Consider the following 57,024-nt stretch of genomic DNA (forward strand, 5'->3'; position numbering starts at 1 on the left):
TGCCTGCAACCGCCGCTGCACGGCCTGCGCGGTCGCCACGTCCCTTATCCAGCCGGAGGTCACCCCGAAGCCCGCCCGGAATCTCCGGGCGGGGGCACCGACGTACTGCACTGACCGGCGGTTACAGGCCCAGCTCGACCTCGAACTCGCCTGCCTCCAGGATGGCCTTGACCGCCGTCAGGTAACGGGCCGCGTCGGCGCCGTCGACCAGGCGGTGGTCGTAGGAGAGGGTCAGGTAGGTCATGTCGCGGACGCCGATGACCGTGCCCTCCTCGGTCTCGATGACGGCCGGACGCTTGACCGTGGCACCGATGCCGAGGATCGCGACCTGGCCCGGCGGCACGATGATCGTGTCGAACAGCGCGCCACGCGAACCGGTGTTGGAGATGGTGAAGGTCGCGCCGGACAGCTCGTCCGGAGTGATCTTGTTGGCACGGACCTTGCCCGCCAGCTCCGCCGTGGCCTTGGCGATGCCCGCGATGTTGAGGTCGCCGGCGCGCTTGATGACCGGGGTCATCAGGCCCTTCTCGGAGTCCACCGCGATACCGATGTTCTCGGTGTCGAAGTAGGTGATCGTGCCCTCGGCCTCGTTGATCTTGGCGTTGACGACCGGGTGGGCCTTCAGCGCCTGGGCGGCGGCCTTGACGAAGAACGGCATCGGGGAGAGCTTGACGCCCTCACGGGCCGCGAACGCGTCCTTGGCCCGGGCGCGCAGCTTCATCAGACGGGTGACGTCGACCTCGACGACCGACGACAGCTGGGCCTGCTCGTGCAGCGCCTTGACCATGTTGTCGCCGATGACCTTGCGGATGCGGGGCATCTTGACGGTCTGGCCGCGCAGCGGGGAGACCTCCAGCGCCGGGGCCTTCCGCGCGGCGGCCGGAGCAGCGGCGGCGGCAGGAGCCGGAGCCGCGGCGGCGGCCTTGGCGGCCTCGGCGGCGGCCAGGACGTCCTGCTTGCGGATGCGGCCGCCGACGCCGGTGCCCTTGACGGTGGACAGGTCGACGCCGTTCTCGGCGGCGAGCTTGCGCACCAGCGGGGTCACGTACGCGCCCTCGTCGGTCGGCTGGGCGGCGGCCGGAGCGGCCGGCGCCGGGGTGACCGGGGCGGGGGCGGCGGGCGCCGGGGCGGCGGGCGCCGGGGCGGGAGCCGGAGCCGCGGGCTGGGCCGGGGCCGGAGCGGCAGCGGCGGGCGCGGCCGGGGCGGCGGGGGCCGGGGCCGGAGCGGCCGGAGCCGCGGGGGCGGCCGGGGCCTCGGCGGCGGGGGCCGGAGCCGGGGCGGCCGGAGCCGGAGCCGCGGCGGGGGCGGCACCGGGGGCGCCGATGACGGCGAGCTTGGCGCCGACCTCGGCGGTCTCGTCCTCGCCGACCACGATCTCCAGGAGCACGCCGGAGGCGGGCGCCGGGATCTCGGTGTCGACCTTGTCCGTGGAGACCTCGAGCAGCGGCTCGTCGGCCTCGACGGAGTCACCGACGGCCTTCAGCCAGCGGGTGACGGTGCCCTCGGTGACGGACTCACCGAGCGCGGGCAGGACCACGTCCGTGCCCTCGGCGCCACCGGCATGACCTGCGGCAGTCACAGCCGGAGCGGCGGCGGGGGCCGGGGCGGCCGGGGCCTCGGCGACCGGGGCCGGGGCGGGCTCGGCGGCCGGAGCCGGGGCCTCGGCGGCGGCCGGGGCCGGAGCCGCGGCGGGGGCGCCGGTGCCGTCGTCGATGACGGCCAGCTCGGCGCCGACCTCGACCGTCTCGTCCTCGGCGACCTTGATGGAGGACAGCACACCGGCGGCGGGGGAGGGGATCTCGGTGTCGACCTTGTCGGTTGAGACCTCGAGCAGCGGCTCGTCGGCCTCGACGCGCTCGCCCTCGGCCTTCAGCCAGCGGGTGACAGTGCCCTCGGTGACGCTCTCACCGAGCGCCGGAAGGGTTACGGAAACCGCCATGGTTTCGGTTGCTCCTTACGAAGTGCGGAAGTCTGTGTCGTCGCGCCCGAAGACTGAAGGCGTCAGTCGTGGGAGTGCAGGGGCTTGCCGGCCAGGGCCAGGTGGGCCTCGCCGAGCGCCTCGTTCTGCGTCGGGTGGGCGTGGATGAGCTGGGCCACCTCGGCCGGCAGGGCCTCCCAGTTGTAGATCAGCTGGGCCTCGCCGACCTGCTCGCCCATGCGGTCGCCGACCATGTGGACGCCGACCACGGCACCGTCCTTGACCTGGACGAGCTTGATCTCGCCCGCGGTCTTCAGGATCTTGCTCTTGCCGTTGCCCGCCAGGTTGTACTTGAGAGCGACGACCTTGTCCGCGCCGTAGATCTCCTTCGCCTTGGCCTCGGTGAGGCCGACGGAGGCGACCTCCGGGTGGCAGTACGTCACCCGCGGCACACCGTCGTAGTCGATCGGGACGGTCCGCAGACCGGCCAGACGCTCCGCCACCAGGATGCCCTCGGCGAAGCCGACGTGCGCGAGCTGGAGGGTGGGGACGAGGTCACCGACGGCGGAGATGGTCGGGACGTTGGTGCGCATGTACTCGTCGACGAGGACGTAGCCGCGGTCCATGGCGACCCCGGCCTCCTCGTAGCCCAGGCCCTGGGAGACCGGGCCGCGGCCGACGGCGACGAGCAGCACCTCGGCCTCGAACACCTTGCCGTCCGCGAGGGTGACCTTGACGCCGTCCTGGGTGTACTCGGCCTTCTCGAAGAAGGTGCCCAGGTTGAACTTGATGCCGCGCTTGCGGAAGGCGCGCTCCAGCAGCTTCGAGGAGTTCTCGTCCTCGACCGGGACCAGGTGCTTCAGGCCCTCGATGACCGTGACGTCGGCGCCGAAGGACTTCCAGGCGGAGGCGAACTCGACACCGATGACACCGCCGCCCAGGATGATCGCGGACTTCGGCACGCGGTCCAGGACCAGGGCGTGGTCGGAGGAGATGATGCGGTCGCCGTCGATCTGGAGGCCCGGCAGGGACTTCGGCACGGAACCGGTCGCCAGGAGGACGTGGCGGCCCTGGATCCGCTGACCGTTCACGTCCACGGAGGTCGGGGAGGACAGCCGGCCCTCACCCTCGATGTAGGTGACCTTGCGGGACGCGACGAGACCCTGGAGGCCCTTGTACAGGCCGGAGATCACCTCGTCCTTGTACTTGTGGACCGCCGGGACGTCGATGCCCTCGAAGGTGGTCTTGACACCGAACTGCTCGCTCTCGCGGGCCTGGTCGGCGATCTCGCCCGCGTGCAGCAGGGCCTTGGTGGGGATGCAACCCCGGTGCAGGCAGGTACCGCCGACCTTGTCCTTCTCGATCAGGGCGACGTCCAGGCCCAGCTGTGCCCCGCGCAGGGCCGCGGCGTAACCACCGCTACCACCGCCGAGGATCACTAGGTCGAAAACGGTGCTGGCGTCGTTCGCCACGTCACGTCCTCCATGCATGTGCGCCGTGCGCCGGTCGTCGGTGACCGGTCGGCGGCTGGTGTCCGGCCGCTCGTTCTTCGGCCCTTGGGTGGGGCCCTGTCCTGCCGACGCCCATCTTCGCACTTGTCGGGAGCGGAAGAGACGCGGGGCCGGGGTGTGAGACGTACCACCCGGTTGCCGCAACCGGACGAAACGGCCCCGAGTGCGGGAGGCACCCGGGGCCGTCGTGGCGGAGGAACGAAGGTCAGCCGAGGTCACCCGCGGCGGTGAGCTCCGCGAGCCGGACCAGCGTGCGCACCGCCGAGCCCGTGCCGCCCTTGGGCGTGTAACCGAAGGGACCCTGCTCGTTGAAGGCGGGGCCGGCGATGTCCAGGTGCGCCCAGGTGATGCCCTCGCCGATGAACTCGCGCAGGAACAGCCCGGCGAACAGGCCGCCGCCCATGCGCTCGCCCATGTTGGCGATGTCGGCGACGGGGGAGTCCCCGGCCTTGCGCAGGTGCTCGGGCAGCGGCATCGGCCAGGCCTCCTCGCCGACCTCCTCGGCTGCCTCGTGGACCGCGGTGCGGAACGCGTCGTCGTTCGCCATGATCCCGAAGGTGCGGGTGCCGAGCGCCAGCACCATCGCGCCGGTCAGCGTCGCCACGTCCACGATCGCGTCGGGCTTCTCCTGCGAGGCCGCCCACAGCGCGTCCGCGAGCACCAGCCGGCCCTCGGCGTCGGTGTTGAGCACCTCCACCGTCTTGCCGCTGAACATGCGCAGCACGTCACCGGGGCGGGTGGCGGAACCGGAGGGCATGTTCTCGGCGAGCGCCAGCCAGCCGGTGACGTTGACCTCCAGGCCGAGGCGGGCGGCGGCGACGACGGCGGCGAACACGGCGGCGGCGCCGCTCATGTCGCACTTCATCGTCTCGTTGTGGCCGGCCGGCTTGAGCGAGATGCCGCCCGAGTCGTAGGTGATGCCCTTGCCGACCAGCGCCAGGTGCTTCTTCGCCTTCGAGGTGGTGTACGACAGCTTCACCAGCCGCGGCGCCGACGCCGAGCCGCAGCCGACGCCCAGGATGCCGCCGTAGCCGCCCTTGGCGAGCGCCTTCTCGTCGAGCACCTGCACCTTCAGGCCGTGCGCCTTGGCGGCGTCCTGGGCGATGGCGGCGAACGTGGCCGGGTTCAGGTCGTTCGGCGGGGTGTTGATCAGGTCGCGGGCGCGGTTGAGCTCCTCGGAGACGGCCGTGGCGCGCTCGATCGCCGCCTTGTAGGCCTTGTCGCGGGGCTTGCCGCCGAGCAGCACGATGTCGGCGAGCGGCGCCTTGCCGTTACGGGACTTCGCGTCCTTGCCGTTCTCCTTGTACGCGTCGAACGAGTACGCGCCGAGCAGCGCGCCCTCGGCGACCGCACCGGCGTCGGCGGCGTCCGTCAGCGGCAGCAGGAAGGCGGCCTTCTTCGACCCGGCCAGCGCGCGGGCGGCCACACCGGCGGCCCGGCGCAGCGCCTCGCCGTCGAAGCCGGCGTCCTTCTCGGGCTCCGCGCCGAGGCCCACCGCCAGCACGAGCGGGGCCTTGAAACCGGAGGGTGCGGGCACCTTGGTCACCTCGCCCTCGGCACCGGAGGCGCCGAGGGTCTCCAGGACGTCGGCGAGCTTGCCGTCGAAAGCCTTGTCGACGGCCTCGGCACCCGGTGCGACGACCGGGCCCTTGGTGCCCTTGGCGACGCCGACGACGATCGCGTCGGCCCGCAGGCCGGGCGCCCCGGCGGTGCTGAGAGTGAGAGCAGTCACGGTGGTGAAATCTCGCTTCCCTGTAAAAGGTGATGTGGCCGAATGCGGGTGGGGTCGACCGTCCCGACGACCGACCCTAGATCCCTCCTGCGGTGCGGTCTTCACCCGGGCAGGCAAACACCCGGCACGAGCCTACGCGCGTCGCTTCGCCGACCGTGTCGCGCGGGGTCGACCCGGCGGCGGCGTCGCCGTCACCCTCCGAGCCCCGCGCCGTACGCCCCGGGTCGCGGCCCGGAGCAACTCCCGTTCTCGCGGCGGGATTCGGCGGTGATCGTCGGGTGTACGTTCCGGCGCATCACGCCGCGGCACCACTGCCGATGTCGCCGAACCCATGGTGGCACCGCGCAGCGGTGCGGACCGGGATCTCCTGCCCTCGAACAGGAGGAGACCTCAAAGCCGTCTCGTCGCCCGGGGCCGAGATCGCTGCTCAGGAAGTACGAACCGGGGGCGTGGCGCCGGGCGTGCTGAACCCGGCCTCCGGCCCGGCGGGCGTGCGGCTCCCGAGCCCGAGTCCGGTGACCGCCGTACCCGCCACCCGGTCGGCCAGCGACCGCCGGCCGGGGAAGAGCACCGGCAGGGCGTTGACCAGGAAGACCAGCACGGCCACCGCCCACACCAGCACCGACAGCAGGAAGTGCCCCTCGATCAGCAGCACACAGGCCACGGCGTAGACGGCGACGTCGGCCGCGGTGGTGACGGCGGCGCGCACGGCGGCGCGACGGGCCCTGCGCGGGGTGACCCTCAGCCCCAGCAGGCCCTTGCCGACGGTGCGCCCGGCCAGGGCCAGGCACCCCCACTGGTAGAGGAAGGTGGCGAGCACCAGCAGCCCGAACGCCTCCTCCACGTACAGCACCACCTTGTCCCACAGCGACAGTCCGAGGTGCTCCGAGGCGCCGATGACATCACCGCGCGAGGTCAGCAGGTCCAGGCCGCCGCGGGTGGCGAGTTCGGGCACATCCGTGACCAGCGCGGACATCCGGTGGAAGGTGAGGACGGCGAGCACGGAGGGCGCCGCGACCACCAGCGCGAAGTCGATGAACCAGGCCACGGCACGGCGCAGCTTCGGCACGGACATCCCCCCGATCACATCACTGTCCGTCTGTCCGGCGGCTCAGGCTAGCGAGCGCGGGGGGTCGGCCGAAGGGATCGGCGGAGATCGTTTCAGCCCAGTGACAGAAGGACCAGGGCACTGGTGGCCGCCGCCTCCGCGAGGGCGCCGAAGACGTCGCCGGTCACGCCGCCGAAGCGGCGCGTGCAGTGGCGCAGGAGAAGCTCGGCGACGAGCAGGGCGGTGATCACCGCGCCCGCGGCGAGCAGGGCGGTGCGCGTCCCGAGGGCGGCTCCCGCCGCACCGGCCGCACCCGTGACGACGAGCGCGGCTCCCAGCGCGCCCGCCACCGGGACCACGCCCGCGACGGCCGCCCCCAGTCCTTCTGGCCGGGCGGCCGGCACTCCGCGGCGCGCGGCCAGGGTCAGCGCCAGCCGGGCGGCGGTCGTCGCGACGACGGCGGCCAGCGCGCCGTGCGCCCACGAGTCGCCGTAGGCCCGCGCCAGGGCGGCCATCTGCGTGAGCAGCACGAGGACGAGGGTGATCACCCCGAAGGGGCCGATGTCCGACTGCTTCATGATCCGCAGCGCGTCCTCGGCGGGCTTGCCGCTGCCGAGCCCGTCCGCGGTGTCGGCGAGACCGTCCAGGTGCAGCCCGCGGGTCAGTACGGCGGGCACGGCTGCGGTGGCGACGGCGGCGAGGAGCGGACCGGCACCGAGGAACAGCGGCACCAGACCCGTCGCGGCGGCGGCCACGCCGACGACGAGCCCGGCGACCGGCGCGCAGAGCATCCCGCCGCGCGCCGCTCCACGGTCCCAGCGGCTCACCCGGACCGGGAGGACGGTCAACGTCCCGAAGGCGAACCGGAGACCGTGCAGCGGGGAGACGAAAGCTGACGAGGGAGACGAGGGGGACGAGGGGGACGAGGGGGACGAGGGGGACGAGGGGGACGAGGGGGAGGAAGGCGCGGACACGCGGGCAGGTTACGGGACCGGCGCGCCCCCGGCCGCGGGCGGGCGGGTCCCCGGCGGGCGCGGCACACTACACACATGGGGCACTGGCTGTACCGCAACATCGTCGAGCCCGGGAAACTGCCCCTGCTCCTCGCCCTCGGCGCCTTCGTCGTGACCTTCCTGGTCACCCGGGTCATCACCCGCCTGATCCGGGCCGGGAAGGGGCCCTTCGGCAACGTCAGGGCCGGCGGGCTGCACATCCACCACGTCGTCCCCGGTGTCGTCCTCAGCGTCCTCGGCGGTTTCGGCGCGGTCGCCAGCGGCCGGCACGGCTTCGGAGCGGCGGCCTTCGCGGTGGTCTTCGGGATGGGCGCGGGCCTGGTCCTGGACGAGTTCGCGCTCCTCCTGCACCTGGACGACGTCTACTGGAGCGAGGCGGGCCGCAAGAGTGTCGAGGTGGTCGTCCTCACCGCGGCACTGGTCGGGCTGGTGCTCGCGGGCTTCTCCCCGTTCGGTGTCAACGACGTGACCGCGGACGAGCTGCAGGACCGCGGGACGGTCATCGCCGGCGTGGTCGTGAACTTCGCGTTCTCCCTGGTGGCCCTCGGCAAGGGCAAGTTCCGGCTGGCCGTTTTCGGGGTGATCGTCCCCTTCCTCGCCCTGGTCGGCGCCGTCCGGCTGGCCCGCCCCGGCTCGTACTGGGCCAGGCACTTCTACCGCCGCCGCCCGCACGCCCGCGCCCGGGCCGCTCTGCGCGCCCGGCGCCACGACCACCGCTGGGCCCGTCCCCGCCGCGCGGTTCAGGACTGGATCGGCGGCAGACCGGACGCGCGGCCGGCCCGGCTGCCGGGGCCGGGTCCGGGCGGTGAGTGAGGGGCCCGGCCCCCACGCCCGGGCGGTGAGTGAGGGACCCGGCCCCCACGCCCGGGCCACCGGTGCCGTACGGCGGACAGCGCGCACACCAGCGCCACGGCCGTGAGCGCCGCCAGATGCTCCCGGCCCGCCAGGTTCTCCTTCAGCGCCACCTCGACCGCCATCGCCGCGGTCACCGCGCCCGCCGTGACGTACGCGCCGTAACGCCAGCCGAGGTACACCGCGAGCCCCACCACCGCCGCGGACGGCCCGGTGTCCACCACGTGCGCGTCGGCGCGGGGCAGACCCAGCGGACGGCCGGGGCCGAGCGCGATGCCCAGCCGCGCGTACAGGGTGCCGGCGAGCGTGGCGGCGTAGGCGACGGCGAGGGTGCGCCGCCGGCCAAGGCAGATCTCGGCGACGCCGAACACGCCCAGGATCTGCGCCAGCGCCCCGTACACCGGCAGGTCCGGGGCCGGTACGAACAGCGACAGGGGGGTGCGCAGCAGGCACAGCCAGAGCGGGTCCTCGGCCCGTACGGACCCGACGCGGTGGACGAGGCCCTGGCCCCAGGGCCGGTTCTGCGCGTACTGGAGCAGCGCCGTCAGGCACACCGCGGCGAGCGTCATCGGGACCGCCCGCAGGCGGCGCCGCAGCAGCGGCTCGCGCACGGTGTCGTACACGAGCCCCCATTCGGCGCGGGCCCAGCGGGCGAGTGTCCTCATCAGGTCGTCCTCGGCGTCCTCAGCGCGGCGTCTCCAGGTGCCCGCGGCGCAGCCACTCGGGAAGGCCCGGCGTGCCGGGCCCTGCCGTCAGGAAGCCCTCCGCGCGGGCCGCCGCGAGGCCGATGCGCGGCAGGTCCGCGCTCTTCTCGAAGAGCAGGAACCGCGGTTCCCAGATGGGCCGGTACTTGGCGTTGGCGCGGTACAGCGACTCGATCTGCCACCAGCGGGAGAAGAAGCTGAGCAGCGACCGCCACAGCCGCAGCACGGGTCCGGCGCCGAGGCGTGCGCCGCGCTCGAAGACCGAGCGGAAGACGGCGAAGTTGAGGGAGACCTGGCTGACCCCGATCTCCCGGGCGCGGCGCAGCAGCTCGAGCACCATGAACTCCACCAGCCCGTTCTCGGCGTGCCGGGCGCGGCGCATGAGGTCGAGGGAGAGCCCGTGCGGCCCCCACGGCACGAAGGAGAGCAGCGCCTTCAGGTCGCCGTGGGCGTCGTGGCACTCCAGCATCACGCACTGCCCGTCCTCGGGGTCACCGAGCCGGCCCAGCGCCATGCTGAACCCGCGCTCGGTGGCCCCGTCCCGCCACTCGTCGGCCCGTTCGATCAGATACGCCATCTCGTCCGCGGGGATGTCCTCGTGCCGCCGGACGCGCACCGTGTACCCGGCCCGCCGCACCCGGTTGCGGGCCTGCCGCACGGTGCGCATGGCCCGTCCCTCCAGGGTGAACTCGGCGACCTCCACCACGGCCTCGTCACCGAGTTCCAGGGCGTCCAGTCCGTGCCGGGCGTAGACCGTGCCCGCCTCCTCGCTCGCGCCCATCACCGCCGGGATCCAGCCGTGCGCCCGCGCCTGCTCCAGCCAGGGCCCGATGGCGCCGGGCCAGGCCTCGGGGTCGCCGATGGGGTCACCGGAGGCGAGACTGACGCCGCCCACCACGCGGTAGGCGACGGCGGCCTTGCCGGTGGGCGACCAGATGACGCTCTTCTCGCGGCGCAGCGCGAAGTAGCCGAGCGAGTCCCGCTCGCCGTGCCGCTGGAGCAGCTCCCGCAGCCGCTTCTCGTCGTCCGTGGTGAGCGGGTCGACGGCGCGCCGGGAGCGGAAGGCGGCGTAGAGGACGGCGAGGACGAGGGCGGTGGACAGCGCGTTGACGGCGACGTTCGCCCAGTTGGGGGTGGCGACGCCGGGGAAGCGGGCCTCCGGCGCGGCGACCGAGACCAGCCGCAGCGTGCCGTAGTGCCAGCGCTGGAGGAACGTCGAACGGGCCGCGTCCGCGGCGTGGTTGGTGACCGTCACCAGCAGTGCGGCCAGCAGCGAGGCCGAGAGCGCCCCGCCCACGGCGACGGCGGCGGCCAGGCGGGGGTTGGCGCGGTCGCCCTTGGCGTAGAACTCGCGCCGCCCGAGCAGCAGCGCGGCGACGAAGGCGGCGGTCAGCCCGAGGGAGACCCAGTTCTGCACGGAGCCGCGGACCTCCGGGAACGTCGCCTGCGCGAACGCGAACAGCGCCAGGAACGACCCGCTCAGCCCGAGGTTCAGGATCCAGGCGGCCCGCTTGCGGCGGCGCATGGTGACGGCCAGGAACGCGGTGAAGACGCCGGAGGCGAAGCCGGCGGTGAGCAGATACGGCGTGAAGAGGTCCTGCTGGTTGTGGCGCCGCACGTCCTGGCCCAGGGAGACCCACACCGCGCTGAGGAAGTTGAGGAACGCGGCGGCCCGCAGGTACCAGACGGCGAACGCGGCGGCCCGCCGTGCGCTCGCGCCACCGGGACGGACGGGTACGACTCGGGCATCTCCCATGAAGATTGATCATATGGGGGCTCTTGCGGCGAACGTCCGTTTTGTCGACGATCCGTCACCGCAAGAGCGGCCAGGAGAGGTGTGTCAGCCGACCCGGGGTGTCAGCCGGGGTGTCGCCGCGGGGGCCCCGCGTCCCGTGTCACTCCGAGCCGTGCCCGGCCGCGCCCTCGTCCTCGTCCTCGTCCGGCTTCTCCTCTTCCTTCTCGGCTTCCTCGGCCTTCCCGGCTTCCTCGGGGGTGACCTCGGGAAGCTCCGCCGCCAGTGCCGCCGCGGCCTGCACCAGCGGGAGCGCCAGCAGCGCGCCCGCGCCCTCGCCGACGGTCACCTTGTGGTCGAGCAGCGGCTCCAGCGCCATCCGGTCCAGGGCCTTGGCCTGGCCCGGCTCCCCGCTGCTGTGCCCCGCCAGCCACCAGTCCGGCGCGCGGAACGCCACCCGCTGCCCCACCAGAGCGCACGCGGCCGAGACCACGCCGTCCAGGATCACCGGCAGCTTGCGCACCGCGCACTGCAACAGGAAACCCGTCATCGCGGCCAGATCGGCCCCGCCCACCGTCGCCAGCAGCTGCAACTGGTCCCCGAGCACGGGCCGGGCCCGCCGCAGCGCGTCCCGGATCGCGGCGCACTTGCGCATCCACGCCAGGTCGTCGATCGACTCACCGCCGCGCCCGGTCACCACGGACGCGTCCGTTCCGCACAGCGCGGCGATCAGCACGGCCGCCGCGGTGGTGCCGCCCACGCTGACGTCACCGAGCACCACCAGGTCCGTGCCGGAGTCGGCCTCCTCGTCGGCCACCGCGATGCCGGCCCGGAACGCGGCCTCCGCCTCCTCGAGGGTCAGCGCGTCCTCGATGTCGATGCGTCCGCTGCCGCGCCGCACCCGGTGCCGTACGACGTCCTCGGGCAGCGCGTCGGGCGCGCAGTCCAGGGCCATGTCCACCACCCGCACCGGCACCCCGAGCCGCCGGGCCAGCACGGACACCGGCCGGCCGCCCTCCAGGACCGCCCGCACCAGCCGCTCGGCACCGCCCGCGGGCCGCGCCGAGACGCCGAGTTCCGCGACACCGTGGTCACCGGCGAAGAGAACCACCCGCGGCCGTTCGACCGGCCGCACCGGCACGGCGCCCTGCGCCGCGGCCAGCCACTCACCCAGGTCGTCGAGGCGGCCCAGCGAACCGGGCGGCACGATCTGACGCTCCCGGCGCGCCTCGGCGTCACGGCGCATGCCGCCGTCCGGACGCTCGATCAGATCGGTGAAGTCGTCGAGATTCAGCGAGCTCATTCGCCGAACAGTACCGGCCCCGGTCGAACACGATCGAGCCACGTCGCCACCACACCCGTACGGCGTCTTCCCGGCCAAGATCCCGATCTCATACGTTCCCTTTGCAGCGAATTGTCACGGTGGGCCACCGGCATCGGTCGTGGGCCGGCGGTCCACCGCCGTACGTCCTCTCGCCCCACCGGGAGCCGCCCATGCCGCCCCTGCCGTACGCCTCGCGGGCCTACGACCCGCGCCGGATCGCGTACGCCGCCGAACTCGCCCAGGGCACCGACCGGTTCCACGAGCCGCGCCGCGAGAACTGCCCGTGGTGCGGCTCGGCCCGGCTGCGCACCCGGCTGCGCGCGCCGGACCTGATCCAGCACAAGCCCGGCAGGTTCGCGCTCGACCAGTGCGGGGACTGCGGGCACGCCTTCCAGAACCCCCGGCTCACCCCGGAGGGGCTGGCCTTCTACCGCCGGGACCACGACGAGACCGGCCCCGGCGGACTCCCGCACCGGGTGCTCGCCGCCCGCCGGGACCGGCGCCGCCACCGCACCGACGCGCACCTGATGCGGAACGTGGGGGAACCGGAGAGCTGGCTCGACGTCGGCACGGGCCACGCCCACTTCCCGGCGGCGGCCCGCGAGGTGTTCCCGTACACCTCCTTCGACGGGCTCGACCCGACGCCGCGCGTGGAGGCGGCCCGCGCCGCCGGGCGGATCGAGGAGGCCCACATCGGCCATCTGGCCGACCCGCGCATCGCGGACCGCCTGCGCGGCCGCTACGACGTGGTCAGCGTCTTCCACCACCTGGCACACGCCCCCGACCCCCGCGCGGAACTGCGCGGCGCCCTCGGCGCGCTACGGCCCGGAGGCCACCTCCTCGTCGAACTCCCCGACCCGCGCAGCCTGTTCGCCCTGCTGCTGGGCAAGTGGTGGCTGCCCCACGGCCAGCCGCGCCACCTGCACCTGCTGCCCCTGCACAACCTCCGCGCGGAACTGGAGTCCGCCGGCTGCACGATCCTCGTCACCGACCGCCGCACCCCCCACACCCCCGACGACCTGTCGGCGGCCCTCGCCCTGGCCCTCGCCCACGCCCTGCCCGCTCCCGACGCCCCCTGGCGCGACACCCCGCCGGGCCCGCTCAGCCGCGCCCTGCGCGCGATCCTCGCCCCCGCCACCACCCCCTTGGTCGCCGCGGCGGCGGCCGCGGACCTCCTCCTGTCCCCCCTCCTGCGCCGCACCCCCGGCCTCTCCAACGGCTACCGCGTCGTGGCCCGGAGAGACACATAGTGGCCCGGAGAGACACATAGCCGCACCGGGGCGGCGCCCCGGCCGCCGCTCAGCCGCGCAGGACCATCGCCTGCCCCGCCACCACCAGCAGCACCTGCTCGCACTCCGCGGCGAAGGCCGTGTTCAGGCGGCCGAGTTCGTCACGGTAGCGACGGCCCGACGCGGTGGCCGGGACGATGCCGGAGCCCACCTCGTTGGAGACCGCGACCACCGTCCGGCGGCTCGCCCGGACCGCGGCCGTCAGTTCGGCCACGCGCTCCCGCAGGGCCCGTTCGCCGCCGCCCGCCCACTCCGCGTCGTCCCAGGCGCCGACGGCGTCCATCGCGTCCGTCAGCCACAGCGACAGACAGTCGATCAGCAGCGGCGGACCGTCCTCCTCCAGCAGCGGCACCAGGTCGCAGGTCTCGGCCGTGCGCCAGGAGCCCGGCCGCCGCTCCCGGTGCGCGGCGACCCGGGTCGCCCACTCGGTGTCGCCGCTCCGGGTGCCGCCCGTGGCCACGTACAGGACGCCGGGGAAGGTCTCCAGCCGCCGCTCGGCCTCCACCGACTTGCCCGACCGCGCCCCGCCCAGCACCAGCGTGCGCCGCGGCACGTCCGGTACGTCCTCGTACGCCCCGACCGCCAGCGTGGTGCCGTCCGGCACCGCCCGCGCGCCGGCCGCCGCGAGCCGCCGCCGCAGCTCCGGCCCCGCCGGCACGTCATGGTCCAGGTGGACGGCGAGGACGTCCGTGGCCGGGCCCGCCGCGCCCACCGCCCGCAGCTTGGCCAGGGCGTCCGGCCGCCCCACGACGTCCGCGACGACCATGTCGTACGGCTGCGCCGTGTCCGTGTCCTCCTCCAGGCCGGCCGGCGCGCCGCCCGGCGGCAGGTACAGCAGCCGCTGCCCGTCCGGCCCGGTCACCGCGTACCCCGTGCCCGGCGCGTCCAGCGCCACCGCCCGCACCCGATGCCCCGTCAGCAGCGCCAGCTCCCGCCCGTCCGGCACCCGGCCCGGCTGCGGCAGCCCGGCCGGCACCTCGACGGCCGGTCCCTCGTGCGGATGCGACAGCAGCACCTGCCGTACGCCGTTCAGCGACGTGCCCGCCCGCGCGGCCGCGAACGCCGCGCCCGGTGTCAGATCGAGCAGCACCGCCCCGTCGACGAGCAGCGCCGTCGCCGCGCGCGCGTGCGCGCCGAGGGCCGTCGCGCAGGCCGCGCAGGGGCAGTGGGGGCGGGGGAGTCCCGCGGGGGCACCGGTGCCGAGCAGAGTCACGTCCACGGACCCGATTTTCCCGGGTCACCGCAGGTCTTGCGCATCCGACTAGGCTGCGGGCAGGAGCCGGACCAAGATCCGGCTTCCGCTGTGGAGTGTGCTCACACCAGGGAGGCGTACATGGCGGCATGGACGTGGCGGTTCGAGACGGCCGACGGGACGGAGGTCCAGCCCGCGGTGCAGCCCGAGGAGTTCACCACGCAGGGCGACGCCGAGTCCTGGATCGGGGAGAACTGGAAGGCCCTGCTCGACGGCGGCGCGGACCAGGTGCGGCTGTTCGAGGACTCCGCGGAGATCTACGGCCCGATGAGCCTGCACGCCGAAGGGGCCCAGGAGTAGCTGCCCGTGCGGGGGAGGGGCGGTCACCGGCGGCCGCCCCTCGTCCTCCGTACGGCTCACTGCTCGCCCAGCGTGACCTCCACCGTCTTCTCGGCGCCGTCGCGCGCGTACGTCACCTTCGTCTTCTGACCCGGCTTGTCGGACGCCAGCGTCTCGGCCAGGGAGGTCATCGTCGTGATGTCGTTGTCCCCGACCCGGGTGATGACGTCCCCGGGCCGGATGCCCGCCCTGTCCGCCGCGCCGCCCGCCCTCACCTCGACCACGGCGACCCCGGCGGGCTGGTAGGAGGCGTCGACGACGGTGCGTCCGGTGATGCCCAGCGCCGCCCGGCCGGAGTCGACGACCTTCCCGTACTTCACGATCTGGCCGGCGATCGTCTTCACCATCGACGCCGGGATCGCGAAGCCGATGCCGGGCGCCGCGCTGCCGCCGAGCTGGGGATCGGCCGCGGCGAGCGTCGGGATGCCGATGACCTCACCGTTCAGGTTGACCAGTGCGCCGCCGCTGTTGCCCGGGTTGATCGCGGCCGACGTCTGCACCATGTTGGCGATCGTGGCCCCGGTGCCGCCGCCGCCCTGCCCCTCGCTCACGGTCCGCCCGGTCGCCGACACGATCCCCTGGGTCACGCTCGACGCCAGCCCGAGCGGCGAGCCCATGGCCAGGACGATCTGCCCGACCTCCACCTTCTCCGAGTCGCCGAAGGTGGCCGCCTTCAGTCCGGGCGGCACCTTGTCCAGCTTGACCACGGCGAGGTCCTGGTCCGGGTAGGAGGAGACGAGCGTCGCGGTGAACGGCTGCCCGCCGCCCGCCGTGGTGACGCGGAACCGCTTCGTGTTCCCCACGACGTGCGCGTTGGTGACGATGTGCCCCTTGTCGTCGTACACCACGCCCGACCCCAGCTCCCCGCCGGTCTGGATCTGCACCACCGACGGCAGTACGTCCCTGATCACCCGCTGGTACTCGGCCTGGAGGTCGCCGGCGGTCGCCGGCGCGGCCACCTGCCGTTCCCCGGAGGCGTCCTTCGTGCCCGAGGCCGTGCCCGAGGCCGCGGGCTCCTGAGGAGTCGACGAGCCGCTGCAGCCGGACAGCAGCGCGGCACCGAGAATCACGGCAGCGGCGAACGGAACGCCCGTCCGCAGAGCACGGGCGCGGAGGGAACGGGCGCGGCGGGCACGGGAAACGTCCATGCACCGAGTCTCACGGCGGGGTGAACACCCGGCTTGCCGGGCTCACCCGAACGAGCGGACCCGAAGCGAGACCGCGGCCTCAGCCGCGCACCCCGCACAGATGGAGCAGCGCCGCCACCGCGCGGTACGGGTCGGTGCGTCCGGCCCGCTCCTCCGCCGCCAGCAGCGTCTCCACATCGGCCGGGGGCCGGGCACCGTCCGCCGCCGTGTCGGTGAAGACCCGCACCCCGTACCAGGCGTGCAGCGGCGCCCCGATCCCGGCGAGTGTCGCCGTCAGATCGGCGAGCCGGTCCGCCCGTACGTCCAGCCCCAGCCGGTTCCGGTACGCCGTCGTGTCGAACGCGGCCAGCGCCCCCGGCCAGTCGCCGGACAGTCCCGGCCGCAGCGCCAGCGCGTCACCGTTGCGCACCAGCAGTGACAGCAGTCCGCCCGGCGCGAGCATCCGGGCCAGCCCCGCCAGCAGCGGATCGGGCTCCTCGACGTACATCAGCACGCCGTGGCAGAGCACCACGTCGAAGCTGCCCGGCAGGAAGTGGACCCCGGTGTCCTGGCCGTCGGCCTCGACGATCCGCATCCGCGCCCGGATGCCCTCCGGCTCGGCGGCCAGCGCCTCGCGCGCCACGGCGATCATCTTCTGGTCGCGTTCCAGACCGGTCACCTGGTGCCCGGCCCGTGCCAGCCGCAGGGCCTGGGTGCCCTGGCCCATCCCCACGTCGAGCACCCGCAGCCGCTGCCCGACCGGGAACCGCCCGGCTATCTGCTCGTCGAGCTGCCGGGCCACCAGCTCCTGCCGTACGACGTCACGCAGCCCGCCCAGCTTGTCCAGCCAGGCCTCGGCCGCACCCCCGGTGAAAGGCTCCGCGCTCAGGGCCGCTCTCCGCGCTTGACCTGCGGCTTCGGCAGCCGGAGCCGGCGCATCTGGAGGGAGCGCATCAGGGCGTAGGCGACCGCGCCCCGCTTGTTCTCGGCCGGGAAGCGCTCGGCGAGCCGCTTCTTCAGCCGGAAACCGGTGACGACCGAGTCCAGCACGATCAGCACGATCACCACGAGCCACAGCAGCAGCGCCAGGTTCTGGAGGTAGCCCACCCGCACCATGCTCAGCACCAGGATGACCACGGCCATCGGCAGGAAGAACTCCGCGATGTTGAACCGGGAGTCGATGAAGTCGCGGGCGAACCGGCGCACCGGGCCCTTGTCACGGGCCGGGAGGTAGCGCTCGTCGCCGCTGGCCAGCGCCTGGCGCTGCCGCTCCATCTGGGTACGGCGCTCCTCGCGCTGCCGCTTGGCGGCCTCCTTGCGTGTGGTCGGCGTGTTGGCGACGCTGCGGCGCTGGGCCTGGGCCTCACTGCGCTTGGGCGTGGGGCGGCCCTTGGGAGCCTGCGGGTCACGGGTCTGCTTGGAGAAGTTCACCGGCGCCTTGTCGGCGGCCGGGGCCTTCTCTTCCTTGGCACGGCTACGGAACACAAAACCCAAGGGTAAGGGCTTGACCCGCATGGACCCCAGCCCCGCGGGGAACGATCCGGCAACACCGGTCGTCTCCAAGGGGACAGAGGGGGCGTTGCGCACGGGCCGGCCGGCGGTGCCCGGGGGTCACCTACTCCCTACGCCGGAGCGGAATCGGGCGCAGTCGTCCTTGGGGATGACCGCATCCGTTCCCGAACAGTGCGGTAATGGATGCAGGGCCCGTACTGTGGGTTCTGTCGCAGAGCTGTGAGCTGGAGTCCGTCAGAAGGGGGCGCGCGAAGCCCATGAGCGGTGTCATGAAGCGTATGGGGATGATCTTCCGCGCGAAGGCGAACAAGGCCCTTGACCGGGCCGAGGACCCGCGCGAGACCCTCGATTACTCGTACCAGAAGCAGCTGGAGCTGCTCCAGAAGGTGCGGCGCGGCGTCGCCGACGTGGCGACCAGCCGCAAGCGCCTGGAGCTCCAGCTGAACCAGCTGCAGCAGCAGTCCACCAAGCTGGAGGACCAGGGCCGCAAGGCGCTCGCGCTGGGCCGCGAGGACCTGGCCCGCGAGGCGCTCTCCCGCAAGGCCGCCCTCCAGCAGCAGGTGACGGACCTCGAGACGCAGCACGCGACCCTCCAGGGCGAGGAGGAGAAGCTCACCCTGGCCGCCCAGCGCCTCCAGGCCAAGGTCGACGCCTTCCGCACCCGCAAGGAGACGATCAAGGCGACCTACACCGCCGCCCAGGCGCAGACCCGGATCGGCGAGGCGTTCTCCGGCATCTCCGAGGAGATGGGCGACGTCGGCCTGGCCATCCAGCGCGCCGAGGACAAGACCGCCCAGCTCCAGGCCCGCGCCGGCGCCATCGACGAGCTGCTCGCCTCCGGCGCCCTGGACGACCCCACCGGCATGGCCAAGGACGACATCGCCGCCGAGCTGGACCGGATCTCGGGTGGTACGGATGTGGAGCTGGAGCTCCAGCGCATGAAGGCCGAACTGGCCGGAGGCTCGTCCGAGGACCGGCAGGCCATCGAGGGCGGCCAGGGCCAGGCGCAGCCCCAGCAGCAGCCGCAGGACACGCCCCGCTTCGACAAGCAGTAGACCCACTCACCGACAGCCGACAGCCGGGGCGCACGCCGCCGAGGAGGGCGACATGATCGTACGGATCATGGGGGAGGGACAGGTGAGGCTGGCCGACGGCCACCTCGCCGAGCTCGACAAACTGGACGAGGAACTCCTGGCCGAGATGGAGAACGGCGACGGCCCCGGCTTCCGCCGCACTCTGCACAGCCTGCTCTCCAGGGTCCGTGAACTGGGCGAACCCCTGCCGGACGACTCCCTGGAGCCGTCCGAGCTGATCCTTCCGTCCCCGGACGCCAGCCTCCAGGAGGTACGGGACCTGCTCAGCGACGACGGCCTGATCCCTGGGTGACCGTCCCCTCCGGGGACCGTGCGCGGGCCGTTCTCCACGGGCACCCCGTACCCTTCGCAGGCGTGACCACCTCGCTCGACCGCGCCCGCTGCCGGATCAAGGCGCACCCCCTCGCCCTGGACGCGGCCCTCGCGGCCGCGGTCCTCGTGTGCATGGTGGTCGGGTCCTTCGCGGACCCCCGCGGGCAGAACGGCGTCAGCTGGGCCGTCCGCCGGCCCGAGCTGCTCAGCCTCGTCCTGATGACCCTCGGCGCCGCCGCGCTCGTGCTGCGCCGCCGCGCCCCGCGCACGGTCCTCGCCGTCACCGGCACCGTCTCCCTGATCGAGTGCGTCACCGGCGACCCGCGCACCCCCGTCGCCATGTCCGCGGTCATCGCCCTCTACACCGTCGCCGCCACCACCGACCGCCCCACCACCTGGCGCCTGGGCCTGACCACGATGACCGGGCTGACCGGCGCCGCCATGCTCGGCGGGACGCTGCCCTGGTACGCCCAGGAGAACCTCGCCATCTTCGCCTGGACCGGCATGGCCGCGGCCGGCGGCGACGCCGTGCGCAGCCGCCGCGCCTTCGTGCGCGCCATGCGGGAGCGCGCCGAACGCGCCGAGCGCACCCGCGAGGAGGAGGCCCGCCGCCGCGTCGCCGAGGAGCGGCTGCGCATCGCCCGCGACCTGCACGACGTGGTCGCCCACCACATCGCCCTGGTCAACGTGCAGGCCGGAGTCGCCGCGCACGTCATGGACAAGCGCCCCGACCAGGCCAAGGAGGCGCTCGCCCATGTCCGGGAGGCCGGCCGGTCCGCGCTGAACGAGCTGCGCGCCACCGTCGGACTGCTCCGGCAGTCCGACGACCCGGAGGCCCCCACCGAGCCCGCCCCCGGCCTGCACCGCCTGGACGAACTCGTCGGCACCTTCCGCAGCGCCGGCCTGCACGTCGAGGTCGCCCGCGCCGACCAGGGCACCACGCTGCCCGCCGCCGTCGACCTGGCCGCGTTCCGCATCGTCCAGGAAGCCCTGACCAACGTGCAGAAACACGCCGGCGACCGGGTCCGGGCCGAGGTCAGCGTCGTACGGGTCGGGCCGAACGTCGAGATCACCGTCCTGGACGACGGCGCCGGCGCCGTCGCCGCAGAGGGCCCCGCCACCGGAGGCGGCCACGGACTGCTGGGCATGCGGGAGCGGGTCACCGCCCTCGGCGGCACCCTCACCACCGGCCCCCGCTACGGCGGCGGTTTCCGCGTCCATGCGATCCTGCCCCTCCAGACCCGCACCGGCACCAGCACCAACACCGGAAACAGCAACAGCAGCAACAGCACCCGCGCCCCGGGGGACGCCGCATGACGATCCGTGTCCTGCTCGCCGACGACCAGGCCCTGCTGCGCAGCGCCTTCCGCGTCCTCGTCGACTCCGAGCCCGACATGGAGGTGGTCGGCGAGGCGTCCGAGGGCGCCGAGGCCGTGCGCCTGGCGAAGGAACAGCGGGCCGACGTCGTCCTGATGGACATCCGCATGCCCGGCACCGACGGGCTCGCCGCCACCCGCCTGATCAGCGCCGACCCCGCCCTCGCCGAGGTCCGCGTGGTCATCCTGACCACCTTCGAGGTCGACGACTACGTGGTGCAGGCGCTGCGCGCGGGCGCCTCCGGCTTCCTCGGCAAGGGCAGCGAGCCCGAGGAACTGCTCAGCGCCATCCGGATCGCCGCCCAGGGCGAGGCACTGCTGTCCCCGGCCGCCACCAAGGGCCTGATCGGGCGGTTCCTCGCGCAGGGCGACGCCGCGGACGACGGCCGCGACCCGGCCCGCTCTCAGCGGCTGGACGCGCTGACCGTGCGCGAGCGCGAGGTGCTCGTCCAGGTCGCCGGCGGACACTCCAACGACGAGATCGCCGAACGTCTCCAGGTCAGCCCGCTGACCGTGAAGACCCACGTCAACCGGGCCATGGCCAAACTCGGCGCGCGCGACCGGGCGCAGCTGGTCGTCATCGCCTACGAGTCCGGGCTGGTGCGCCCCAGGGCCGACTGAGCCCCGCCGGACCCGGTACGTCCAAGGGTGGAGTGCACTCCACCCGGGAGTACTGCGCCCGGAGTAGGCGCGCCGTAAGGAAATGGACCAGGGGGCTACGGAACGGCCGGTGCCGATACCGGAGGGTGTAGGGGTGGGCGCGTCTGCGCGCCCGTGCCGCGTTCGGCGGCTCACCGCCGCTCACCGACGTTCACGGACGTCCACCGGAAGAGAGACCCTGACCCATGTCCTGGCTGTCCAGATTCAGCCTCGCGCAACGGGCCCTGATCGGACTGATGTCGATCGTCGCGCTCGTCTTCGGCGCGATCGCCGTCCCCCAGCTCAAACAGCAGCTGCTGCCCAGCATCGAGCTCCCCATCGTGTCCGTGCTGGCGCCCTACCAGGGCGCGTCCCCGGACGTGGTGGAGAAGCAGGTCGTCGAGCCGCTGGAGGACAACCTCAAGGCCGTCGACGGCATCACGGGCGTCACCTCCACGGCGAGCGAGGGCAACGCCGTGATCACGGCGTCCTTCGACTACGGCAACGACACGCAGCAGCTCGTCGCCGACGTCCAGCAGGCCGTCAACCGGGCCCGCGCGGGGCTCCCGGACGACGTCGACCCGCAGGTGATCGCCGGTTCGACGGACGACATCCCGACCGTGGTCCTGGCCGTCACCTCCGGCAAGGACCAGCAGGCGCTCGCCGACCAGCTCGACAGGACGGTCGTGCCCGCCCTGAAGAACATCGACGGCGTCAGCCAGGTGACCGTCGACGGCGTACGGGACCTCCAGGTCACCGTCACCCCCGACGACGCGAAGCTCGCGCGGGCCGGCCTCACCTCCGCCGACCTGACGCAGGCCCTCCAGGCGGGCGGCGCCACCGTCCCGGCCGGCTCCTTCGACGAGGGCGGCGCCAACCGCACCGTCCAGGTCGGCGGCGGCTTCACCTCCCTCCGGCAGATCCAGGACCTGATGGTCACCGGTCAGGGCGGCGCCGCGAAGAAGCCGGTCCGCCTCGGCGACGTCGCCGGCGTGCGGCAGGAGCCGGCCAAGGCCGACTCCATCACCCGCACCGACGGCCGGCCGAGCCTCGCCGTCGCCGTCACCATGGACCACGACGGCAGCGCGGTCGCGATCTCGAACGCGGTCAAGGACAAGCTGCCCGACCTGCGCAAGGACCTGGGCGTCGACGCGAAGATCACCACGGTCAGCGACCAGGGCCCGGCCGTCGCCAAGTCCATCGACGGGCTGACCACCGAGGGCGCGCTCGGCCTGCTCTTCGCGGTCCTGGTCATCCTGGTCTTCCTGGCCTCGGTCCGCTCCACGCTGGTCACCGCGGTCTCGATCCCGCTCTCCGTCGTCCTCGCCCTGATCGTGCTGTGGACCCGCGACCTGTCGCTGAACATGCTGACGCTGGGCGCGCTGACCATCGCGATCGGCCGTGTCGTCGACGACTCGATCGTGGTCCTGGAGAACATCAAGCGTCACCTCGGCTACGGCGAGGAGCGGCGCGAGGCCATCCTGAACGCGGTGCGCGAGGTGGCCGGCGCGGTGACCTCCTCCACGCTCACCACGGTCGCCGTGTTCCTGCCGATCGGCCTGGTCGGGGGCATGGTGGGCGAGCTGTTCGGCCCCTTCAGCATCACCGTCACCGCGGCCCTGCTGGCCTCCCTGCTGGTGGCCCTGACGGTCGTCCCCGTCCTCTCGTACTGGTTCCTGCGCGCGCCGAAGGGCACGCCCGCCGAGGCCGACGAGGCCCGCCGCCGGGCCGAGGAGAAGGAGGCGAACAGCCGCCTGACGCGCCTCTACGTCCCCGTCCTGCGCTTCGCCACCCGCCGGCGCCTGACCAGCGTGCTGATCGCGGTGGTCGTGCTGGTCGGCACCTTCGGGATGACGCCGCTGCTGAAGACGAACTTCTTCGACTCCGGCGACCAGAAGGTCCTCAGCGTCAAGCAGGAGCTGAAGCCGGGCACCAGCCTGGCCGCGACCGACGCCCAGGCGAAGAAGGTCGAGAAGCTGCTCGCCGGGACCAAGGGCGTCAAGGACTACCAGGTGACGGTCGGCTCCTCCGGCTTCATGGCCGCCTTCGGCGGCTCCACGGACACCAACCAGGCCTCGTACCAGGTGATGCTCGAGGACTCCGCGTCCGCCGACGACGTCCGCGAGGACATCGAGAACGGCCTGCACAAGTTGTCCGGCATCGGCACCACCACGGTCAACACCGGTGACGGCTTCGGCGACCAGGACCTGAAGGTGGTCGTCAAGGCGTCCGACGGGGACGCGCTGCGCCAGGCCTCGGAGCAGGTCCGCAAGACCGTCGCCGGCCTGGGCGACGTCACCGACGTCACCAGCGACCTCTCGCAGAGCGTGCCGCGTATCTCGGTCCGCGCCAACGACAAGGCGGCGGCGGCCGGCTTCACCGACCAGACCCTCGGCATGGCCGTCGCCCAGTCGGTCAAGGGCACCACGGCCGCCAAGGCGACCCTGGACGACACCGAGCGGAACGTCGTCGTCAGGTCGGCCGAGCCCGCCGAGACGCTGGCCCAGCTGAAGAAGCTGCGGCTCGGCCCGGTGAAGCTGGGCGACATCGCGACCGTCAAGCTGGTCGACGGCCCGGTCTCGATGACCCGTATCGACGGTCAGCGCGCGGCGACCATCACCGCCAAGCCGACCGGCGACAACACCGGCGCGGTGAGCACCGAGCTCCAGTCGAGGATCAAGGCCCTGAAGCTCCCCGCGGGCGCCACGGCCGAGATCGGCGGCGTCACCTCCGACCAGGACGACGCGTTCAAGAACCTGGGCCTGGCCATGCTGGCGGCGATCGCGATCGTCTTCATGCTCCTGGTCGCGACGTTCCGTTCCCTCGTCCAGCCGCTGATTCTGCTGGTCTCGATCCCCTTCGCGGCCACGGGCGCCCTCGGCCTCCTGATCGCCACCGGCACCCCGATGGGCGTCCCCGCCATGATCGGCATGCTGATGCTGATCGGCATCGTGGTCACCAACGCGATCGTCCTGATCGACCTGATCAACCAGTACAGGCGACAGGGCCACGGCGTGGTCGAGGCGGTCCTGGAAGGTGGCCGCCACCGCCTCCGCCCCATCCTGATGACGGCCCTGGCGACGATCTTCGCCCTGCTCCCGATGGCCCTCGGGGTCACCGGCGAGGGCGGCTTCATCGCCCAGCCGCTCGCAGTGGTCGTGATCGGCGGCCTGATCACCTCGACCCTGCTGACCCTGCTCCTGGTCCCGACGCTCTACGCGATGCTGGAACTGCGCAAGGAGCGCCGCGCGAAGAAGCGCGCGGCCAAGCGCGAGGCGAAGGCGAAGGCGGAGACGGAGGAGCTGGAGCCGGCCGGCGTGTGAGCACATGACGAACGTGTGAGCACATGACGAAGGGGCCGGTCCGCGCGCGTCGCGTGGACCGGCCCCTTCGTCATGGACGAGCTACGGCAGCGCGAGCATGCGCTCCAGGGCCAGCTTCGCGAAGGCCTCCGTCTCCTTGTCGACCTGGATGCGGTTGACGAGGTTGCCCTCGGCCAGGGACTCCAGGGCCCAGACCAGGTGGGGGAGGTCGATGCGGTTCATGGTGGAGCAGAAGCAGACCGTCTTGTCGAGGAAGACGATCTCCTTGCCCTCCGGTGCGAAACGGTTCGCCAGGCGGCGCACCAGGTTCAGCTCCGTGCCGATGGCCCACTTGGAGCCGGCCGGGGCCGCCTCCAGGGCCTTGATGATGTACTCCGTGGAGCCGACGTAGTCGGCCGCGGCGACCACCTCGTGCTTGCACTCGGGGTGCACCAGGACGTTGACGCCGGGAATGCGCTCGCGGACGTCGTTGACCGAGTCGAGGCTGAAGCGGCCGTGGACCGAGCAGTGGCCGCGCCACAGGATCATCTTGGCCGCGCGCAGCTCCTCGGCGGTCAGCCCGCCGTTCGGCCGGTGCGGGTTGTAGACGACGCAGTCCTCCAGGGACATGCCCATGTCCCGCACCGCCGTGTTGCGGCCCAGGTGCTGGTCGGGCAGGAACAGGACCTTCTCGCCCTGCTCGAAGGCCCACTCCAGGGCCCGCTTCGCGTTCGACGACGTGCAGATGGTGCCGCCGTGCTTGCCCGTGAACGCCTTGATGTCGGCCGAGGAGTTCATGTAGGAGACGGGGACCACCTGCTCGGCGATCCCGGCTTCCGTCAGGACGTCCCAGCACTCCGCCACCTGCTCGGCCGTCGCCATGTCGGCCATGGAGCACCCGGCGGCCAGGTCCGGCAGGACCACCTTCTGCTCGTCGGACGTCAGGATGTCCGCGGACTCCGCCATGAAGTGCACACCGCAGAACACGATGTACTCGGCCTGCGGCCGGGCGGCAGCGTCCCGGGCCAGCTTGAAGGAGTCGCCCGTGACGTCGGCGAACTGGATGACCTCGTCGCGCTGGTAGTGGTGGCCCAGCACGAAGACCTTGTCCCCGAGCTTCTCCTTGGCCGCGCGGGCGCGCGCCACGAGGTCCGGGTCGGAGGGGGAGGGCAGCTCGCCGGGACACTCCACACCGCGCTCGCTCTTCGGGTCGGCCTCACGGCCGAGCAGCAGCAGGGCGAGGGGCGTCGGCTGTACGTCGAGCTCCTGGGTTTGGGCGGTGGTCACGACACGCACCCTTTCTACTTTTCGTCTAACTGACGCTATTTATCATAACCGCTTCACGTCACTTTGACGATGGCCATTGTGTCCATGTGACGTGAATCCCGACACGCCCCCGGCATGGACCCGAGGCGGACCTGGCCCGGACCCGACGCGGACCCGACGCGGACCCGTCCTCCGGCGTTGTCGCGTGCGTCGCTTCGTCCACAGGCCGCTGTCAGCCGCTCGGCGCATGTGCGAGCATGAAGAGGACGAGCATGGACAAGAGAAAAAGCATGTGCTCGGCCCGGAATGAATCCGCGGCCTTGCCGGTTGCACTCGTCGGCAAGCAGTCTCCGTACAACCCGGGAGAGATGTAGATGTCCGTATCGGACGAGACCACCACCGTCACCGACGGCATCATCCTGACCGACGCCGCCGCGTCCAAGGTCAAGGCGCTGCTCGACCAGGAAGGCCGTGACGACCTCGCCCTGCGCGTCGCCGTCCAGCCCGGCGGCTGCTCCGGCCTGCGCTACCAGCTCTTCTTCGACGAGCGCTCCCTCGACGGCGACGTGGAGAAGGACTTCGGCGGCGTCAAGGTCGTCACCGACCGTATGAGCGCTCCGTACCTCGGCGGCGCCACCATCGACTTCGTGGACACGATCGAGAAGCAGGGCTTCACGATCGACAACCCGAACGCGACGGGCTCCTGCGCCTGCGGCGACTCCTTCAGCTGATCCCGGCCCGACGGAGAAGGCGGCGGTCCCCCTCCCCGGGGGGCCGCCGCCTTGCGTGTGCGCCGCTGCCGGCGCGGCCGGCCGACCGCCTCACGTCCCGCTCACCCGCTCACCCGCTCCACGCTCCCGGCTCACCTGACCGGCTGACCGGAGGCCCGCGGTGGTGCGGGCAGCCGGGCTCCGGGCTTCACCCGCGGGATCGTGCTGCCGTCCGACCCGACCACCTTCCGGTCCCCGAGCGGCTGGTCCAGGTGGACCGACTGCCGGTACTCCTTGGCGATCAGGATGCAGACCTTGTCCGGCCACGGAGTCTCCGTCACCGTGACGGTCACCCGGTCGGAGCTCTCCTTCGCCGACGTCCGGTAGTCGGCGCACACCCCGCCCTCGAAGCTCACCGTCAGCTCGTCGCCCTCGGTGGTGTAGCCCGACACCCGCACGTCACGGGTCGCCGGTGCGGCGCCCGGACCGCTGGGCCGCGGCTCCGGCCGCGCGGACGGCGCGGACGGTGCGGACGGCGCGCCCGGTGAGCTCAGGTACCGCGGGTCGACGGCCGGGTACGTCACCGTGAAGCCGCCCTGACCAGCGGCTCCCCGCACCTGGAACAGCCAGGACGGCACCAGCGTCTGCCGCCCGTTCGAGGAGTGCGACGCCAGGCCGAACACGGCCCGGTCGACGGTGAAGGCGTCCTGCCCGGCACTGTGACCCGTGGGCCCGGAGTTCCCGGAGTTCCCGGAGGATCCGGACAATCCGGAGGTCCCGCACGGCGCCTCCAGGCGGTCCTTCAGCGGTACGGGACTGGCGCAGCCGCCGATGCCCATGCGGTGGTCGGTGCGCGGGGCCGCGTTCATCAGGTCCAGCGTCCTGCGCGCGCTCAGCACGGGATACGTCTCGCCCTCGGCCGGCGCCTTCACCTGCCCGCTGCCGCCGACCACCTCGCCCTGCGGGCTCACGGTCAGGCCCGTCGTCCAGCCGTACGTCGGCAGCCCGCCGAACCGCGGATCGGCGTTGACGACCCGCTGGGCGCCCATGACCTGGCCCGCGTCCACCTTCGCGTCGTCCTGCCCCAGCGCCTTGAGCACCGGAGCCGCCGCCTTCTCGGCCGCCGCCACGCTCACCGGGTGGACGGTGGGAGCGGCCGGGGCGTGCGCGCACACCGCGCCCTTGCAGTTGTCGGTGCCCGGCGCGTACCGGCTGAACGTCCAGGTCCCCGGCGCCTGCCGGTTCACCCGCAGCATCGGACCGGCCCCGTCCTTCCCGGTCCCGACCCGCCAGGCCTGCGCGTCGGCCACGACGGTGCCCTCCACGCCCAGCGCCCTGGCCAGGCGGGTCACCTCGTCGCGGGTGACCTCGCCCCGCGGCTCGTACACCGGTGCGGAGGCGGGCCCGGCGGGCAGCGTTCCGGCGGCCCGGTAGGTGGCGCCGTAGGGGTTGGGCTCGCCGGGCGCGATCCCGTTCGTGCCGGCCGTGGCGCCCGTATCCCCCGTACGACCGGAGGCGTAGTCGTCGAGGACGAGCGGCGGGGGAGTGCCGTGGCCGGGGGAGGCCGCCGAGCCCGTACGGTCGTCGCCGGAGCCGTCGTACGCACTCGTGGCGAGGTACGCCCCGCCGCCGCCCACCAGCAGCACCGCCGCGGCGACCGAGGCGGCGACCAGCGGAGACCGGCCCCGGCCGAACCGGCCGCCACTGCCGCCGCCGTCGTCACCGCCGTCGCCTGCGTCATCGCGCCGGCCGTCGTCGCCGTCGTCACCGCCGTCGCCGTGGTCGCCGCCCCCGCCGTCGCCGGTGGTGCTCACCGGCGGGACCTCGGGTTCCGGTGCCTCCGGCCGTGCCGCGGCGTCCTCGGCGGCACCCGCGGCCTCGGCCTCGGCCTCGGTCGCGGCCGTGTCGTCGTGGTCGGGTCGCTCGGTGTTCACCGCATCGCTCCTTCGGCTGCACAGCTGTCCCTGTGACCGACCCCGACCCGGCCCTGGCGAAGCAGCCGGCCCGACGGGTCGTATCCCGCATCCCCCATACGGGGGACAGCGATGGGACGCGGCGGGGGAGCGCGCGGTTCCCCGGGCTCAGTCCCCGTAGTCCGACATCGCGTCCAGCAGGCGGGCGGAGGAGGCCGGCACATCCACCCCGTGGATGCGGGACGGCGGCACCGGCCGCCGGGACCCCCGGTCGGGAGCCGCCCAGTGCGGGGCCATCCGGGCGCAGTCCCCGCGAAGTGACGCGAGATCGCCTTCCGGGTCGGCCGGACCGGGGGCAGCATGGACCATGTGGTTCGTCATGGCCGCACCGTAAGCACGGACGAGCCCGCCGAGAAAGATCTACTATCGGGTAGTTTTGTCCGCTTCAGCGCCACCCGGCCACCGGGTAGCGTGAACTGTCAATCGCCTCCTCCCTCCCAGGAGAGTCCACGCCGTGCGCATCGCAGTCACCGGCTCCATCGCCACCGACCACCTCATGACCTTCCCCGGCCGCTTCGCCGACCAGCTGGTCGCGGACCAGCTGCACACGGTCTCGCTCTCCTTCCTGGTCGACCAGCTGGACGTCCGGCGCGGCGGGGTGGCCGCCAACATCGCCTTCGGCATGGGTCAGCTGGGCACCCGGCCGATCCTGGTGGGCGCCGCCGGAGCCGACTTCGGCGAGTACCGCGCCTGGCTGGACCGGCACGGCGTGGACACCTCCTCCGTCCGCATCTCCGAGACGCTGCACACCGCGCGCTTCGTGTGCACCACCGACGCCGACCACAACCAGATCGGCTCCTTCTACACCGGTGCCATGAGCGAGGCCCGGCTCATCGAGCTCAAGACGGTCGCCGACCGTGTCGGCCGCCTGGACCTGGTGCTCATCGGCGCCGACGACCCGGAGGCGATGCTCCGGCACACCGAGGAGTGCCGTACGCGGTCCATTCCGTTCGCCGCCGACTTCTCTCAGCAGATCGCCCGGATGGACGGCGACGAGATCCGGATACTGCTGGACGGGGCGACGTACCTGTTCTCGAACGAGTACGAGAAGGGCCTGATCGAGACCAAGACCGGCTGGAGCGACGCCGAGATCCTCGGCCGCGTCGGCCACCGGGTGACCACCCTCGGCTCGCGCGGGGTGCGCATCGAGCGCGCCGGTGAGGACCCGATCGAGGTCGGCTGCCCGGACGAGGAGCGCAAGGCCGACCCGACCGGCGTGGGCGACGCCTTCCGCGCCGGGTTCCTGTCCGGGCTGGCCTGGGGTGTCTCGCTGGAGCGCGCCGCCCAGGTCGGCTGCATGCTGGCGACCCTCGTCATCGAGACGGTCGGCACCCAGGAGTACCAGCTGCGGCGGGCGCACTTCATGGAGCGGTTCACCAAGGCGTACGGCGACGAGGCCGCGCACGAGGTACGGGCGCACCTCGGCTGAGACGGGCGCACCTCGGCAGAGACCCCGCCCCCACCTCACCACTCCAGGACTAGGAGACCCGGCGGATCAGGTACGCCGTTCCCCGATCCGCCGGTTCCTCGCCCAGGTACTCCTGCCCCCGCATCTCGCACCACGCCGGGATGTCCAGCCGGGCGGCCTCGTCGTCGGACAGCACCCGTACCGTGCCGCCGACCGGCACCTCGCCGAACACCTTGGCCAGCTCGATGACCGGGATCGGGCACCGCTTGCCGAGAGAGTCGACGACCAGTTCCTCCTGGCGCACCCGGGCGGCGGGAGCCGACGGCGCCCCCAGCTTCTCCCGCACCTGTGCCACCGTCCCCGGCAGCACCTCCAGGAACCGCTCCACGTCCTCCTCCGGCGTCCCCGGCGGCAGCGACACCCGCACGTTCCCCTCGCTCAGCACCCCCATCGCCTTCAGCACATGACTCGGGGTCAGCGTGCTGCTCGTGCAGGAGGAGCCGGACGAGACCGAGAAGCCCTCGCGGTCCAGCTCGTGCAGCAGCGCCTCCCCGTCGACGTAGAGACAGGAGAAGGTGACGATCCCCGGCAGCCGGTGGACCGGATCACCGACCACCTCCACGTCCGGCACCAGCCGCGGCACCCGCGTCCGGATCCGCTCCGTCAGCTCCCGCAGCCGTACGGCCTCCGCCGCCGCCTCGGCCCGTACCGCCCGCAGCGAGGCCGCCGCGGCCACGATCGCCGGGATGTTCTCGAACCCGGCCACCCGGCCCGACTCCCGCTCGTCCACCGGCCCCCGGACCGCGAACCGCACCCCCTTGCGCACGACGAGCAGGCCCACCCCCGACGGCCCGCCCCACTTGTGGGCGCTCGCCGTCAGCAGCGACCAGTCCCCGTCCACCGGACCCCAGCCCAGCGACTGGGCCGCGTCCACCAGCAGCGGCACGCCCGCCGCCCGGCACACCTCGGCCACCTCGGCGACCGGCTGCCCGGTGCCCACCTCGTGGTTGGCCGACTGAAGACAGGCCAGCGCGGTGTCCGGGCGCAGCGCCTGCGCGTACGACGCGGCGGTCACCCTGCCCGCCCGGCCGACCGGGACCTGGGTGACCGTCCCGCCCTCCGCCTCGTGCGCCTCGGCCGAATGGAGCACCGAGGAGTGTTCGACCGCTGACACGATCAGGTGGCGTCCGGCGCGCCTGCGTCCTGCCAGCGCTCCCGCGACCCCCGTGTGCACGGCGCGGGTGCCGGAGGCGGTGAAGCTCAGCTCGTCCGGCCGGCAGCCCACCGCCTCCGCGGCCGCCTCCCGCGCCGCGTCCAGCAGCAACCGCGCCCGCCTTCCCTCCTTGTAGAGGCGGGCGGGATCGGCCCAGCCCTCGTCGAGGGAGGCATGGAGAGCCTGCCGGGCCACGGGATGAAGGGGAGCGGCGGAAGCGGCATCGAAGTAGGACACACGTCAACGCTAAGCGCCCTGAAGGGGCGCGGGGAACCGCGCGAGAAACCACGACTTGCCCGCACCCGCCAGAAATGCCGCAATCCCGAGCTGTCGGGCGCCTCAACTCCCCATCACATACCGGCGGAGCCAGGGGCATCCCACCCCTTCGGGGTGACCCGCGGCGCGTATGCCACCCTCCCCGCGACCCGCCGGAAGGCGTCCAGTAGGGTTTGGTCCGCATAAACATCCAAACCCCTGCCCGACGCAGGGCGGCGACCGACCAGCGAGAAGGCCGCAGCCGTACAGCGCGGGCGAGACTCTCGGGAAGGCGCTACGTGAGTCCCAACGGCTCCGACCGCTCGCCGCGGCGCCCGATGCGGCGGAAGCTGCTGCAGGCACTGACTGCGGGCCTGGTCCTGGCGACCGCGACCGGTTGCACATACAAGGACTTCCCCCGGCTGGGTATGCCCACCCCTGCGACGGAAGAGGCTCCGCGGATCCTCTCCCTGTGGCAGGGGTCCTGGGCCGCCGCGATCGCGGTCGGCGTGCTGGTGTGGGGTCTGATCCTGTGGAGTGCTTTCTTCCACCGGCGCAGCCGCACCAAGGTCGAGGTTCCTCCGCAGACCCGGTACAACATGCCCATCGAGGCCCTGTACACGGTGGTCCCGCTCCTCATCGTCTCGGTGCTCTTCTACTTCACGGCCCGCGACGAGTCCAAGCTCCTGGACGAATCCAAGAAGCCCGACGTCACGGTCAACGTGGTCGGCTTCCAGTGGAGCTGGGCCTTCAACTACGTGGAGCCCGTCGCCGGTTCCGCGGGTGACGCGAAGACCGACAAGAACCTGTCGGCCATCCCGGACCGGTTCAAGAACGACTTCCCGGCGAACGCCGGCGGTGTCTACGACGTCGGTACGCCGGGCACGCGGAACCCGCAGAACGGCAACCCGGGTCCGACGCTGTGGCTGCCCAAGGGCAAGACCGTCCGCTTCATCCTCACCTCGCGGGACGTCATCCACTCCTTCTGGGTGCTGCCGTTCCTGATGAAGCAGGACGTCATCCCGGGCCACACCAACTCCTTCCAGGTGACTCCCACCATGGAGGGCACCTTCCGGGGCAAGTGCGCCGAGCTCTGCGGCCAGGACCACTCCCGGATGCTGTTCAACGTGAAGGTCGTCTCTCCCGACCGCTACGAGCAGCACCTCAAGGACCTCGCTAAGAAGGGGCAGACCGGTTACGTTCCCGCCGGCATCGCGCAGACGAGCCACGAGAAGAACCGGGAGACGAACAACCTGTGAGCATCCTCAACGAACCTCAGGGTGCCGCGGCGGCCGAGGGCTCTTACGAGAGCGAGCTGCCGGTCCGGCGCAAGCAACCCGGTAACGTCGTGGTGAAGTGGCTGACGACCACCGACCACAAGACCATCGGCACGCTGTATCTGGCGACGTCGTTCGCGTTCTTCTGCATCGGCGGCGTGATGGCGCTCTTCATGCGCGCCGAGCTGGCCCGTCCGGGCCTGCAGATCATGTCGAACGAGCAGTTCAACCAGGCGTTCACGATGCACGGCACGATCATGCTGCTGATGTTCGCGACGCCGCTGTTCGCGGGCTTCACGAACTGGATCATGCCGCTGCAGATCGGCGCCCCGGACGTGGCCTTCCCGCGGCTGAACATGTTCGCCTACTGGCTGTACCTGTTCGGCTCGCTCGTCGCGGTGGCCGGCTTCCTCACCCCGCAGGGCGCGGCCGACTTCGGCTGGTTCGCCTATGCGCCGCTGTCCGACGCGGTGCACTCGCCGGGTGTCGGCGGCGACCTGTGGATCATGGGTCTGGCCTTCTCCGGCTTCGGCACGATCCTCGGCTCGGTCAACTTCATCACCACGATCATCTGCATGCGCGCTCCGGGCATGACCATGTTCCGCATGCCGATCTTCACCTGGAACGTGCTGCTGACCGCGGTGCTGGTCCTGCTCGCCTTCCCGGTGCTGGCCGCGGCCCTGTTCGCGCTGGAGGCCGACCGCAAGTTCGGCGCCCACGTCTTCGACGCCAGCAACGGCGGAGCCTTGTTGTGGCAGCACCTCTTCTGGTTCTTCGGCCATCCAGAGGTGTACATCATCGCGCTGCCGTTCTTCGGCATCATCAGTGAGGTCATCCCGGTCTTCTCCCGCAAGCCGATGTTCGGCTACATGGGTCTGATCGGCGCGACGATCTCTATCGCGGGTCTGTCCGTGACCGTGTGGGCCCACCACATGTACGTCACCGGTGGTGTGCTGCTGCCGTTCTTCTCCTTCATGACCTTCCTGATCGCGGTCCCGACCGGTGTGAAGTTCTTCAACTGGATCGGCACCATGTGGAAGGGCTCGCTGTCCTTCGAGACGCCGATGCTCTGGGCGACCGGCTTCCTGATCACCTTCACCTTCGGTGGTCTGACCGGCGTCATCCTGGCCTCGCCGCCGATGGACTTCCACGTCTCCGACAGCTACTTCGTGGTGGCGCACTTCCACTACGTCGTCTTCGGCACCGTCGTCTTCGCGATGTTCTCCGGCTTCCACTTCTGGTGGCCGAAGTTCACCGGCAAGATGCTCGACGAGCGGCTGGGCAAGATGACCTTCTGGATGCTGTTCATCGGCTTCCACGGCACCTTCCTGATCCAGCACTGGCTGGGCGCCGAGGGCATGCCGCGCCGGTACGCCGACTACCTGGCCGCCGACGGCTTCACCGCGCTGAACACCATCTCGACGATCTTCTCCTTCCTGCTCGGCCTGTCGATCCTGCCGTTCTTCTACAACGTGTGGAAGACGGCCAAGTACGGCAAGCCGGTGGGCGTCGACGACCCCTGGGGCTACGGCCGTTCGCTGGAGTGGGCGACCGCCTGCCCGCCGCCGCGGCACAACTTCGTCACCCTGCCGCGGATCCGCAGCGAATCCCCGGCGTTCGACCTGCACCATCCGGAGATCGCGGCGCTCGACCAGCTCGAGAACGCCGGGCACGGTGAGAAGGCCCTCGCTGGCGGCAAGGAGGCCGGCAAGTGAAGATCCAGGGCAAGATGTTCATGTGGCTGAGCGTCTTCCTGCTCATCATGGCCATCGTCTACGGCGTGTGGTCCAAGGAGCCGGCCGGCACCACAGCCCTCTTCCTGGCCTTCGGCCTGAGCATCATGGTCGGCTTCTACCTGGGCTTCACGGCCCGGCGGGTCGACGCGGGTGCCCAGGACGACAAGGAGGCCGATGTCGCGGACGACGCCGGCGAGCTGGGCTTCTTCAGCCCGCACAGCTGGCAGCCGCTCGCCCTCGGCGTCGGTGGCGCGCTGGCCTTCCTGGGCGTCGCCCTCGGCTGGTGGCTGCTGTACTTCGCGGCGCCGCTCATCGCGGTCGCCCTGTGGGGCTGGGTCTTCGAGTACTACCGCGGTGAGAACCGCACCCAGTAACACACGCTGAACGAACCGGGGAACCCGGGCTCTCCCGACGGAGGGTCCGGGTTCCTTCGTTTGCCCGTACGACGCCCCCATACGTTCCCCCGTACGGACGACCCACCGTGCCGGAGTTGACGGAGCTACTTAGCGTGAAGTCATGAGCACCACCACTCCGCGCACCCGCACCGTCGTCAGCTTCACCCTCCTGGTGGCCGCCCTCGGCGCGGGCGTCACCGCCTGTTCCTCGGACGGCAACCCACTGGCGGCCGACCCCTACGACGCGGCGGACCAGATCTCGTTCAGCGCCCCCACGGACCCCGGCAAGAAGGCCGACCCGGACAAGCCCCTGGTGGTCACCGCCGAGGACTCCGACGGGCGCATCACGGACGTCACGGTCGTGGACGACAAGGGCCGCCGTGTCTCCGGCGAACTGGCCGCCGACGGCAGTCGCTGGCACAGCACCTCACCGCTGGCCGCGGGCACCCACTACACGGTCTCGGTCAGCACGGAGGACGACGACGGCGCACCCGGCCGCAAGGTCCTCACCTTCGACACCAGCAAGCCCACCACGCAGAAGCACCTGAACGTCACGTTCGGGCCGCAGGCGGGCACCTACGGCGTCGGTCAGCCCATCACGGCCGAACTCGACCAGCCCGTCCACGACAAGGCGCAGCGCGCCGTCGTCGAGCGCGGCCTCCAGGTCGACTCCACCCCCGCCGTGCAGGGCTCCTGGTACTGGGTGGACGACAAGCACCTGCACTACCGCCCCCGGGAGTACTGGCCGGTGCACGCCACCATCCAGGTGCACAGCAACCTGGAGAACATCCGCATCGGCGACCGGCTGTGGGGCGGCGCCGCCAAACCCCTGACCCTCACCACCGGCGACCGCGTCGTCGCCGTCACCGACGCAGCCACGCACCAACTCACGCTGTACAAGAACGACGAGAAGGTCAAGCAGGTGCCGATCACCACCGGCAAACCGGGCTTCGACACCCGAAACGGCATCAAGGTCGTGCTGGCCAAACAGGCGAGCGTCCGGATGAAGAGCTCCACCATCGGCATCTCGGCGGGCTCCAGCGACTCCTACGACCTGACGGTCTACTGGGCCACCCGGGTGACCTGGAGCGGCGAGTACGTCCACGCCGCGCCCTGGTCCGTCGGCTCCCAGGGCGTCGCCAACGTCAGCCACGGCTGCACCGGTATGAGCAACGCCAACGCCCAGTGGTTCTACAACAACATCCACGAGGGCGACATCGTCCAGGTCGTCAACTCCAAGGGTGACCCGATGGAAGTCTTCAACAACGGCTTCGGCGACTGGAACATGCCCTGGCAGAAGTGGGTCCTGGGCAGCGCGCTGAACTCCGCCGGCTCGACGTCCCAGTCGGACACGGCGAGACTGCGCCCGCAGAGCCTGTGACGGCACAGAGCCTGTGACGGCACCCGGGGACGGCCCGCGGCGACACGACGACGGGCCGTCCCGCGCTTCCCAGGCTCCTGAGCCCTGGGCTGCCGGGGCCTCCTAGGCGGCCAGGGCCTTCCTGCGCAGCAGAGACGCCAGCGCGGAGGCGAACTCCACCGGCTCCACCGGCAGGGTGACCGCCGCGTCGGCCCGGCTCCACGTGGCCAGCCAGGCGTCCTGCGGACGCCCGATGAGCAGCAGCACCGGCGGGCAGTCGAAGACCTCGTCCTTGATCTGCCGGCACACCCCCATGCCGCCCATGGGCACGGCCTCGCCGTCCAGGACGCAGACGTCGATCCCGCCCCGGTCCAGCTCCCTGAGCACGGCCGCGGGGGTGGCGCACTCCACGAACTCGACGACCGGCGCGTCCTGGGCAGGCCTGCGGCCGGTGGCCAGCCGCACCTGCTCCCTGGTGCCCGCGTCGTCGCTGTAGACCAGCACCGTGGCGGTCGCCTGCATTGTTCCTCCACGCATCTCGAGAAGACACAGCTAGGGTCGGGAACTTCCGGGTACCGATGGCGCGGATGCTACTCCCTTCGACTCCTGGTCAACACCGCTTGGAACATGCCTTCGATGGGCCATCCGAGCTGGGCACACCCCGCCAACACTCCGAACGGCACCCCCCGGAGTGAGGGCGGGATAAGCGACCGACATAATGTCGGTCGTGGCGACAGCAACGACAGTAGAAACCGGGCACGCGCACCCGTCGGTCAACCGGCCGAACCTCACCAGCGTCGGAACCATCATCTGGCTGAGTTCCGAGCTGATGTTCTTCGCGGCCCTCTTCGCGATGTACTTCACCCTGCGATCGGTGACGGGACCCGATCACTGGAAGTCGATGGCGGACAGTCTCAACGTCCCCTTCTCTTCGGTGAACACCACGATCCTGGTGCTCTCCTCGCTCACCTGTCAGCTCGGCGTGTTCGCCGCCGAGCGCGGTGACGTGAAGAAGCTCCGGGGCTGGTTCATCGTCACCTTCATCATGGGTGCGATCTTCATCGGCGGTCAGATCTACGAGTACACGAGCCTCGTGAAGGAGGAGGGCCTCTCGCTGTCCTCCGACCCGTACGGCTCGGTGTTCTACCTGACCACCGGCTTCCACGGCCTGCACGTGACGGGCGGTCTCATCGCCTTCCTGCTGGTCCTCGGCCGCACCTACGCGGCCCGGAGGTTCACCCACGAGCAGGCGACCGCGGCCATCGTCGTGTCCTACTACTGGCACTTCGTCGATGTCGTCTGGATCGGCCTCTTCGCCACGATCTACCTGATCAAGTAGCCGACGAACCGATCCAAGTCCGCAAGCATCGACGCAGAAGATCCTGACACCGGGGTAATCCGTGAAAAAGCTCTCCGCACGACGACGCCATCCGCTGGCGGCGGTCGTCGTCCTACTTCTCGCGCTGGCGGCCACGGGGGGGCTGTACACCGCGTTCGCGCCCGCGAGCAAGGCGAAGGCCGACGACTCCGCCCAGTCCCTCACCATCGAGGAGGGCAAGAAGCTCTACGAGGTCGGCTGCGCCAGCTGCCACGGCACCGGTGGTCAGGGCACCACTGACGGTCCGTCCCTGGTGGGCGTGGGCGCGGCGGCAGTCGACTTCCAGGTCGGCACGGGCCGTATGCCGGCCCAGCAGCCGGGCGCGCAGGTCCCCAAGAAGAAGGTCATCTACAGCCAGGGCGAGATCGACCAGCTCGCGGCCTACATCGCCTCCCTGGGCGCCGGCCCCAACGTGCCGACGAAGAACGAGTACAGCCCGGAGGGCGCGGACATCGCCAAGGGCGGCGAGCTGTTCCGCACCAACTGCGCGCAGTGCCACAACTTCACCGGCAAGGGCGGTGCGCTCACGCACGGCAAGTTCGCCCCGGACCTCGAGGGCGTCGCGCCGAAGCACATCTACGAGGCCATGCAGACCGGCCCGCAGAACATGCCCTCCTTCCCCGACACCACGCTGTCGTCGAAGAACAAGAAGGACATCATCGCGTACCTGAACGCGGTCAACGGCGACGAGACGGAGAACCCCGGCGGTCTGGAGCTGGGCGGCCTCGGGCCGGTCAGTGAGGGTCTGTTCGCGTGGATCGCCGGCCTCGGCGCCCTGATCGCCGTCGCCGTGTGGGTCGCCGCCCGGACCGCAAAGGCCAAGAAGTCATGAGTAGCCAAGACATTCCAGAAGAGAACCTGCCTGCCGAGCAGGGGGCGCCGCACGGCGCCGTGAAGGTCGCGGACGAGAAGAACCCGTTCGCCGACCCGGGCCTGCCGCCCCACGAGCACCGGATCCAGGACATCGACGAGCGGGCCGCCAAGCGGTCCGAGCGCACCGTCGCCCTGCTGTTCACGGTGTCGATGCTGGCCACCCTCGGCTTCATCGCCTCCTACGTGGCGATCCCGAACGACAAGTCGATCTACGTCTTCCCGATCGGGCACGTCAGCGCGATGAACTTCGCGCTGGGCCTGACCCTCGGCGTGGCGCTGTTCTGCATCGGCGCGGGCGCGGTCCACTGGGCCCGCACCCTGATGTCCGACGCGGAGATCGCCGACGAGCGTCACCCGATCGAGGCGTCCCCCGAGGTCCGCACGAAGGTCCACGCCGACTTCAAGCAGGGTGCCAAGGAGTCCGCGATCGGCCGCCGTCCGCTGATCCGCAACACCATGCTGGGTGCGCTCACCCTGGTGCCGCTGTCCGGCCTGTTCCTGCTGCGCGACCTCGGTACGCTGCCCGGGACCAGCCTCCGCCACACCATGTGGGCCAAGGGCAAGCGCCTGGTCAACATGAACACCAACCAGCCGCTGCGTCCCGAGGACGTCGCCGTCGGTTCGCTCACCTTCGCCAAGCCCGACGGCCTGGAGGAGACGAACGAGGACTTCCAGACCGAGATCGCCAAGGCGGCCCTGATGATCGTCCGGCTCCAGCCGGACAACATCAAGGACAAGCGCGAGCTGGAGTGGTCGCACCAGGGCATCGTCGCGTACTCGAAGATCTGCACCCACGTCGGCTGCCCGATCTCCCTGTACGAGCAGCAGACGCACCACGTGCTGTGCCCGTGCCACCAGTCCACCTTCGACCTCTCCGACGGTGCCCGAGTGATCTTCGGCCCCGCCGGTCACGCCCTGCCGCAGCTGCGCATCGGCGTGGACAGCGAGGGTTACCTCCAGGCGCTCGGCGACTTCGAGGAGCCCGTCGGTCCTGCATTCTGGGAGCGCGGATGAGTACTACAGCGAGCAACCCGACCCGCTCGCGCGGGAAGGAACCGGCCGGCGAGAAGCTCGCCGACTGGGTCGACGGCCGGCTGGGCATCTACAGCCTGGCCAAGGCCAACATGCGCAAGATCTTCCCCGACCACTGGTCGTTCATGCTGGGTGAGGTCTGCCTCTACAGCTTCCTGATCATCATCCTCACGGGTGTGTATCTGACGCTGTTCTTCCACCCCTCGATGAACGAGGTGGTGTACCACGGCAGCTACGTCCCGCTCCAGGGACAGCTGATGAGCGAGGCGTTCAACTCGACCCTGCACATCTCCTTCGAGGTGCGCGGTGGTCTGCTCATCCGGCAGATCCACCACTGGGCCGCGCTGGTCTTCCTCGCCGGCATGTTCGTGCACATGATGCGCGTGTTCTTCACCGGCGCGTTCCGCAAGCCGCGTGAGATCAACTGGATGTTCGGCTTCCTGCTGTTCGTCCTCGGCATGTTCACCGGCTTCACCGGCTACTCGCTCCCGGACGACCTGCTCTCCGGCACCGGTGTCCGCTTCATGGAGGGCGCGATCCTGTCCGTGCCGATCATCGGCACGTACCTGTCGTTCTTCCTCTTCGGCGGCGAGTTCCCCGGTCACGACTTCGTGGCCCGGTTCTACTCGATCCACATCCTGCTGCTGCCGGGCATCATGCTCGGTCTGGTGGTCGGCCACCTGATCCTGGTCTTCTACCACAAGCACACGCAGTTCGCGGGTCCCGGCAAGACCAACAACAACGTCGTCGGCATGCCGCTGCTGCCGGTCTATATGGCCAAGGCCGGAGGCTTCTTCTTCCTGGTCTTCGGTGTCATCACGGCCATCGCGGCGGTCGCGCAGATCAACCCGATCTGGGCCATCGGCCCCTACCGTCCGGACCAGGTGTCCACCGGAGCCCAGCCCGACTGGTACATGGGCTTCTCCGAGGGCCTGATCCGCACGATGCCGGGCTGGGAGATCAACTTCTGGGGCCACACGCTCGTGCTGGGCGTGTTCATCCCCCTGGTGATCTTCCCGCTGGTCCTGGTGGCGATCGCGATCTACCCGTTCCTGGAGTCCTGGGTCACCGGCGACAAGCGCGAGCACCACATCCTGGACCGTCCGCGCAACGCCCCGACCCGCACGGCCTTCGGCGCCGCGTGGATCGCCTGGTACTTCGTGCTGCTGGTCGGCGGTGGAAACGACCTGTGGGCCACCCACTTCCACCTGTCGATCAACGCGATCACCTGGTTCGTCCGGATCTCGTTCTTCGTCGTGCCGGTCATCGTGTTCGTCATCACCAAGCGGATCTGCCTCGGCCTCCAGCGCCGGGACAAGGACAAGGTGCTGCACGGCCGCGAGTCGGGCATCATCAAGCGCCTGCCGCACGGTGAGTTCATCGAGGTCCACGAGCCGCTCAGCCAGGAGCAGCTGTACACCCTCACCGCTCACCACCAGTACGAGCCGGTCGAGCTCGGTCCGACGGTCGACGAGAACGGCGTCGAGCGGAAGATCTCGGGCACGCAGAAGCTGCGCGCCAAGCTCAGCGGCGCGTTCTACGGCGAGGAGAGCCAGATCCCCAAGCCGACCGTCGAGGAGTACAAGGAGATCACGAGCGGCCACGGCCACCACTGATCACTGATTCCGAGCGTCGCCACGCCACGGTCGAAGGGCCCCGTCCGAACCCCGGACGGGGCCCTTCGCCGTGTCCCCGGGCTGGATAGGCTGGAGCCCGTCGAGACCCGCGTCCCGTAGTCCGGGACACCGAACCCACCCAGGAGCGGCATATGAGCGCTGTGACCCCCGCTGGAGGCGACACCGCGGCGGGCCGTTCCTGGCCCCGGGTGCTGAACGGACTGCTGGAGGGCCGGGACCTGGCCGCCGACGACACCGCCTGGGCCATGGACCGGATCATGGCCGGCGAGGCGACGGACGCCCAGATCGCCGGGTTCGCGGTGGCGCTGCGCGCCAAGGGCGCCACCGTCGAGGAGATCACCGGCCTCGTCCGCACGATGTACGAGCACGCCAACGTGATCGAGGTGCCGGGCGCCACCGTCGACATCGTCGGCACCGGCGGCGACGGCGCGAAGACGGTGAACATCTCCACCATGTCGTCGATCGTCGTGGCCGGCACCGGCGCGAAGGTCGTCAAGCACGGCAACCGGGCCGCGTCCTCCGCGTCCGGGGCGTCCGACGTGCTGGAGAAGCTGGGCGTCAACCTCGACCTGAGCCCGAAGCGGGTGGTGGAGGTCGCCGAGGAGGCCGGGATCACCTTCTGCTTCGCGGTGAAGTTCCATCCGGCACTGCGCCATGTGGGTGCCGCGCGCGGGCAGTTGGGGATCCGCACGGTGTTCAACCTGCTCGGTCCGCTGACCAATCCGGCGAAGGTGAGGGCACAGGCGGTCGGTGTCGCCGTGGCGCACGAGGCGCCGATCGTGGCGGGCGTCTTCGCCGAGCGCGGCAACTCCTCCCTGGTCTTCCGGGGCGACGACGGCCTCGACGAGCTGACCACCACCGCGACCTCGCGGGTGTGGGTGGTCCGGGACGGCAAGGTCACCGAGGAGGCCTTCGACCCGCGGGACGTGGGCATCGACCTGGTGCCGGTGGAGGCGCTGCGCGGCGCCGACGCCTCCTTCAACGCGGAGGTCGCCCGGCGCCTGCTGGACGGCGAGCACGGCCCCGTACGGGACGCCGTCCTGCTGAACTCGGCGGCCGCGCTGGTGGCCCTGGAGCCGGGCTCCGGGACACTGGTGGAGCAGATCCGGGCCGCCATGGAGAAGGCGGCGGAGTCCGTCGACTCCGGCGCGGCCCGGCGCACGCTGGAGCGCTGGGTGGCGGCCAGCAACACATGACATGACGGAAGGTGTCGTGGTCCCGCGATCCGGACACGGGTTGCGGGACCACGATCACCTCGCGTACGTTCCTGTCCAGGTCATGAGTGACAGCCATGTGGCCCCGGCCGGCTGTCCGGCAACCCTCCGTCCGTGGCGGGGTGCCCCGGGTGAGGACCAGGCCGTAGGCAGCGAGGTCTACGGCAAGCGCGGACCCCTCGCACGCTTGTGAAGAGCGTGGGGCCAGGGGTCCTGGTCGTACGAGGGAGCCTTCCGTGAGCAAGCGAATGCGCTAGGGCCGCAGAGCCCCGCCTCCGCATCCCCTTTTCACCTTCACCCACGCTCGAGCCATGCGCGCTCGCGTGGTGATTCCGCCTGCTTTCACGGGAGTTCACCCATGTCTGTCTCCACCGTTGCCGCCGACCAGTCCGTCTGTGCCCCGCTGCCCGTTCTGGGCAGGGACGTCACCGTGCCGCTCGTGACGGGTGGTGAGGTCACCTACGCGGCCCTCGACTACGCGGCCAGCGCCCCCGCGCTCCAGCGCGTCTGGGACGACGTGGCGGCGTACGCGCCGTACTACGGCAGCGTCCACCGCGGCGCCGGCTACCTCTCGCAGCTGTCCACCGACCTGTTCGAGAACGCCCGGGCGACGGTCGCCGAGTTCCTCGGCTGCCGCGCGGGGGACCAGGTGGTCTTCACCCGTTCGACGACGGACTCGCTCAACCTGCTGGCCCGTGCGATCCCGGCCGACTGCCGGGTGTTCGTCTTCGAGACCGAGCACCACGCCTCCCTGCTGCCCTGGAGGGACGCGCAGGTGACGTACCTCAACGCCCCGCGCACCCCGGAGCAGGCCGTGAGCACCCTGGAGCGGGCCCTGGCCGACCGTGAGCCGCACGGCCCGGCCCTGGTCTGCGTCACCGGCGCCTCCAACGTCACCGGCGAGCTGTGGCCCGTACGGGAGCTGGCCGCCGCCGCGCACGCGCACGGCGCCCGGATCGTCCTGGACGCCGCCCAGCTCGCTCCGCACCACCCGGTGTCGGTCACGGACCTGGACGTCGACTGGGTCGCCTTCTCCGGCCACAAGCTGTACGCCCCGTTCGGCTCCGGGGTGCTCGCGGGCCGCTCCGACTGGCTGCGCGAGGCCGAGCCGTACCTCGCGGGCGGGGGCGCGAGCCGCCGGGTCACGCGGCGCACCGACGGGGGAGTGGACGTGGAGTGGCACGACAGCGCCGCCCGCCACGAGGCCGGCTCCCCGAACGTCATCGGCGCCTACGCCGTCGCCTCGGCCTGCAAGGCGCTGACCGAGACCGGCTTCGACACCCTGGTGGCCCGTGAGCAGCACCTGATCCGCACGGTGCGGGACGGGCTCGCCGGCGTCCCCGAGGTGAAGGTCCTCTCCCTGTTCGGGGACGACGCCCCGCGCGTCGGCGTGATCTCCTTCGTCGTGGAGGGCTGGAACAGCTCCCACTTCGCCGCCGCGCTCTCCGCGGAGTACGGCATCGGTGTGCGCGACGGGCTGTTCTGCGCCCACCCGCTGGTGCGCACCCTGCTGGGCAGCGACCCGCAGACCCAGGGCGAGTGCGGCGCCCCCGAGGCCGCGCCCGGCGAGAAGTCCCTCAACGCCATTCGCGTCAGCTTCGGAGCGGGCACGCCGGACGAGCACGTGGAGCGGTTCGTCACGGCGGTGCGGGAACTGGTGCGCGACGGCGCGAAGTGGCAGTACCGCACGGAGGACGGCCGCTGCGTCCCCGCGGTGTGAACCCGGCCTCTGCGGTGAGCCGGCCTCCGGGCGGTCGGGTCAGGAGTCCAGCCCGATGGCGAACGCCGCCTCGAGGTCGTGCTGCGAGTAGGTACGGAACGCCACGTGCGTGTCGGTGGCCTCGACACCGGGGATCTTGCTGATCCGCCCCGGGATGATCTCCGCGAGGTCCTCGTGCTGCCGCACCCGGACCATGGCGATCAGGTCGTAGGTCCCCGTGACGGAGAAGACCTCGCTCACGCTCTCCAGCGAGGCGATCTGCTCGGCGATCTCGGGGATCCGGTCCACGCTGGTCTTGATGAGGACGATCGCGGTGATCACGGCTGGTTCTCTCCCTCGGGGGCCGGAGCAGGGGTGACCTTCACTCTAGTAGGCCGTCCGTACCTCGCCCACGCGTAGGCGAAGCCCAGGCCGAAGCCGATGACGTGGGCCAGGTAGGCCACCCCCGGGCCCTGGCCGGCCTGCCGCGCGGCCAGCCATTGCAGGGCCGCCCAGAACGGCAGCACCACCCAGGCGGGCAGCCGCAGCGGCAGGAAGAACAGGAACGGGAAGAGACTGGTCACCCGGGCCCGCGGGAACAGATACAGAAACGCCCCCAGGACCGCCGAGATCGCGCCCGAGGCCCCCACCAGCGGCTGCCCGGAGCCGGCGTGGGCGCCGGCGTAGCCCAGCAGGGCCAGGTAGCCGCAGCCCAGGTAGAACAGCGTGAACCGGGCGCGGCCCATCCGCTCCTCGGTCATCGCCCCGAAGACGTGGAGGAAGAGCATGTTGCCGAGCAGATGCACCCAGCCGCCGTGCACGAACAGGGCCGTCGCGGGGGTCAGGGCGGCCCGTGGGGCCCCGGAGAACAGCTCGGCGGGGATCACCCCCCAGCGCTGGAAGTAGGACCGCTGGGCGAGCAGCAGCGCGTCCCCTTTGCCGTAGAAAGGAGTGAGGCCCGAGGCCGGGCTGATCACGAAGACCAGGCAGCACAGGACGATCAGCGCACTTGTCACCGGCGCCGGCATGGTCCGTACCGCCCTGAGGGCCCTGACCGTCCGGGCGGCCACCGCGTTCCTGTACCCGCTCATGTGTACAGAGCATGGCGTAACGGGACGCATCAGCACGGACCGCCTCGCCGCCGTGGACACCCGGGCGGCGAGTGGTCGCCAGGCCGTAGGGTTACGAGCCGGCGCTCCAGGGAAGCTGGCGCGTCACGGACACTAGAAGGAAGGCGAACAGGTCGCGATGACGGTTCCCCTGCCGACCGCCACCACACGGTGGCGCTGCACCCTCTGCGGCAACCTCACCCGCTTCGACGTGACGCGCTCGTCGAAGGTCGTCGAGTACGTCCACCTGGACCTGGCCGGAGAGCCCACGGTCGAGGAGCGCGAGGTGGTCAGTGAGACCATCGAGTCGGTGCGCTGCCGCTGGTGCAACGCCGTGGACAAGGTGGAACTCGTGGACAGGCCGGGCGCCGGCTCCTGAGCGGAGCGGGCCCCGCACAGGTGATCCCCCACCGGGGGGTCCCGCAAGGCATTGGGGTGACGGATGGTGGAGACACAAGGCGGGGAGCCGGGCGACGGCACCGCTGAGGTGCTCGACCGTCCGCTGCCCGACGGGGTGCGCCGCCGGGTCGTGCAGATCGTTTCCGACGCCTTCGGCCGCCTGACGGTCGCCGAGCTGCCCGCACAGCTGCGGCAGTACGCCCGGTTCGCCCCCAACCGCAGAGCCAAGTTCGCGGGCAACGCCATGGCGGCGGCGCTGGAGACCGACACGCTGTTCCGGCAGCGCGTCGGGGAGAAGTTCAGAGAGGACCAGCCGGAACTGTCCGGCGCCCTGGACTCCGGCTCGCCGCCCCCGGCCGCGGACCCGCTCGACGTGGCGGCCGCGGCCTACGTACTGCGCCCGGCGGGCTGGGTGAAGCTGGTGACCGCCGCCGGCGAGGAGGCGCAGCGGGCGCACGCCGAGCGCGCCGACGAGGAGAGCCGGGCCGAGCTGGAGCGGCTGCGCGGGCAGCTCGACGCGGCCCGCGAGCAGACGCGCACCGAGACCGAACGGCTGCGCGCGGAACTGGACTCGGCCAAGAAGGAGACCGAGTCGCTGCACCGCAAGCTGCGCGCCGCGCTCAGCGACGTCAAGCGCGGCGAGGCCGCCCTGCGCAAGGCGCGCGCCGAGACGGAGGCGCTGCGCGCCGAGGGACAGGCGCAGGTGTCGGCCGCCGAGAGCGAGACCCGGCGGCTCAAGGCCCGCCTGGGCGAGGCGGAAGCCGCCCTGGAGGCCACGCGCAGAGCGGCCCGCGAGGGACGCAGCGTCGAGGACATGCGGGTCCGGCTGCTGCTGGACACCGTGCTGGACGCGGCCCAGGGGCTGCGCCGCGAACTGGCCCTGCCGCCCGTGTCCGTACGGCCCGCCGAGACCGTGGACGCGGTCGAACCGGGACGGATGACACCGAAGGACATCGCCGCCCGTGCCCTGTCCGAGCACGATCCCGCGATCCTCGACCAGTTGCTGGCGCTGCCGCAGGCGCACCTGGTCGTGGACGGCTACAACGTCACCAAGACCGGCTATCCCCAGATGCCGCTGGAGAAGCAGCGGCTCAGGCTGCTCGGGCAGCTCTCGCAGCTCGCCGCGCAGACGGGCGCCGAGGTCACCTGTGTCTTCGACGGGGCCGAGCTGGCCGCGCCGGTGCTGCTCGCGCCGCCGCGCGGCGTGCGGGTGCTGTTCTCCAAACCGGGTGTCACCGCGGACGAGTTGATCCGCCAGCTGGTGCGTGCCGAGCCGCCCGGCCGGCCGGTCATCGTCGCTTCCACCGACCGTGAGGTGGCCGACGGGGTCGCCCGGGCGGGGGCGCGCCCGGTGGCGTCGCTGGTGCTCCTGAAGCGCCTCACGCGCGGCTGAGCCGGCTCTTGCGCGACACCTTCGTTCCCGCGTGAGCAAAACGGACATAAAGCAATCTACGCATCAATCGCAACGTAGAGGTTTAACGCCCGAATTGACGGAACCGTCACGCAACGTAGTGTCAACCGTGTCTCACGCGCGGTGAGTTGTGTGCAAAGAATGCATGCTGTGACGGGATTTTTTGCTGTGAGGATTTGAATTCATCACGATGAGGTCACTAGGGTCGGGGCTCGAACCTCCAAGCGGGTGATCACTCACAAGAAGGAGCTCGCTTTCGTGGCCTCCCACCGTCGACCCAAACAGCCGAGCCGTGCGCGTGTGACCGTGCTCACCACCGCAGCAGCCGCCGCCGTCGCGATCAGCGCGCAGGCGGCCAACGCGGCGCCGAGCGCGAAGCCGAGCAAGGACGAGGTCAAGTCCAAGGTCGACAAGCTCTACGAGGAGGCGGAGCAGGCCACCGAGAAGTACAACGGGGCCAAGGAGAAGCAGGAGAAGCTCCAGAAGGAGATCTCCACCATCCAGGACAACGTGGCCCGCGGCCAGCAGGACCTCAACAAGCTGCGCGACAGCCTGGGTTCGCTCGCGGCCGGCCAGTACCGCTCCGGCGGCATCGACCCGTCCGTGCAGCTCTTCCTCTCCTCCGACCCGGACGACTACCTGGACAAGGCCTCCACGCTCGACCAGTTGAGCGGTCAGCAGGTCGACGCGCTGAAGAAGATCCAGGACAAGCAGCGCGAACTCGCCCAGGAGCGCGCCGAGGCCACCGAGAAGCTCAAGGACCTCGCCGCCACTCGCACCGAGCTGGGCAAGAAGAAGGACGAGGTCAAGACCAAGCTCGCCGAGGCGCAGAAGCTGCTCAACTCCCTCACGGCGAAGGAGAAGGCCGAACTCGCCGCCGCCGACCAGGCTCGCGCCACCCGCGCCAGCGAGCGCGCCGCGATGGGCAGCAGCACCCCCGCCTCCGGCCGGGCCGGTGCCGCCTTCTCCGCCGCGCAGAGCAAGATCGGCTCCCCGTACGTCTACGGCGCCACCGGCCCGTCCTCCTTCGACTGCTCGGGCCTGACCTCCTGGGCCTACGCCCAGGCCGGCGTCTCCATACCGCGCACCTCCCAGGCGCAGGCCAACATCGGCACCCGCATCTACTCGCAGAGCCAGCTCCAGGTCGGCGACCTGGTCTTCTTCTACGGCGACCTGCACCACGTCGGCCTCTACGCGGGCAACGGCCAGGTGCTGCACGCACCGCGCACCGGCACGGTGGTGCGCTACGAGGCGATCAGCAACATGCCCTTCCAGTTCGGCGTCCGCGTCTGAGCCGCCTCCTCCCCGGCCTCCCGGCGCTCCACTCGGTACCGCCCGAACGAGCGAATCGCATCAACCCGGACTGACCCCACGCCCCGCCCCTGACCTGCGTCGGAGGCGGGGCGTCGTGCTGTGCGCCCGTCGAGACGCGCGGCCGGGGCGTGCGCGCGGGGCTACTGTCGGCGCCGTTTCCCCCACCGCCGGGACGCGTCTCGCGTCCCGGCACCCGGGGAGGCTGTCCGTGTTGGCCAGTGGAGGGAGTTCGGCTTCCCGTGGGGTCCCATCGCCGCCTTGCACCGTCCGGGTTCGTCCGGGGCGCCGGCACCGCCCGCGCCGCCTTCACCGTGGTGTCCGCCGCGGCCGCCGTCCTCGGCGCCCTGCCAGCCGGCCCGGCCTCCGCCGAGCCGCACGGCGGCGCCCGCGCCGAGGTCGACCGCCTCTACCAGGAGGCCGAGAAGGCGACCGAGGCCTACGACAAGGCCGGTGAGCGCGCCGGCCTGCTGCACCGGCGGGTCCGCGACGCGCAGGACCGCATCGCCCGTCAGCAGCAGCGCGTCAACACCCTCCGGGAATCGCTCGGTTCCCTGGCCGGCGCCCAGTACCGCTCCGGCGGTCTCGACCCGTCCCTCGCCCTGCTGTTCTCCGACGACCCGGCCGACTACCTCGACAAGGCGAGCACGCTCGACCGGATCGGCGCCCACCAGGCCGGCGAGCTGCGGAAACTGCGGCAGGCGCTGCGGGAACTCGCCCAGGAGCGCGCCGAGGCCACCAGCGCCCTCACCGAACTGGAGAAGGCGCGCAGGGCCGTCGTCACCCACAAACGGGCCGTCGAGCGGAAACTGGCCCGGGCCCGGACACTGCTGAACTCCCTGTCCCCGTCCGAGCGTGAGGCCTACGACCGGGCCTCCCGCTCCGGCCGCGACGACCTCCTGCCCGGCGTGCCCGGTCTCTCCGGGCTCGACGGCGGCCCGGCGGCCTCCGCCCGCGCGGCCGCCGCCGTCGCCGCGGCCCGCTCCGCGCTCGGCCGCCCCTACGTCTGGGGCGCCAACGGCCCCTCCGGCTTCGACTGTTCGGGCCTGATGCAGTGGGCGTACGCGCAGGCCGGGGTGCATCTGCCGCGCACCTCGCAGGAGCAGCGCCACGCCGGACGGCAGATCCCGCTGTCCCAGGCGCGCCCCGGCGACCTCGTCGTCTACCGGTCGGACGCCGGCCATGTCGGGATGTACGTCGGCCACGGCAGGGTCATCCACGCGCCCTACCCGGGGGCGCCCGTGCGCTACGACCCGGTCGGCATGATGCCGATCTCCTCGGTCACCAGGGTCTGATCTCCTCGCTCACGAGGGTCTGACGGCGGCGCTCCGGCGCCGTACGATCGGGAAGTGGCTGGTCGAAGGCGGGTGTCGAGATCCTCGATGGCGGCGGTGTGCCTGCTGCTCGCCTCGCTGACGGCGTGCGGCGGACAGACCGCCACCGGCACGGCCAGGGACCAGGTGCAGCGACTGCTCGACCGGCGCGCGGCGGCCGTGCTGCACCACGATCCGGCCGCCTTCGCCGCCACCGGCTACCGGGCGCCGTACCCGAACCTGAAGGCCGTGCCCTTCGCGGCCTGGTCCTACCGCGTCACCGCGCTGCGCCGCACCGGCGAGGGGGCCGTGGCCGACGCCGAACTGCGCTACCGCGTGGCCGGCTACGACCGGGCGCCCGTCACCGCCGGCCGCACCCTGACCCTGTCCACCACGGCCGACGGCACGTGGTACGTCGTCTCCGACCGGCCCGCGCGCAAGTCCGCCCAGCAACTGTGGGACCAGGGCCCGGTGTCGGTGGTCCGGGGGCACAGCGGCATCGTCCTCGGGGTCGGGCAGAGCGACGGCACCCTGCGCGGCTACGCCGACCTGGCCGACCGCGCGGTGCCCGCCGTCTCGGACGCCTGGGGCACGGACTGGAGCCGCCGCGTCGTCGTCCTCGTCCCCGAGTCCCTCGACGGCATGGCCGGACTGCTCGGCTCGCCCGCCTCCAACTACCGGGGGATCGCCGCCGTCACCACCGGCGAGGCGGGCCGCACCGGGCAGGCCCCGGCGGACCGGATCATCCTCAACCCCGACGCCTACGGCATGCTGGGCGCGCTCGGCCGGCAGGTCGTCCTCACCCACGAGACCACCCACGTCGCCACCCGCGCCCACACCGACCCGGCCACCCCGCTGTGGCTCTCCGAGGGCTACGCCGACTGGGTCGGCTACCGGAACTCCGGACGGACCCCGGACCAGGCCGCGCCGGAACTCGAGCGCGCCGTGACCGCCGGGAAGCTGCCGTCCGCGCTCCCCGCCGACCGGGACTTCGGCTTCGCCGGGGACGCCACCCGGCTCGCCCAGGCCTACGAGGGCGGCTGGATGGCCTGCCGGATGATCGCCGACCGCTGGGGCGAGGAGAAGCTGGACGACTTCTACCGGGCCGTCGGCGCACACGAGCGGCGCGCGGGCGCGGTCGAGGACGCCCTGAGGACCGTGCTGGGCACGAGCCTGGAGGCGTTCACCGGGCAGTGGCGGGAGTATCTGCGCACACGGCTGGGGTGAGCCGGGGCGGCAGGTACGGCCGTCCGGGGCGCCGGGAGCGGATTGGATAGGGTCGGCGGCGATGCACAAGACCCTCATCGTGACCAACGACTTCCCGCCCCGGCCGGGCGGCATCCAGGCGTTCCTCCACAACATGGCGCTGCGGCTGGACCCGGACCGGCTGGTCGTCTACGCCTCCACCTGGAAGCGGAGCCGGGAGGGCGTCGAGGCCACGGCGGCCTTCGACGCCGAGCAGCCGTTCACCGTCGTACGGGACCGTACGACGATGCTGCTGCCCACGCCGGCGGCGACCCGCCGTGCCGCCGGGCTGCTGCGCGAGCACGGGTGCACGTCGGTGTGGTTCGGGGCGGCGGCGCCGCTCGGGCTGATGGCCCCCGCGCTGCGCCGGGCGGGCGCGCGGCGGCTGGTGGCCACCACGCACGGGCACGAGGCCGGGTGGGCGCAGCTGCCCGCCGCACGCCGGCTGCTGCGGCGCATCGGGGAGTCGACGGACACGATCACCTACCTCGGCGAGTACACCCGCTCCCGGATCGCCACCGCGCTGACCCCCCAGGCGGCCGCGCGGATGGTGCGGCTGCCGCCCGGCGTGGACGAGAAGACCTTCCACCCGGCCTCGGGCGGTGACGAGGTGCGGGCCCGGCTCGGGCTCACCGACCGGCCGGTGGTCGTGTGCGTGTCCCGGCTGGTCCGGCGCAAGGGGCAGGACACCCTGATCCGCGCCATGCCCCGGATCCTTGCCGCCGAGCCGGAGACGGTGCTGCTGATCGTCGGCGGCGGCCCGTACGAGAAGGACCTGCGCGGGCTCGCGGACGAGACCGGGGTGGCCGGCTCGGTGCGCTTCACCGGCCCGGTGCCCTGGTCCGAGCTGCCCGCGCACTACGGCGCCGGCGACGTCTTCGCCATGCCCTGCCGCACCCGGCGCGGCGGGCTCGACGTCGAGGGCCTGGGCATCGTCTACCTGGAGGCGTCCGCGACCGGGCTGCCCGTCGTCGCCGGGGACTCCGGCGGCGCGCCCGACGCGGTGCTCGACGGCGAGACCGGCTGGGTCGTCCGCGGCGGCTCCCCCGAGCAGGCGGCCGACCGCATCGTCACCCTCCTCGGCGACGCCGCCCTGCGCCGCCGCATGGGGGAACGGGGCCGCCGGTGGGTCGAGGAGAAATGGCGCTGGGACCTGCTGGCGGACCGCCTCAAGGAACTCTTGTAGCGGCACCCGAGGGGCCGACGCGGCGGCCGGAGGGCGTGTGCGGCGGCGCGGAGGGGGTGCGGCGCCCGGAGGGCGGGAAGCGGTGGGTTCCTTCCCGCCCGCGCCCGCAGCGCACAGGGGCAGGCGCATCAGGCGGCCCGAAGGGCGTGTGCGGGGGCCGGGGGAGGGCGTGCGGGGCGTGCCGGGGGCGCGGGGCGTCTTGGGGAGGGCGTCCGGCGGCGTCCGGCGTTCCGGGGCGAGGGGTCCGGCGGTTCGGGGCGGGTGCGGTGGCGCGGAGGGGGTGCGGCGGCCGGAGGGCGGGAAGCGGTGGGTTCCTTCCCGCCCGCGCCCGCAGCGCACCGGGGCCGGCGCATCAGGCGGCCCGAAGGGCGAGCGCGGAGGCCGGAGGAGGGCGTGGGGGGTCTGCCGGAGGCGCGGGGCGTCCTGGTGGCGGGCGCCCGGCGGCGTCCGGCGTTCCGAGGCAGGCGTCCGGTGGTTCGGGGGCGTGTGCGGCGGCGCGGAGGGGGTGCGGCGCCCGGAGGGCGGGAAGCGGTGGGTTCCTTCCCGCCCGCGCCCGCAGCGCACCGGGGTCGGCGCATCAGGCGGCCCGAAGGGCGAGTGCGGGGGCCGGGGGAGGGCGGGCGGGGCGTGCCGGGGGCGCGGGGCGTCCTGGGGAGGGCGGCCGGCGGCGTCCGGCGTTATGAGACGAGGCGTCCGGCGGTTCGGGGGGCGGGTGCGGCGGAGGGTCAAAGTGGCCGACTGCCGCGGGCCCCCGCGGCCCTACTTCGCGTAGATCGCCTCGATGTCGTTCGCGAAGTCCTTGGCCACCACGTTCCGCTTGAGCTTCAGGGACGGGGTGAGGTGGCCGGACTCCTCCGTGAACTGGGTGGGCAGGATGCGGAACTTGCGGACCGACTCCGCCTTGGACACCGCCGCGTTGCCGTCGTCGACGGCCGTCTGGAGGGCCGCGAGCAGATCCGGGTCCTCGCGCAGCGACGCCGCGCTGGAGCCCGCCGGCTTGCCGTGCTCGGCGGCCCAGCGGCCGAGGAACTCCTCGTCGAGGGTGATCAGCGCGCCCACGAACGGCCGCCCGTCGCCCACCACCATGCACTCGGCGACCAGCGCGTGCGCCCGGATGCGGTCCTCCATCACGGCCGGGGCGACGTTCTTGCCGCCCGCGGTGACGATGATCTCCTTCTTGCGGCCGGTGATCCGCAGATACCCGTCCTCGTCGAGGGTGCCGATGTCACCGGTGTGGAACCAGCCGTCGGCCAGCGCCTCGGCCGTGGCGCCCGGGTTGTTCCAGTACTCCTTGAACAGGTGCTCGCCGTGCAGCAGCACCTCGCCGTCGTCGGCGATGCGGATGACCGAGCCGGGCAGCGGCTGTCCGACCGTGCCGATCTTCTGCCGGTCCCAGGGGTTGAACGCGGTCGCCGCACAGGACTCGGTCAGGCCGTAGCCCTCCAGCACCGTGAAGCCGATGCCGCGGAAGAAGTGGCCGAGCCGCTCCCCGAGCGGCGCGCCGCCGGAGATGGCGTACTCGCCGCGCCCGCCGAGCACCGCGCGCAGCTTGCTGTAGACCAGCTTGTCGAACGTCTTGTGCTTGATCCTCAGGCCCAGCGACGGGCCCGACGGGGTGTCCAGCGCCTTGCTGTACGCGATCGCCGTGTCGGCGGCCTTGTCGAAGATCTTGCCCTTGCCGTCCGCCTGCGCCTTGGCGCGCGCCGAGTTGTACACCTTCTCGAACACACGCGGGACGCCCAGTATCAGCGTCGGGCGGAACGCGGCCAGCTCGTCGGTGAGGTTCTTGATGTCCGGGACGCAGCCCAGCTTGATCGGCGCCATCATCGGGGCGACCTGGACCAGCCGGCCGAAGACGTGCGCGAGGGGCAGGAACAGCAGGACGGAGCACTCGCCGGTGCGGAACAGCGGCCGCAGCCGCTCCACCACGTTCCCGCACTCGGCGAAGAAGCTGCGGTGGGAGAGCACACAGCCCTTGGGGCGGCCGGTGGTTCCGCTGGTGTACACGATGGTCGCCGGGTCGTCGGCCTTCGCCAGCGAGCTGCGCTCCTCGACCGAGGCGTCGCTGATCCCGTTCCCGGCGCGGCCCAGCTCCTCGACGGCGCCGGCCTCGATCTGCCAGACGTTCTTCAGGGCGGGCAGGCTCTCGCGCACCGACTCGACGGCGGCGGCGTGCGCGTCCGTCTCCACCACGCACGCGGTCGCGCCCGAGTCGCTGAGGATCCACTGGACCTGCTCCGGCGAGCTGGTCTCGTACACCGGCACGGTGATGGCGCCCGCGCTCCAGATCGCGAAGTCCAGCAGCGTCCACTCGTACCGCGTACGGGACATCAGGCCCACCCGGTCGCCGGGCTGGATGCCGGAGGCGATCAGCCCCTTGGCGGCGGCGTGCACCTCGGCGAGGAACGCCCGCGCGGTGACGTCCTGCCAGACGCCGCCGACCTTCCGTGCGATCACGGCGACGTCGGGATACTGCGCGGCGTTTCTGCGGACGATGTCGGTCAGATTGCCGTCCGCAGGGACCTCGTACAAAGCCGGAAGGCTGAACTCGCGCAAGACTGCTGCTCCTCATAGGGCGCCGGCGCCACGACGTTGTGTGATGCGACGGTGCGGTCCAAGGCTCGAATCTGCTGCCCAGGGCTTCGCCAGGAGCCGTTTCGGGCTCATGGTTGAAATCCAGAGCACGACTGGACTGCCCGGAGGTTACCCGCCGGTATGGCCTTTTCGACAGGGGGTCCCGGCGAGATGTTCGCTGCGTCACACGATGGGTGTTTCTTCGCGCACAGTAGTAGACCCGCTGAACAACTGGCCAGTAACAAGGGGCTCTGTCGTCACTGTTCACAAGAGCAGCGCTCCCCCTACCCTTGATCGCCATGGCACCCACACCAGAGCCCGACCGCGGGATGCGGATCCACGTGGTCAGCGACGTGCACGGCAACGCCCGCGACCTGGCCCGGGCCGGCGAGGGTGCCGACGCGCTGATCTGCCTCGGCGACCTGATCCTCTTCCTCGACTACGCGGACCACTCGCGGGGCATCTTCCCCGACCTCTTCGGCACGGAGAACGCCGACCGCATCGTCGAACTGCGCACCGCCCGCCGTTTCGCCGAGGCACGCGAGTTCGGCGCCCGGCTGTGGGCGGGCATCGACGGCGACCGCGCCCAGGTGATCGAACAGGCCGTGCGCAAGCAGTACGCGGAACTCTTCGCCGCCTTCCCCACCCCCACGTACGCCACCTACGGCAACGTCGACATGCCGCCGCTGTGGAAGGAGTACGCCCGCCAGGGCACCACCGTGCTCGACGGGGAGCGGGTGGAGATCGGCGGCCGTGTCTTCGGCTTCGTCGGCGGCGGACTGCGCACCCCCATGCGCACGCCCTACGAGATCGGCGACGAGGAGTACGCCGCGAAGATCGAGGCCGTCGGCGAGGTCGACGTGCTGTGCACCCACATCCCGCCCGACGTGCCCGAACTCGTCTACGACACCGTCGCCCGACGCTTCGAGCGCGGCAGCCGCGCCCTGCTGGACGCCATCCGCCGCACCCGCCCCCGCTACGCGCTCTTCGGCCATGTCCACCAGCCGCTGGTGCGGCGCATGCGGATCGGCGTGACCGAGTGTGTCAACGTAGGACACTTCGCGGGCACGGGCAGGCCCTGGGTCCTTCGTTGGTGACCGTTCGTGATCGTTGGTGACCGCGCCGACCAGGTGATCCCTTCGCGCCACCTTCCCGTCATGTCCGCAGGTGGGGGTGGAGTCCGGCGCCCGGCTGCGCGGTAGCCTTCACGCTGCACACACGTGCGCACACAACCCGACTTCCGGCCCGCATCTGGAGGAGCCACGGCGATGGCGGAACACACCAGCTCGAGCATCACGATCGAGGCGGCACCGGCCGACGTCATGGGGGTGATCGCCGACTTCGCGCGCTACCCCGACTGGACGGGCGAGGTGAAGGAGGCCGAGGTCCTCATGGCCGACGAGCACGGCCGCGCCGAGCAGGTCCGCCTCGTCATGGACGCGGGCGCCATCAAGGACGACCAGACCCTCGCCTACACCTGGACCGGCGACAACGAGGTCTCCTGGACCCTGGTCAAGTCCCAGATGCTGCGCTCGCTCGACGGCTCGTACCTGCTCAAGCCGGTGGGCACGAGCTCGACCGAGGTCACCTACCAGCTCACGGTCGACGTCAAGATCCCCATGCTGGGCATGATCAAGCGCAAGGCCGAGAAGGTCATCATCGACCGCGCCCTGGCGGGCCTGAAGAAGCGTGTGGAGTCGGGCGGGAACTGACGCACGGCAGGGCGAGGGCCGCACCAGGACCCGCAGCCTCACGCGCCGGCCGCGACAGAGCCGAAGGGACCGGGGCGCCCCCGTAGGCGAACGGGCCGTCAAACACGGCTAGCGTTCAGCCTTATGCGCACCCTCCTGATCACCGGCCCAGGCGGCTCCGGCCGTACCACCGTCGCCGCGGCCACCGCGCTGACCGCCGCCCGCGAGGGCACCCCCACCCTCGTCCTCAGCGCCGACCGCACCGACACCCTGGGTGCGGCGCTCGGCACGGCGACGGGCGCGGAGCCGGTACGGGTCGCGCCCGGCCTCACCGCGTGGCGCCCCGACGCCACGGCCGGCTTCCGCGCCGATCTCGCCGCCTTCCAGGACCGCGCGGCAGGCGTCCTCGACCTGCTCGGAGCGGCCCGCCTGGACGCCGAGGAGGTCACCCCGCTGCCCGGTGCCGAGGAGCTGGCCCTGCTGCGCGCACTGCGCGACGCGGCCCTGTCCGAGCGGTTCGAACTGCTGGTCGTCGACCTGCCGCCCGCGCCGCAGGCCCTCGCACTGCTCGCCCTGCCCGCCGAGCTGCGGCGCTACCTGCGCCGGCTGCTCCCGCCCGAGCGGCAGGCCGCCCGCGCGCTGCGCCCCGTCCTCGGCCGGCTGGCCGGTGTGCCCATGCCGGCCGAGTGGCTGTACGAGACCGCCGCCCGCTGGGACGTGGAGCTGGCCGCCGTGGAGGCCGTCGTCGCCGACCCGGGCACCGCCGTACGCCTGGTCGCCGAGCCCGGACCGGCGGGCCTGGACGCTGTGCAGGTCGCCGCTCTCGGGCTGGCCGTGCGCGCTCTGCCCGTGGAGTCCCTGGTCGCCACCCGGGTCCTGCCCGAGGCGCCGGCGGACTCCTGGCTGGCCGGCCCGGTGGCCCAGCAGCGCAAGGCACTGGAGGAGTGGCGGCAGACGTACGCCGTCCGTCCCGCCGCCCACCTGGGCCGGGACCCGCGCGGCCGGGACGACCTCGCCGCCCTCGCCGTGCCCGCCGCCGACCCGGCGTCCGCCCCGGTCGAGTGGCCGGTCACCGACAGGCTCGCCGAGGACGGCGTGCTGGTGTGGTGCATCCCCCTGCCCGGCGCCGTGCGCGAGGAGCTGGACCTCGTGCGGCGCGGCGACGAGCTCGTGCTCACCGCCGGCCCCTTCCGCCGGATCGTGCCGCTGCCCTCCGCCCTGCGCCGGTGCACGGTCGACGGCGCCGCGCTGCGCGACGGCGAGCTGCGGATCCGGTTCGCCCC

At 72.0% G+C, this 57,024-nt stretch carries 49 protein-coding genes, 1 pseudogene and 1 riboswitch (1 of these 51 only partly in view); of the genes and pseudogenes, 29 read left to right on the top strand and 21 right to left on the bottom strand.

The genetic code is table 11. The annotated features are described in order from the left end of the window. The 6 genes and pseudogenes from ABZ484_RS04530 to ABZ484_RS04555 all read right to left on the bottom strand — a co-directional run. Positions 1 to 69: pseudogene (locus ABZ484_RS04530) on the bottom strand (hypothetical protein); the annotation flags it as partial. Positions 70 to 121: 52 nt separating this feature from the next. After that, positions 122 to 1,939, bottom strand: a complete 1,818-nt coding sequence (gene sucB, locus ABZ484_RS04535) for a 2-oxoglutarate dehydrogenase, E2 component, dihydrolipoamide succinyltransferase (protein WP_358864408.1) — start codon at positions 1,937 to 1,939, stop codon at positions 122 to 124. Positions 1,940 to 2,001: 62 nt separating this feature from the next. After that, entirely contained in the window at positions 2,002 to 3,390 is a 1,389-nt protein-coding gene (gene lpdA, locus ABZ484_RS04540; protein ID WP_358864409.1) for a dihydrolipoyl dehydrogenase, read from the bottom strand. A 244-nt stretch (positions 3,391 to 3,634) separates the two neighbouring features. Next, the gene (locus ABZ484_RS04545) at positions 3,635 to 5,161 is read right to left on the bottom strand and encodes a leucyl aminopeptidase (RefSeq protein WP_358864410.1); all 1,527 of its coding nucleotides are present in this window, start codon (positions 5,159 to 5,161) and stop codon (positions 3,635 to 3,637) included. A 427-nt stretch (positions 5,162 to 5,588) separates the two neighbouring features. Then, a complete protein-coding gene (locus ABZ484_RS04550; protein WP_358864411.1) occupies positions 5,589 to 6,236 on the bottom strand; it encodes an RDD family protein in 648 nt (215 codons plus the stop codon). 86 nt (positions 6,237 to 6,322) lie between these two features. Then, positions 6,323 to 7,087, bottom strand: a complete 765-nt coding sequence (locus ABZ484_RS04555; protein WP_358864527.1) for an adenosylcobinamide-GDP ribazoletransferase — start codon at positions 7,085 to 7,087, stop codon at positions 6,323 to 6,325. Between the two features lie 171 nt (positions 7,088 to 7,258). On the opposite strand from ABZ484_RS04555, the gene ABZ484_RS04560 reads away from it, so the two are divergent. Then, positions 7,259 to 8,035: a hypothetical protein gene (locus tag ABZ484_RS04560; protein ID WP_358864412.1), complete on the top strand. Its 777-nt coding sequence runs from the start codon at positions 7,259 to 7,261 to the stop codon at positions 8,033 to 8,035. On the opposite strand, the gene ABZ484_RS04565 is transcribed toward ABZ484_RS04560, so the two are convergent. From ABZ484_RS04565 to cobT, 3 genes are all read right to left on the bottom strand, one after another. Continuing rightward, on the bottom strand, positions 7,963 to 8,739 hold the full coding sequence (locus ABZ484_RS04565) for a hypothetical protein (protein WP_358864413.1): 777 nt from the start codon (positions 8,737 to 8,739) through the stop codon (positions 7,963 to 7,965). The genes ABZ484_RS04560 and ABZ484_RS04565 overlap by 73 nt on opposite strands. Positions 8,740 to 8,758: 19 nt before the next feature. After that, positions 8,759 to 10,534: a phosphatidylglycerol lysyltransferase domain-containing protein gene (locus ABZ484_RS04570; RefSeq protein ID WP_358864414.1), complete on the bottom strand. Its 1,776-nt coding sequence runs from the start codon at positions 10,532 to 10,534 to the stop codon at positions 8,759 to 8,761. Positions 10,535 to 10,673: 139 nt separating this feature from the next. Continuing rightward, positions 10,674 to 11,813, bottom strand: a complete 1,140-nt coding sequence (gene cobT / locus ABZ484_RS04575) for a nicotinate-nucleotide--dimethylbenzimidazole phosphoribosyltransferase (RefSeq protein WP_358864415.1) — start codon at positions 11,811 to 11,813, stop codon at positions 10,674 to 10,676. A 191-nt stretch (positions 11,814 to 12,004) separates the two neighbouring features. Between cobT and ABZ484_RS04580 the strand changes: the two genes are divergently transcribed. After that, positions 12,005 to 13,084, top strand: coding sequence for a class I SAM-dependent methyltransferase (locus ABZ484_RS04580; RefSeq protein ID WP_358864416.1), 1,080 nt, complete (start codon positions 12,005 to 12,007; stop codon positions 13,082 to 13,084). Positions 13,085 to 13,133: 49 nt separating this feature from the next. Here the strand turns inward: ABZ484_RS04580 and ABZ484_RS04585 are convergent, their stop codons facing one another. Beyond that, positions 13,134 to 14,342: a bifunctional adenosylcobinamide kinase/adenosylcobinamide-phosphate guanylyltransferase gene (locus ABZ484_RS04585; protein ID WP_358864417.1), complete on the bottom strand. Its 1,209-nt coding sequence runs from the start codon at positions 14,340 to 14,342 to the stop codon at positions 13,134 to 13,136. A gap of 114 nt (positions 14,343 to 14,456) precedes the next feature. On the opposite strand from ABZ484_RS04585, the gene ABZ484_RS04590 reads away from it, so the two are divergent. Further along, positions 14,457 to 14,675 (top strand): hypothetical protein, encoded by a 219-nt coding sequence (locus ABZ484_RS04590; RefSeq protein ID WP_358864418.1) that lies wholly within the window; start codon positions 14,457 to 14,459, stop codon positions 14,673 to 14,675. 56 nt (positions 14,676 to 14,731) lie between these two features. Here ABZ484_RS04590 and ABZ484_RS04595 read toward each other — a convergent pair whose 3' ends face one another. From ABZ484_RS04595 to ABZ484_RS04605, 3 genes are all read right to left on the bottom strand, one after another. Then, complete coding sequence (locus ABZ484_RS04595) at positions 14,732 to 15,862, bottom strand: trypsin-like peptidase domain-containing protein (protein WP_358864419.1); 1,131 nt, start codon at positions 15,860 to 15,862, stop codon at positions 14,732 to 14,734. Between the two features lie 79 nt (positions 15,863 to 15,941). Continuing rightward, entirely contained in the window at positions 15,942 to 16,643 is a 702-nt protein-coding gene (locus ABZ484_RS04600) for a methyltransferase domain-containing protein (protein ID WP_358864420.1), read from the bottom strand. Between the two features lie 83 nt (positions 16,644 to 16,726). Beyond that, complete coding sequence (locus tag ABZ484_RS04605) at positions 16,727 to 17,326, bottom strand: DUF3043 domain-containing protein (protein WP_358864421.1); 600 nt, start codon at positions 17,324 to 17,326, stop codon at positions 16,727 to 16,729. Positions 17,327 to 17,622: 296 nt separating this feature from the next. On the opposite strand from ABZ484_RS04605, the gene ABZ484_RS04610 reads away from it, so the two are divergent. From ABZ484_RS04610 to ABZ484_RS04630, 5 genes are all read left to right on the top strand, one after another. After that, on the top strand, positions 17,623 to 18,408 hold the full coding sequence (locus tag ABZ484_RS04610) for a PspA/IM30 family protein (protein WP_358864422.1): 786 nt from the start codon (positions 17,623 to 17,625) through the stop codon (positions 18,406 to 18,408). Positions 18,409 to 18,460: 52 nt separating this feature from the next. Then, entirely contained in the window at positions 18,461 to 18,739 is a 279-nt protein-coding gene (locus tag ABZ484_RS04615) for a hypothetical protein (RefSeq protein WP_358864423.1), read from the top strand. Between the two features lie 62 nt (positions 18,740 to 18,801). Then, complete coding sequence (locus ABZ484_RS04620; RefSeq protein ID WP_358864424.1) at positions 18,802 to 20,076, top strand: sensor histidine kinase; 1,275 nt, start codon at positions 18,802 to 18,804, stop codon at positions 20,074 to 20,076. Then, the gene (locus tag ABZ484_RS04625) at positions 20,073 to 20,756 is read left to right on the top strand and encodes a response regulator transcription factor (RefSeq protein ID WP_358864425.1); all 684 of its coding nucleotides are present in this window, start codon (positions 20,073 to 20,075) and stop codon (positions 20,754 to 20,756) included. Before ABZ484_RS04620 ends, ABZ484_RS04625 begins: the two co-directional genes overlap by 4 nt. 224 nt (positions 20,757 to 20,980) lie before the next feature. Continuing rightward, the gene (locus ABZ484_RS04630) at positions 20,981 to 24,097 is read left to right on the top strand and encodes an efflux RND transporter permease subunit (RefSeq protein ID WP_358864426.1); all 3,117 of its coding nucleotides are present in this window, start codon (positions 20,981 to 20,983) and stop codon (positions 24,095 to 24,097) included. Positions 24,098 to 24,178: 81 nt separating this feature from the next. Here the strand turns inward: ABZ484_RS04630 and nadA are convergent, their stop codons facing one another. Further along, positions 24,179 to 25,363, bottom strand: coding sequence for a quinolinate synthase NadA (nadA, locus tag ABZ484_RS04635; RefSeq protein ID WP_358864427.1), 1,185 nt, complete (start codon positions 25,361 to 25,363; stop codon positions 24,179 to 24,181). A gap of 353 nt (positions 25,364 to 25,716) precedes the next feature. Between nadA and ABZ484_RS04640 the strand changes: the two genes are divergently transcribed. Further along, positions 25,717 to 26,073, top strand: coding sequence for an iron-sulfur cluster assembly accessory protein (locus tag ABZ484_RS04640; RefSeq protein ID WP_006135694.1), 357 nt, complete (start codon positions 25,717 to 25,719; stop codon positions 26,071 to 26,073). A 131-nt stretch (positions 26,074 to 26,204) separates the two neighbouring features. On the opposite strand, the gene ABZ484_RS04645 is transcribed toward ABZ484_RS04640, so the two are convergent. Continuing rightward, the gene (locus ABZ484_RS04645) at positions 26,205 to 27,986 is read right to left on the bottom strand and encodes a hypothetical protein (RefSeq protein WP_358864428.1); all 1,782 of its coding nucleotides are present in this window, start codon (positions 27,984 to 27,986) and stop codon (positions 26,205 to 26,207) included. 147 nt (positions 27,987 to 28,133) lie between these two features. After that, on the bottom strand, positions 28,134 to 28,346 hold the full coding sequence (locus ABZ484_RS04650) for a hypothetical protein (protein WP_358864429.1): 213 nt from the start codon (positions 28,344 to 28,346) through the stop codon (positions 28,134 to 28,136). A gap of 133 nt (positions 28,347 to 28,479) precedes the next feature. Between ABZ484_RS04650 and ABZ484_RS04655 the strand changes: the two genes are divergently transcribed. Continuing rightward, a complete protein-coding gene (locus ABZ484_RS04655) occupies positions 28,480 to 29,454 on the top strand; it encodes a carbohydrate kinase family protein (RefSeq protein ID WP_358864430.1) in 975 nt (324 codons plus the stop codon). A gap of 49 nt (positions 29,455 to 29,503) precedes the next feature. On the opposite strand, the gene ABZ484_RS04660 is transcribed toward ABZ484_RS04655, so the two are convergent. Beyond that, complete coding sequence (locus tag ABZ484_RS04660; protein WP_358864431.1) at positions 29,504 to 30,883, bottom strand: aminotransferase class V-fold PLP-dependent enzyme; 1,380 nt, start codon at positions 30,881 to 30,883, stop codon at positions 29,504 to 29,506. 317 nt (positions 30,884 to 31,200) lie between these two features. Between ABZ484_RS04660 and coxB the strand changes: the two genes are divergently transcribed. The 4 genes from coxB (at position 31,201) to ABZ484_RS04680 (ending at position 35,690) form a co-directional block, all read left to right on the top strand. Further along, positions 31,201 to 32,160 (top strand): cytochrome c oxidase subunit II, encoded by a 960-nt coding sequence (coxB, locus tag ABZ484_RS04665; protein ID WP_358864432.1) that lies wholly within the window; start codon positions 31,201 to 31,203, stop codon positions 32,158 to 32,160. Further along, positions 32,157 to 33,893: a cytochrome c oxidase subunit I gene (gene ctaD, locus ABZ484_RS04670; protein ID WP_358864433.1), complete on the top strand. Its 1,737-nt coding sequence runs from the start codon at positions 32,157 to 32,159 to the stop codon at positions 33,891 to 33,893. The genes coxB and ctaD overlap by 4 nt, the downstream gene beginning before the upstream one ends. Continuing rightward, positions 33,890 to 34,288 (top strand): cytochrome c oxidase subunit 4, encoded by a 399-nt coding sequence (locus ABZ484_RS04675; RefSeq protein WP_358864434.1) that lies wholly within the window; start codon positions 33,890 to 33,892, stop codon positions 34,286 to 34,288. Before ctaD ends, ABZ484_RS04675 begins: the two co-directional genes overlap by 4 nt. A 142-nt stretch (positions 34,289 to 34,430) precedes the next feature. Next, on the top strand, positions 34,431 to 35,690 hold the full coding sequence (locus ABZ484_RS04680) for an Ig-like domain-containing protein (RefSeq protein WP_358864435.1): 1,260 nt from the start codon (positions 34,431 to 34,433) through the stop codon (positions 35,688 to 35,690). A gap of 102 nt (positions 35,691 to 35,792) precedes the next feature. On the opposite strand, the gene ABZ484_RS04685 is transcribed toward ABZ484_RS04680, so the two are convergent. Next, positions 35,793 to 36,191, bottom strand: a complete 399-nt coding sequence (locus ABZ484_RS04685) for a hypothetical protein (RefSeq protein WP_358864436.1) — start codon at positions 36,189 to 36,191, stop codon at positions 35,793 to 35,795. Between the two features lie 196 nt (positions 36,192 to 36,387). On the opposite strand from ABZ484_RS04685, the gene ABZ484_RS04690 reads away from it, so the two are divergent. The 6 genes from ABZ484_RS04690 to ABZ484_RS04715 all read left to right on the top strand — a co-directional run bounded on the left by ABZ484_RS04690 (position 36,388) and on the right by ABZ484_RS04715 (position 43,523). Then, positions 36,388 to 37,008 (top strand): heme-copper oxidase subunit III, encoded by a 621-nt coding sequence (locus ABZ484_RS04690; RefSeq protein ID WP_358864437.1) that lies wholly within the window; start codon positions 36,388 to 36,390, stop codon positions 37,006 to 37,008. 61 nt (positions 37,009 to 37,069) lie between these two features. Further along, the gene (locus tag ABZ484_RS04695; RefSeq protein WP_358864438.1) at positions 37,070 to 37,879 is read left to right on the top strand and encodes a c-type cytochrome; all 810 of its coding nucleotides are present in this window, start codon (positions 37,070 to 37,072) and stop codon (positions 37,877 to 37,879) included. Beyond that, positions 37,876 to 38,934, top strand: a complete 1,059-nt coding sequence (locus ABZ484_RS04700) for a Rieske 2Fe-2S domain-containing protein (protein ID WP_358864439.1) — start codon at positions 37,876 to 37,878, stop codon at positions 38,932 to 38,934. Before ABZ484_RS04695 ends, ABZ484_RS04700 begins: the two co-directional genes overlap by 4 nt. After that, complete coding sequence (locus tag ABZ484_RS04705; protein WP_358864440.1) at positions 38,931 to 40,568, top strand: ubiquinol-cytochrome c reductase cytochrome b subunit; 1,638 nt, start codon at positions 38,931 to 38,933, stop codon at positions 40,566 to 40,568. Before ABZ484_RS04700 ends, ABZ484_RS04705 begins: the two co-directional genes overlap by 4 nt. 152 nt (positions 40,569 to 40,720) lie before the next feature. Continuing rightward, entirely contained in the window at positions 40,721 to 41,785 is a 1,065-nt protein-coding gene (trpD, locus tag ABZ484_RS04710; RefSeq protein ID WP_358864441.1) for an anthranilate phosphoribosyltransferase, read from the top strand. Between the two features lie 78 nt (positions 41,786 to 41,863). After that, positions 41,864 to 41,980, top strand: a riboswitch (SAM riboswitch). A 181-nt stretch (positions 41,981 to 42,161) separates the two neighbouring features. Then, positions 42,162 to 43,523, top strand: a complete 1,362-nt coding sequence (locus ABZ484_RS04715) for an aminotransferase class V-fold PLP-dependent enzyme (protein WP_358864442.1) — start codon at positions 42,162 to 42,164, stop codon at positions 43,521 to 43,523. A gap of 39 nt (positions 43,524 to 43,562) precedes the next feature. Here the strand turns inward: ABZ484_RS04715 and ABZ484_RS04720 are convergent, their stop codons facing one another. Next, a complete protein-coding gene (locus ABZ484_RS04720; RefSeq protein WP_189906246.1) occupies positions 43,563 to 43,844 on the bottom strand; it encodes an Lrp/AsnC ligand binding domain-containing protein in 282 nt (93 codons plus the stop codon). Further along, on the bottom strand, positions 43,841 to 44,593 hold the full coding sequence (locus tag ABZ484_RS04725) for a rhomboid family intramembrane serine protease (protein ID WP_358864443.1): 753 nt from the start codon (positions 44,591 to 44,593) through the stop codon (positions 43,841 to 43,843). The genes ABZ484_RS04720 and ABZ484_RS04725 overlap by 4 nt, the downstream gene beginning before the upstream one ends. A 157-nt stretch (positions 44,594 to 44,750) precedes the next feature. On the opposite strand from ABZ484_RS04725, the gene ABZ484_RS04730 reads away from it, so the two are divergent. From ABZ484_RS04730 to ABZ484_RS04755, 6 genes are all read left to right on the top strand, one after another. Further along, a complete protein-coding gene (locus tag ABZ484_RS04730) occupies positions 44,751 to 44,990 on the top strand; it encodes a hypothetical protein (protein ID WP_018567422.1) in 240 nt (79 codons plus the stop codon). A 63-nt stretch (positions 44,991 to 45,053) separates the two neighbouring features. Then, positions 45,054 to 46,403 carry an NYN domain-containing protein gene (locus ABZ484_RS04735; protein ID WP_358864444.1) on the top strand — a complete coding sequence of 450 codons (1,350 nt, stop codon included), beginning with the start codon at positions 45,054 to 45,056 and terminating at the stop codon, positions 46,401 to 46,403. Positions 46,404 to 46,679: 276 nt separating this feature from the next. Further along, on the top strand, positions 46,680 to 47,714 hold the full coding sequence (locus ABZ484_RS04740) for an NlpC/P60 family protein (protein ID WP_358864445.1): 1,035 nt from the start codon (positions 46,680 to 46,682) through the stop codon (positions 47,712 to 47,714). Between the two features lie 260 nt (positions 47,715 to 47,974). Then, on the top strand, positions 47,975 to 49,027 hold the full coding sequence (locus ABZ484_RS04745) for an NlpC/P60 family protein (RefSeq protein ID WP_358864446.1): 1,053 nt from the start codon (positions 47,975 to 47,977) through the stop codon (positions 49,025 to 49,027). Between the two features lie 87 nt (positions 49,028 to 49,114). Continuing rightward, positions 49,115 to 50,272, top strand: coding sequence for a hypothetical protein (locus tag ABZ484_RS04750; RefSeq protein WP_358864528.1), 1,158 nt, complete (start codon positions 49,115 to 49,117; stop codon positions 50,270 to 50,272). Positions 50,273 to 50,333: 61 nt separating this feature from the next. Continuing rightward, on the top strand, positions 50,334 to 51,476 hold the full coding sequence (locus tag ABZ484_RS04755) for a glycosyltransferase family 4 protein (protein ID WP_358864447.1): 1,143 nt from the start codon (positions 50,334 to 50,336) through the stop codon (positions 51,474 to 51,476). A 759-nt stretch (positions 51,477 to 52,235) separates the two neighbouring features. On the opposite strand, the gene ABZ484_RS04760 is transcribed toward ABZ484_RS04755, so the two are convergent. Continuing rightward, positions 52,236 to 54,032, bottom strand: coding sequence for an AMP-dependent synthetase/ligase (locus tag ABZ484_RS04760; RefSeq protein WP_358864448.1), 1,797 nt, complete (start codon positions 54,030 to 54,032; stop codon positions 52,236 to 52,238). Positions 54,033 to 54,349: 317 nt separating this feature from the next. On the opposite strand from ABZ484_RS04760, the gene ABZ484_RS04765 reads away from it, so the two are divergent. The 3 genes from ABZ484_RS04765 to ABZ484_RS04775 all read left to right on the top strand — a co-directional run. Continuing rightward, a complete protein-coding gene (locus ABZ484_RS04765) occupies positions 54,350 to 55,147 on the top strand; it encodes a metallophosphoesterase (protein WP_358864449.1) in 798 nt (265 codons plus the stop codon). Between the two features lie 171 nt (positions 55,148 to 55,318). Further along, on the top strand, positions 55,319 to 55,762 hold the full coding sequence (locus ABZ484_RS04770) for an SRPBCC family protein (protein WP_358864450.1): 444 nt from the start codon (positions 55,319 to 55,321) through the stop codon (positions 55,760 to 55,762). A gap of 123 nt (positions 55,763 to 55,885) precedes the next feature. Further along, positions 55,886 to 57,024, top strand: the 5' portion of a protein-coding gene (locus ABZ484_RS04775; RefSeq protein WP_358864451.1) for an ArsA-related P-loop ATPase. The gene runs 31 nt beyond the window's last position; 1,139 of the gene's 1,170 nt are visible here — the first part of the coding sequence; its start codon is at positions 55,886 to 55,888; its stop codon lies off the right edge, out of view.

Origin of the sequence: Streptomyces sp. NPDC006393 (genome assembly GCF_040628575.1) — a bacterium.
In the GTDB taxonomy this organism is placed as follows: domain Bacteria; phylum Actinomycetota; class Actinomycetes; order Streptomycetales; family Streptomycetaceae; genus Streptomyces.

Bases quoted from the DNA above. Each gene is read 5' to 3' on its own strand.
- sucB (WP_358864408.1), bottom strand. From the start codon at position 1,939: ATGGCGGTTTCCGTAACCCTTCCGGCGCTCGGTGAGAGCGTCACCGAG.
- ABZ484_RS04550 (WP_358864411.1), bottom strand. From the start codon at position 6,236: ATGTCCGTGCCGAAGCTGCGCCGTGCCGTGGCCTGGTTCATCGACTTC.
- ABZ484_RS04560 (WP_358864412.1), top strand. From the start codon at position 7,259: ATGGGGCACTGGCTGTACCGCAACATCGTCGAGCCCGGGAAACTGCCC.
- ABZ484_RS04565 (WP_358864413.1), bottom strand. From the start codon at position 8,739: ATGAGGACACTCGCCCGCTGGGCCCGCGCCGAATGGGGGCTCGTGTAC.
- ABZ484_RS04570 (WP_358864414.1), bottom strand. From the start codon at position 10,534: ATGGGAGATGCCCGAGTCGTACCCGTCCGTCCCGGTGGCGCGAGCGCA.
- cobT (WP_358864415.1), bottom strand. From the start codon at position 11,813: ATGAGCTCGCTGAATCTCGACGACTTCACCGATCTGATCGAGCGTCCG.
- ABZ484_RS04580 (WP_358864416.1), top strand. From the start codon at position 12,005: ATGCCGCCCCTGCCGTACGCCTCGCGGGCCTACGACCCGCGCCGGATC.
- ABZ484_RS04590 (WP_358864418.1), top strand. From the start codon at position 14,457: ATGGCGGCATGGACGTGGCGGTTCGAGACGGCCGACGGGACGGAGGTC.
- ABZ484_RS04595 (WP_358864419.1), bottom strand. From the start codon at position 15,862: ATGGACGTTTCCCGTGCCCGCCGCGCCCGTTCCCTCCGCGCCCGTGCT.
- ABZ484_RS04610 (WP_358864422.1), top strand. From the start codon at position 17,623: ATGAAGCGTATGGGGATGATCTTCCGCGCGAAGGCGAACAAGGCCCTT.
- ABZ484_RS04615 (WP_358864423.1), top strand. From the start codon at position 18,461: ATGATCGTACGGATCATGGGGGAGGGACAGGTGAGGCTGGCCGACGGC.
- ABZ484_RS04625 (WP_358864425.1), top strand. From the start codon at position 20,073: ATGACGATCCGTGTCCTGCTCGCCGACGACCAGGCCCTGCTGCGCAGC.
- ABZ484_RS04630 (WP_358864426.1), top strand. From the start codon at position 20,981: ATGTCCTGGCTGTCCAGATTCAGCCTCGCGCAACGGGCCCTGATCGGA.
- ABZ484_RS04640 (WP_006135694.1), top strand. From the start codon at position 25,717: ATGTCCGTATCGGACGAGACCACCACCGTCACCGACGGCATCATCCTG.
- ABZ484_RS04650 (WP_358864429.1), bottom strand. From the start codon at position 28,346: ATGACGAACCACATGGTCCATGCTGCCCCCGGTCCGGCCGACCCGGAA.
- ABZ484_RS04680 (WP_358864435.1), top strand. From the start codon at position 34,431: ATGAGCACCACCACTCCGCGCACCCGCACCGTCGTCAGCTTCACCCTC.
- ABZ484_RS04685 (WP_358864436.1), bottom strand. From the start codon at position 36,191: ATGCAGGCGACCGCCACGGTGCTGGTCTACAGCGACGACGCGGGCACC.
- ABZ484_RS04690 (WP_358864437.1), top strand. From the start codon at position 36,388: ATGTCGGTCGTGGCGACAGCAACGACAGTAGAAACCGGGCACGCGCAC.
- ABZ484_RS04700 (WP_358864439.1), top strand. From the start codon at position 37,876: ATGAGTAGCCAAGACATTCCAGAAGAGAACCTGCCTGCCGAGCAGGGG.
- ABZ484_RS04705 (WP_358864440.1), top strand. From the start codon at position 38,931: ATGAGTACTACAGCGAGCAACCCGACCCGCTCGCGCGGGAAGGAACCG.
- trpD (WP_358864441.1), top strand. From the start codon at position 40,721: ATGAGCGCTGTGACCCCCGCTGGAGGCGACACCGCGGCGGGCCGTTCC.
- ABZ484_RS04715 (WP_358864442.1), top strand. From the start codon at position 42,162: ATGTCTGTCTCCACCGTTGCCGCCGACCAGTCCGTCTGTGCCCCGCTG.
- ABZ484_RS04725 (WP_358864443.1), bottom strand. From the start codon at position 44,593: ATGAGCGGGTACAGGAACGCGGTGGCCGCCCGGACGGTCAGGGCCCTC.
- ABZ484_RS04730 (WP_018567422.1), top strand. From the start codon at position 44,751: ATGACGGTTCCCCTGCCGACCGCCACCACACGGTGGCGCTGCACCCTC.
- ABZ484_RS04735 (WP_358864444.1), top strand. From the start codon at position 45,054: ATGGTGGAGACACAAGGCGGGGAGCCGGGCGACGGCACCGCTGAGGTG.
- ABZ484_RS04750 (WP_358864528.1), top strand. From the start codon at position 49,115: ATGGCGGCGGTGTGCCTGCTGCTCGCCTCGCTGACGGCGTGCGGCGGA.
- ABZ484_RS04755 (WP_358864447.1), top strand. From the start codon at position 50,334: ATGCACAAGACCCTCATCGTGACCAACGACTTCCCGCCCCGGCCGGGC.
- ABZ484_RS04765 (WP_358864449.1), top strand. From the start codon at position 54,350: ATGGCACCCACACCAGAGCCCGACCGCGGGATGCGGATCCACGTGGTC.
- ABZ484_RS04770 (WP_358864450.1), top strand. From the start codon at position 55,319: ATGGCGGAACACACCAGCTCGAGCATCACGATCGAGGCGGCACCGGCC.